The 42,217-nt window shown below is 68.5% G+C and carries 36 protein-coding genes and 1 pseudogene; 11 read left to right on the forward strand and 26 right to left on the reverse strand.

The window, feature by feature from the left end; all coding sequences use genetic code 11:
• Positions 1-1,075: 1,075 nt before the first annotated feature.
• A complete protein-coding gene (locus AB0C21_RS41865; RefSeq protein WP_500211930.1) occupies positions 1,076-1,948 on the forward strand; it encodes a helix-turn-helix domain-containing protein in 873 nt (290 codons plus the stop codon).
• On the opposite strand, the gene AB0C21_RS41870 is transcribed toward AB0C21_RS41865, so the two are convergent.
• Positions 1,949-2,737: a DUF6879 family protein gene (locus AB0C21_RS41870; protein ID WP_500211932.1), complete on the reverse strand. Its 789-nt coding sequence runs from the start codon at positions 2,735-2,737 to the stop codon at positions 1,949-1,951.
• A 207-nt stretch (positions 2,738-2,944) separates the two neighbouring features.
• Here AB0C21_RS41870 and AB0C21_RS41875 point away from each other — a divergent pair, with 207 nt between their 5' ends.
• Entirely contained in the window at positions 2,945-3,094 is a 150-nt protein-coding gene (locus AB0C21_RS41875) for an FxLD family lanthipeptide (RefSeq protein ID WP_353820736.1), read from the forward strand.
• Between the two features lie 34 nt (positions 3,095-3,128).
• Complete coding sequence (locus AB0C21_RS41880) at positions 3,129-5,504, forward strand: lantibiotic dehydratase family protein (protein ID WP_500211934.1); 2,376 nt, start codon at positions 3,129-3,131, stop codon at positions 5,502-5,504.
• 845 nt (positions 5,505-6,349) lie between these two features.
• Here AB0C21_RS41880 and AB0C21_RS41885 read toward each other — a convergent pair.
• Both AB0C21_RS41885 and AB0C21_RS41890 read right to left on the reverse strand, forming a co-directional pair.
• Positions 6,350-6,721, reverse strand: a complete 372-nt coding sequence (locus tag AB0C21_RS41885; protein WP_500211935.1) for a transposase — start codon at positions 6,719-6,721, stop codon at positions 6,350-6,352.
• Positions 6,722-6,792: 71 nt separating this feature from the next.
• Positions 6,793-7,383, reverse strand: coding sequence for an IS110 family transposase (locus AB0C21_RS41890; protein ID WP_500211936.1), 591 nt, complete (start codon positions 7,381-7,383; stop codon positions 6,793-6,795).
• Between the two features lie 1,340 nt (positions 7,384-8,723).
• Here AB0C21_RS41890 and AB0C21_RS41895 point away from each other — a divergent pair.
• On the forward strand, positions 8,724-8,861 hold the full coding sequence (locus AB0C21_RS41895) for a hypothetical protein (protein WP_500211937.1): 138 nt from the start codon (positions 8,724-8,726) through the stop codon (positions 8,859-8,861).
• A 309-nt stretch (positions 8,862-9,170) separates the two neighbouring features.
• Here AB0C21_RS41895 and AB0C21_RS41900 read toward each other — a convergent pair whose 3' ends face one another.
• The 5 genes from AB0C21_RS41900 to AB0C21_RS41920 all read right to left on the reverse strand — a co-directional run bounded on the left by AB0C21_RS41900 (position 9,171) and on the right by AB0C21_RS41920 (position 16,284).
• Entirely contained in the window at positions 9,171-11,498 is a 2,328-nt protein-coding gene (locus tag AB0C21_RS41900) for a thiamine pyrophosphate-binding protein (protein ID WP_500211938.1), read from the reverse strand.
• Entirely contained in the window at positions 11,495-12,565 is a 1,071-nt protein-coding gene (locus AB0C21_RS41905) for an asparaginase (RefSeq protein ID WP_500211940.1), read from the reverse strand. Before AB0C21_RS41905 ends, AB0C21_RS41900 begins: the two co-directional genes overlap by 4 nt.
• Positions 12,566-12,711: 146 nt before the next feature.
• Positions 12,712-13,767: a P1 family peptidase gene (locus tag AB0C21_RS41910; RefSeq protein ID WP_500211942.1), complete on the reverse strand. Its 1,056-nt coding sequence runs from the start codon at positions 13,765-13,767 to the stop codon at positions 12,712-12,714.
• Complete coding sequence (locus tag AB0C21_RS41915) at positions 13,760-14,959, reverse strand: dipeptidase (protein ID WP_500211943.1); 1,200 nt, start codon at positions 14,957-14,959, stop codon at positions 13,760-13,762. The genes AB0C21_RS41910 and AB0C21_RS41915 overlap by 8 nt, the downstream gene beginning before the upstream one ends.
• Positions 14,959-16,284 carry a serine hydrolase domain-containing protein gene (locus tag AB0C21_RS41920; protein ID WP_500211945.1) on the reverse strand — a complete coding sequence of 442 codons (1,326 nt, stop codon included), beginning with the start codon at positions 16,282-16,284 and terminating at the stop codon, positions 14,959-14,961. Before AB0C21_RS41920 ends, AB0C21_RS41915 begins: the two co-directional genes overlap by 1 nt.
• Before the next feature lie 252 nt (positions 16,285-16,536).
• Here AB0C21_RS41920 and AB0C21_RS41925 point away from each other — a divergent pair, with 252 nt between their 5' ends.
• Both AB0C21_RS41925 and AB0C21_RS41930 read left to right on the forward strand, forming a co-directional pair.
• A complete protein-coding gene (locus tag AB0C21_RS41925; RefSeq protein ID WP_500211947.1) occupies positions 16,537-17,382 on the forward strand; it encodes a M55 family metallopeptidase in 846 nt (281 codons plus the stop codon).
• A gap of 1 nt (position 17,383) precedes the next feature.
• Positions 17,384-19,135 (forward strand): PucR family transcriptional regulator, encoded by a 1,752-nt coding sequence (locus tag AB0C21_RS41930; protein WP_500211948.1) that lies wholly within the window; start codon positions 17,384-17,386, stop codon positions 19,133-19,135.
• On the opposite strand, the gene AB0C21_RS41935 is transcribed toward AB0C21_RS41930, so the two are convergent.
• The 10 genes from AB0C21_RS41935 to AB0C21_RS41980 all read right to left on the reverse strand — a co-directional run bounded on the left by AB0C21_RS41935 (position 19,035) and on the right by AB0C21_RS41980 (position 30,183).
• Positions 19,035-20,891 carry a S9 family peptidase gene (locus AB0C21_RS41935; protein ID WP_500211950.1) on the reverse strand — a complete coding sequence of 619 codons (1,857 nt, stop codon included), beginning with the start codon at positions 20,889-20,891 and terminating at the stop codon, positions 19,035-19,037. The two genes, AB0C21_RS41930 and AB0C21_RS41935, sit on opposite strands and share 101 nt — an antisense overlap.
• The gene (gene cuyB / locus AB0C21_RS41940) at positions 20,888-21,589 is read right to left on the reverse strand and encodes a cysteate racemase (protein WP_500211978.1); all 702 of its coding nucleotides are present in this window, start codon (positions 21,587-21,589) and stop codon (positions 20,888-20,890) included. The genes AB0C21_RS41935 and cuyB overlap by 4 nt, the downstream gene beginning before the upstream one ends.
• Before the next feature lie 36 nt (positions 21,590-21,625).
• A complete protein-coding gene (locus AB0C21_RS41945; RefSeq protein WP_500211951.1) occupies positions 21,626-22,753 on the reverse strand; it encodes an alanine racemase in 1,128 nt (375 codons plus the stop codon).
• Between the two features lie 20 nt (positions 22,754-22,773).
• Positions 22,774-23,712, reverse strand: a complete 939-nt coding sequence (locus AB0C21_RS41950) for an oligopeptide/dipeptide ABC transporter ATP-binding protein (protein ID WP_500211953.1) — start codon at positions 23,710-23,712, stop codon at positions 22,774-22,776.
• A gap of 62 nt (positions 23,713-23,774) precedes the next feature.
• Positions 23,775-25,694, reverse strand: a complete 1,920-nt coding sequence (locus AB0C21_RS41955; protein WP_500211955.1) for a dipeptide/oligopeptide/nickel ABC transporter permease/ATP-binding protein — start codon at positions 25,692-25,694, stop codon at positions 23,775-23,777.
• Between the two features lies 1 nt (position 25,695).
• Complete coding sequence (locus AB0C21_RS41960; RefSeq protein WP_500211956.1) at positions 25,696-26,706, reverse strand: ABC transporter permease; 1,011 nt, start codon at positions 26,704-26,706, stop codon at positions 25,696-25,698.
• A gap of 76 nt (positions 26,707-26,782) precedes the next feature.
• Complete coding sequence (locus tag AB0C21_RS41965) at positions 26,783-28,360, reverse strand: ABC transporter substrate-binding protein (protein ID WP_500211958.1); 1,578 nt, start codon at positions 28,358-28,360, stop codon at positions 26,783-26,785.
• 196 nt (positions 28,361-28,556) lie between these two features.
• Positions 28,557-28,958: an allophanate hydrolase-related protein gene (locus AB0C21_RS41970; protein WP_500211959.1), complete on the reverse strand. Its 402-nt coding sequence runs from the start codon at positions 28,956-28,958 to the stop codon at positions 28,557-28,559.
• A 43-nt stretch (positions 28,959-29,001) separates the two neighbouring features.
• Positions 29,002-29,694 carry an alpha/beta fold hydrolase gene (locus AB0C21_RS41975; protein ID WP_500211960.1) on the reverse strand — a complete coding sequence of 231 codons (693 nt, stop codon included), beginning with the start codon at positions 29,692-29,694 and terminating at the stop codon, positions 29,002-29,004.
• A 45-nt stretch (positions 29,695-29,739) separates the two neighbouring features.
• Positions 29,740-30,183, reverse strand: a complete 444-nt coding sequence (locus tag AB0C21_RS41980; RefSeq protein WP_500211962.1) for a RidA family protein — start codon at positions 30,181-30,183, stop codon at positions 29,740-29,742.
• Positions 30,184-30,281: 98 nt separating this feature from the next.
• On the opposite strand from AB0C21_RS41980, the gene AB0C21_RS41985 reads away from it, so the two are divergent.
• Positions 30,282-31,418, forward strand: coding sequence for an alanine racemase (locus tag AB0C21_RS41985; RefSeq protein WP_500211963.1), 1,137 nt, complete (start codon positions 30,282-30,284; stop codon positions 31,416-31,418).
• 23 nt (positions 31,419-31,441) lie between these two features.
• Here AB0C21_RS41985 and AB0C21_RS41990 read toward each other — a convergent pair whose 3' ends face one another.
• The 4 genes from AB0C21_RS41990 to AB0C21_RS42005 all read right to left on the reverse strand — a co-directional run bounded on the left by AB0C21_RS41990 (position 31,442) and on the right by AB0C21_RS42005 (position 35,751).
• Positions 31,442-32,107 carry a helix-turn-helix transcriptional regulator gene (locus tag AB0C21_RS41990; RefSeq protein ID WP_500211965.1) on the reverse strand — a complete coding sequence of 222 codons (666 nt, stop codon included), beginning with the start codon at positions 32,105-32,107 and terminating at the stop codon, positions 31,442-31,444.
• A gap of 1,207 nt (positions 32,108-33,314) precedes the next feature.
• Positions 33,315-34,112, reverse strand: coding sequence for an SDR family NAD(P)-dependent oxidoreductase (locus tag AB0C21_RS41995; protein WP_500211966.1), 798 nt, complete (start codon positions 34,110-34,112; stop codon positions 33,315-33,317).
• The gene (locus AB0C21_RS42000) at positions 34,109-35,176 is read right to left on the reverse strand and encodes a saccharopine dehydrogenase family protein (RefSeq protein ID WP_500211967.1); all 1,068 of its coding nucleotides are present in this window, start codon (positions 35,174-35,176) and stop codon (positions 34,109-34,111) included. The genes AB0C21_RS41995 and AB0C21_RS42000 overlap by 4 nt, the downstream gene beginning before the upstream one ends.
• On the reverse strand, positions 35,173-35,751 hold the full coding sequence (locus AB0C21_RS42005; RefSeq protein WP_500211968.1) for a hypothetical protein: 579 nt from the start codon (positions 35,749-35,751) through the stop codon (positions 35,173-35,175). Before AB0C21_RS42005 ends, AB0C21_RS42000 begins: the two co-directional genes overlap by 4 nt.
• Positions 35,752-35,829: 78 nt before the next feature.
• Here AB0C21_RS42005 and AB0C21_RS42010 point away from each other — a divergent pair, with 78 nt between their 5' ends.
• Positions 35,830-36,387: a TetR/AcrR family transcriptional regulator gene (locus AB0C21_RS42010; protein ID WP_500211969.1), complete on the forward strand. Its 558-nt coding sequence runs from the start codon at positions 35,830-35,832 to the stop codon at positions 36,385-36,387.
• Positions 36,388-36,645: 258 nt separating this feature from the next.
• Positions 36,646-37,095: a recombinase family protein gene (locus tag AB0C21_RS42015; protein ID WP_500211979.1), complete on the forward strand. Its 450-nt coding sequence runs from the start codon at positions 36,646-36,648 to the stop codon at positions 37,093-37,095.
• Here the strand turns inward: AB0C21_RS42015 and AB0C21_RS42020 are convergent.
• Positions 37,023-37,346, reverse strand: a pseudogene (locus AB0C21_RS42020) (transposase); the annotation flags it as partial. The gene AB0C21_RS42015 and the pseudogene AB0C21_RS42020 overlap by 73 nt on opposite strands.
• A gap of 230 nt (positions 37,347-37,576) precedes the next feature.
• Here AB0C21_RS42020 and AB0C21_RS42025 point away from each other — a divergent pair.
• The gene (locus AB0C21_RS42025; RefSeq protein WP_500211971.1) at positions 37,577-37,693 is read left to right on the forward strand and encodes a DUF305 domain-containing protein; all 117 of its coding nucleotides are present in this window, start codon (positions 37,577-37,579) and stop codon (positions 37,691-37,693) included.
• A gap of 94 nt (positions 37,694-37,787) precedes the next feature.
• On the opposite strand, the gene AB0C21_RS42030 is transcribed toward AB0C21_RS42025, so the two are convergent.
• On the reverse strand, positions 37,788-39,029 hold the full coding sequence (locus AB0C21_RS42030) for an NAD(P)/FAD-dependent oxidoreductase (RefSeq protein WP_500211973.1): 1,242 nt from the start codon (positions 39,027-39,029) through the stop codon (positions 37,788-37,790).
• 329 nt (positions 39,030-39,358) lie between these two features.
• Here AB0C21_RS42030 and AB0C21_RS42035 point away from each other — a divergent pair, with 329 nt between their 5' ends.
• Positions 39,359-40,015, forward strand: coding sequence for a hypothetical protein (locus AB0C21_RS42035; protein WP_500211974.1), 657 nt, complete (start codon positions 39,359-39,361; stop codon positions 40,013-40,015).
• 673 nt (positions 40,016-40,688) lie between these two features.
• Here AB0C21_RS42035 and AB0C21_RS42040 read toward each other — a convergent pair.
• Together AB0C21_RS42040 and AB0C21_RS42045 are read right to left on the reverse strand one after the other, a co-directional pair.
• Positions 40,689-41,336 (reverse strand): class I SAM-dependent DNA methyltransferase, encoded by a 648-nt coding sequence (locus tag AB0C21_RS42040; RefSeq protein ID WP_500211975.1) that lies wholly within the window; start codon positions 41,334-41,336, stop codon positions 40,689-40,691.
• Between the two features lie 526 nt (positions 41,337-41,862).
• A complete protein-coding gene (locus tag AB0C21_RS42045) occupies positions 41,863-42,069 on the reverse strand; it encodes a hypothetical protein (protein WP_500211977.1) in 207 nt (68 codons plus the stop codon).
• Positions 42,070-42,217: the final 148 nt, after the last annotated feature.

Consider the following 42,217-nt stretch of genomic DNA (forward strand, 5'->3'; position numbering starts at 1 on the left):
GCCAACACCACCAACGACCAGCAGTAACGACCAACAACATCAGGGGGTCAACTTTCAGACGTCGCCAGGGGGTCAGAATTCGGCCGTCGTTGACAGCCTCCAGGCTGCCTGAGCGGCCTGTATGGACATTAACGACATAGGCCTGTGCACAGTTACCTCTCCGCGGCGTGGTCGGCGGCGCGCAACCCGAGCCGAAAGGGTACCGTCAGGGTCACCGGCCACTCTTCTCCTCACCAAGGCGCACGTGCCGGTGAGTACTCCTTACCAATCAGCGCAAGTAGCCAACAGCGACAACTCAGGCCTACAACCCCCGGACCAGGGGTTTCTACAGCGCCCTCAGCGCTCAGCGGCCGCATCGCGCTGCTGGTCGGTTGTGCCCAACGAACGTTCTCCTCATTTAACAGACTGAATTCTCAGGGTTTCATTGTGGCTCGTCAGCAAAACGATCGGAGGATTCCATGAACGCTCTGGCACACACCTCATACGTCCTCTACAGGGCGAGTAGCCAGCGATTCCACGGAGGCCCGCTCACCACCCCAAGCGGGGAAATCGAGGTCTCCCGCAGCCCTCTCGGGCTTCGCGAACCGGACCGCTCGGACAAGGCTCTCTCCACCCGCAGGGGGGCCAGCTTCCTGATCGCCGGACTCAGGGACCCGCTGGGCAGTGTCGTCATCAGTCCAGTCGCGCACGGTCGTTCCCTCAGTGCCGAGACCCTCACAAGCAAGGTCGGCGTGTCCTGGATCCGCGCAACCAGCCCTGTCGGGATCCAGCGCCGGCGGTCTGAGCCAGGCGTGTCTCGGATGCTGGATCAGATCGCCTAGGCGTGTTAGCGGGAAGGGCTCCCGCTACCTACCCCTCGGCCAGGCGTCGTCTGGCCGAGGGGTGCGTCTCAGCCTTGGCCCACCCGATTTCGACGTGGCGAAATCGGGGATGGTCAACTCGCGGCCGACTGGGAACGGTGTGTCGAGCCGGGCGTCGTGAAGAGTGTCGTTGTGTGCAGTCGGCTGCCTGTGGGTGTGAATCCTGGTAAACGGTGTCGCGCTCACCAGGTGAGGCCGGGGCATGATGGGCCACTATGCCGCCCTCACCATCGTCGTCAGCTCAAGCGGCGCGCGAGCGCTTGGGAAGCCAGCTCCGAGATCTCCGCCGGGCCAGGCGTATCTCGGGCCGGGCCTTCGCAGCCTCGGCGGGGTGGAAGTCCGCGTCCCAGGTGTCCATGATCGAGATGGGCCGCCGAACGATCTCGGCGGAGCATGTGCGGTTGTGGTGCTCGATCTGTGGAGCGTCCGAGCGCCGGACCGAGGAACTGCTCGCCGAGCAGGCGGCGGTCGCGGGGATGTGGATCCCGTACGAGCAGCTGAATCGTGGTGGCCTGCCGGCGGCGCAGAGATCGATCCGGCAGCAGTACGAGGAGCTGGTGCTGGCCCGGTCGTACCAGCCGAAGGTGTTTCCCGGCATGTTGCAGACGCCGGCTTACACTCGGGCGGCGCTGACCGGGGTGATCGTTGAGCAGGCGGTGCAGACGTCGGATCCGGACGGTGAGGTCGAGCTGGCGGTGGCCGAACGGATGGATCGGCAGAGTCTGCTCAGTCGGCCGGATGCCCGCTGGTACTTCCTGCTGGAGGAGCCGGTGCTGTGGTACCGGCCGTATCCGGCCGACGTGCACCGCGATCAGCTACGGCACCTCCTGGAGGTGCGGCGGCGGCCGAACGTGTTCCTGGGGATCATCCCGGCCGGCACCTTTCGGCAAGGCGTTCACCCGGAGGAGGCGTTCGACATCACCGACGGCCACCTGGTGACCGTGGAGCTGGTGTCGGGCTACCTGTCGGTGACGCAGCCAGCGGAAGTCGCGCTTTACGTGGCCACGTGGAAGCGGCTGTGGGCGCTGGCGGAGACCGGTGAGGCGGCAACGGGGCGGGTCCGCGCCGCGCTCGACCGGCTGGGGTAGTCAGGAGGGGGTGTAGTCGTCGTGCGGGATGCCGCATTCCCACAGCATCTCGAACATGCCGACGATGGGCAGGACCTTGCGCGGGTCGGCGACGTACTTCATCCGGCCGGTGTCGGCGCCGTCGCCTGCGGTGAAGTTGTAGGCGATGAGGCGCTGGTCGTACATGAAGAAGTCTGCGACGGGATGCGGCAGGTCGTAGGCCAGGTGGCGGGGCAGCCATCGCAGCTCCTCCCCGGCTTTGAGGTTGCCGTAGCTGATGGCATGTTCCCAGCGGATGTAGTCGCTCACGGGCTCGGACACGATCCGCAGTCGACGGAATCGGACACCGCGGGCGACAGCGCCCCCGACCAGGTCGATCCAGGCGTCCCATTGGTAGGTGGTGTCGCCGTCCTCCAGCCATTTCATGAAGGCCGGGTCCGTCTGGTCGTACGTATCGCGGGCTTCGAGGTGGACGACGGATCGTTCGGTTCCGGCCAGTAGATCCTCGAAGGCCGGTTCCCCGGGGCCGTCCCTGCCCGGCTCGTAGTCGCCGGTGAGGGCTTCGAGGAGGCTCTGTTTGAGGTTCGCCGGTGTCCAGATCGCGACCTCGTCGTCAGCGATCGATGTGTGCCGGCCCAGCCGAGCAAGGGTGGCGGGGTCGGTGACCCGGCGTCCGACCTGAAGGACGTCACCGGTGCCGGGGATCACGAGGACCGCCGGGCATTTGTTGGCGGGCGAGTCGTCGTCGATCCCGACGAAGTCGACGTCGCCGGACGGCGGGGTGTTGGGCTTTTCGGTCGGTTCGTGCATGAATGGCTCCCAGCTAACATTCGCTTCACCTGGTTCCCCCCGACCTTGACCCCCACCCCGGTCGGCGGTCAACCCCGCCGGACCGCGCACGGGTGTGAATGTGTGTGAACTTTCTGGCGCCTACGAGAACTGTCGGCGAATCTCCTTGCCATGGCCGCAAAGCCGATAGTGAGGAGCCGGTGGGCTCCGGAAAGGTATGGAGAGCCGATGACCATCCGAGAGTCCATGGAAAGCGACGAGTTCGACCTGGACATCAGTGTTCTGGAGTCCGGCGACGCATCAGCCGACCTCATCGTCCTCACCGACGACGGGTGTGGCAGTACGTGTTCCAGCCCGTGCGCGACCAACGTCGTCTGACCACGCTCTGACGTTGAGGTTCGGGCTCCCGCCCATGCTCGAAAAGGTTCCTCGGGGCATGGGCCGGGGCCCGGCAGAACGCTACCCCGAAGGCGAGATGATGGCATCAAGCGGTGGAAAGCGCCTGTATCGGTGCGCTGAGACGGCGATGGTCCGTGCCGCTCCTCACTCGGCATTGGAATTGCCGGAATGGCCGGATCTCACCGGCAACTCGCCGGAACACGTCGCCGGTTGGCGTGCGTGGCTCCTGGCGATCTGGAGGCTGGACGAGATCGCCGAAGCCATAGAACAGGCCAGCCCGGCACTGGCTCGGCAGGTTGCGGTGGTGTGCTCGACCTCGACCACGGATGCCCGAAGGGCACGGCGCACGGTGCTGTCGGTCGTGCGATACGTGCTCCGGATGACGGGCAGAGCGACGCCTTTCGGGCTTTTCGCCGGAATCGCACCGGCCGGCTTCAGTGCCCGACCGGCGGTCGAGTGGGGTGAGGACCATCCGGTCGTCGCACGGGCCGGCGCAAGCTGGATCAGCGAGGTCATCGCCCAGTTGGAAGGCATCCCGGAACTGTTGCGGCGGCTACCGCAGATGGCTAATCCCATGGCATTCGTGCGGGGCGGTCGCCTGGTCGTCCCTTACCCGCCCGGGCGGCAAGCAGGTCAACGCTCCCCGTCGGAAGTATCACTGCGGTGGACCACGCCCGTGCGGATCGCGATGGAGACGGCCCGTACTCCGGTCCCGTTCGAGGGAGTGGCGGCCGCGGTCGCCGCCGCGTTCCCGGCGACCCCGCAGTCTGAGATCGAGAAGCTGATCACCAGCCTGCTGGATCAGGGCGCTCTCATCAGCAGCCTGCACGCTCACTCCACCACGCTGGATCCCTTGGGGCATCTCGTGGAGCAGGCGGAGGAGGCCGGGGTAGGCGAACTGCGGCAGGTCGCGGACCTCTTGGATCAGCTGCGCGAGATCCATGCGGGTCTTGCCGCATACGCCCGGCTCACGACCTCTGTGGATCGCCGGACGGCCCGCCCCGCCCTCGCGGAGTGCATGGCGCGCCTGGCAACGAAGACGGACTCAGCCCCTGTGGTGGACATGCGGGTCGATTGCTCGCTGAGCTTGCCGTTTCAAGTTGCTCGGGAGGCCGAAGCGGCCACGTCGGTGTTGGCACGCCTGACCGAGTTCCCGGCAGGCTCGCCTGGCTGGCGGAGCTATCACAACCGTTTCTTCGAGCGATACGGGATCGGTTCGCTCGTGCCGCTGCGGGACCTGGTGGATCCCGATGTCGGTTTGGGGTTCCCCGCCGGTTACCTGGGTGGCGAGCCTGAAGCACGCGAGCCGGTGACCGCCAGGCAGTTGCGGCTGCTTGCCTTGGCGCAGGCGGCGGCCCTGGACGGCTGCCAGGAGATCGTACTGGATGAGGACCTGATCGGTGAGCTGGAGATCGGCACCAAAACCCAAATCCTGGTGCCGCCGCATCTCGAGCTCCGTTTCCACCTTCAGGCGGCATCCTCAGAGGCGCTGGCTCGCGGGCACTTCCAGCTCACGGTCGTGGGACCTTCTCGCGGCATCGGCACGACAACCGGCCGGTTCATCAGCCTGCTGAGCCCTGGCGACCGGGCCAAGGCCGCTGCGGTATTCGATCAGCTGCCGGTCAGCGAACCACAGGCAATGGCGGTTCAGCTGTCCTTTCCGCCGCTCAACTCGGGCGACGCTCATGTGGCTCGGACGGCAGCCTCCGCGCGCCAGCCGATTGACGGTGCCCACTGCACAACGCGTCCGCACTGCACGGCCTCCCTCCGTTCTCTCCGACAAGCGAGGGGCTCAGGTTCGCGTCTGGTTCTTCCGTCCCACAGATCCTCCGCAGAACGCCCCATACTCCTAGAGTTGGGAGAGAAAGCCAGAGAAGCCGAGGAGCTGGGCGTGGGCAGTAAGAGCGAGGCCGAGATCAAGCGGACGCTGGGCATCGATTCGTGGCGGAACCTGTCCAAGGACAAGATGCTCAGGTTCGCGGCGATGATGCCCGACCTCGACACCGAGGTGGCTATCAAGATCATCGAGCAGTTCCCGGTGTTCAAGGAGTTCGCCACCGAAACTCTGAGCACACTGGAGCGGACGCACTCCTCCGCGCTCATCGCCAACAAGCACAGCCAGGACGCCTTCCACGAGGCGTGCCGGGAAATCCGGGAGATCCTCAAGGGGCAGCTCACCCCCGACCTGCCCTTCGAGGACAGGAAGTACATCATCGACAAGCTCATGGAGCTGTCTCGCATGGAGTCTGAGAAGGACTCCGAGAACAAGAAGGTCCTGTCGGAGAACTTCAAAATGGCGGCCTTGGGGGCCATCGCCCTCCTCGCAGCGGGCGTCGCCGTCCTCGGCGGCAAGACCGCGCTCGACAACCGTTCCGAATCCGATAGCTGACCAGCCCGCCAGCCCGGTAGGCGAGGCCGCCGAGCAAACCACTAGATCACCAACGGCCCATGGCGGCTCGTTGTCGGCTCGGCGGTTCCGAAACGAATCAACACGCCGCGGTATTGGTCGGCATGGAAATCGGGCTCGATGCGGACAGGCCAGCATGGAATGTCATCCAGAGCACCGCGCTGACATGGCAATTTCGGACTTTTAATCCGCAGGGTGTCGAGTTGCTGGGATCCGCCCACCGGCATCCGTGTTCATCCAGGTGCGAGGCGGCCTTGTTCGGCGATCCACTCCATCGACACGAACCAAGGGCGACTGACGCTGCAGCGGCCTCCGCCGCCAAATATGATCTTGTTCGTGGTTGAGCAGGAGCAGGAGCAGGGGGAGCCAATTTGGGAGCCACCGTAGGTGGACTCCCCCGGACCCACCGCCGCTCTCCCAGGGCGTTTCTGCAGGTGAGAGGCTCCCCGATCGACTTCCATCGACCTTGATCGACTGATCTTCTGTGCCTGGGGGTCAAGGGGTCGTGGGTTCAAATCCCGCCGTCCCGACAGAGTTTATGCAGGTCAGAGGGCTGAGCTGGAGTCGCTCCGTGGCTTCCCCCACGGCGGTGGGGAGCCACGGGGGGAGCCAATGCCCGCAGACTCGGGCCCAGAAAGCAACTTTCGTCCCGGTGGATAGATCACGTTAGCCGGAAATGCGCGTCAAGCACATGACACCGGTCAAGAAGTCCTCGCTCTCCGCCCGAGTGAACATCCACAGACCCTTCGCTGGGCCAGCCGAGCCTCCCAGCGGCCAGCAGGCGCCCGGGACGAGGAGTGTGAAGCGCCCTGATGCTCCTATGTTTGTCAAGCGGCGGCGGGAAGATTATGGCTCGCGGCGTTTGTCCTGGTGAGGGGCTTGAAGAGCCCGCGGGCGATGTAGCGTTTGAGGCAGCGGATGATCTCTTTCTTGGAATTGCCTTCGGCGGTGCGGCGGGCGACGTAGGTGCGGGTGCGGGGGCACCAGGCCATGCGGGCGAGCACGATGAGGTAGAGGGCGCGGTTGGCTTGGCGGTCTCCGCCGCGCGAGAGTCGGTGCCGGGTGGTCTTGCCGCTGGATGCGGAAATGGGGGCGACTCCGCACAGGGCGGCGAAGGCCGCCGGAGAGGTGAGCCGGTCGGGGTTGTCGCCGCAGGTGATCAGCAGCTGGGCGGCGGTCTCGGGCCCGACTCCGTGCACTGCCAGCAGCTCTGGACGGGCCTGGGCGACCAGGGCCGCCAGGTGGGCATCGAGATCTTCGATCTTGGCGCTCAGGGTCTGGTGGCGGCGGGCCAGGCTGCGCAGGGCGAGTTTGGTGCCCTGGACGGGATCGGCGAGATCTGCGGCCGGGCGCAGGTGCTGGTCAGCGCCTGGGCTGACGGGCCGGCCATCCGCTCGCGTAGTTCGGCGGGCGCGGTGACCAGCAGGCTGCGCAGCTCGTTGATGCAGGCGGTGCGGGCCTTGATCGCGCCCGAGCGCGTCAGATGCACGGCGCGGATCGACTCGGCGATCCCGTCGCCGCCCTTGGGCAGTGCCCGGGCGCGGCCGGCCAGCACGGCGTCGGCGGCGGCGTAGGCGTCCAGCGGGTCGGACTTGCCCAGGTTGCGGCGTTGGCGGCGGTCGGGCCGGTTCGCTTCCACCACGTGCACGCCCTGGCCACTCAGGTACCGGGCCAGGCCCGCGCCGTAGGACCCGGTGCCTTCGACCCCGACGGCGTGCAGCCGTCCGAACGAGCGTATCCACGCCAGCAGTTGCGCGTATCCGTCGGCGGTGGCGGGGAACTGGGCGTCGGCGATTCGGCCGCCGTTCATCAACTCCACCGCGGCCTGGTGGGTGTCGGCGTGAGTGTCGACCCCGCCCACGATCCGCCGCTTTTTCGGCTTCTGTCGCCTCGTGCCATTCTGGACCCGCCAGCTTCGCGTGAGAACCTCGGGTGGCACGCGCCGGGCTGGTGAGCGGACAGACCAGTGACGGGACCTTGGGCCGGGCTCCTGTCAAGTCACGGGCCCCGGCCCGGGGCGCACCCCGCAGACGCCCTGACGGACGCCAACAAATCGGGGCAAAGACACTCGTCACCGAGGTCAAGGTTGGATCGAGTCAGACCCCACCAGGAACGCCTGCCCCTCTAGTCTCACTGGGTGGGATGGGGCTCGTTTTCCCTGAGCGGATGGAGTCATGGCACGTCCGTCCCATAGCCCCTTGAGCCGCGTAAGCGCGCGGTCCGCTTGATGGCCGAGGTCCGCCCGGACTACCCCAGTGAGTGGTCGGCGATGAAGGCCGTCGCAGCGAAGCCGGAAGTCACCTCGGATCGCGTTCATCGACGCATTGAAGGCATTCGGGTTCGAGCCGATCTACCGGGTGCTGTGTGCGCAGGGCACCAAGATCGCATCGTCCATCTACTACGCCGCCAAGTCGCATCCGGCCTCGCCCGGGCAGTCCGTGACGAGTGACTCAGGACCGAGATCAGCCGCATCTGCACCAACAACTACCGGGGCTATGGCGCCCGGAAGGTCTGGCGGCAGTTATAGCGCGAGGGCCACCAGGTGGCGCGCAGCACGGGTGAGCACCTGATGCGCGAACTCGGTCTGGCCGGCGTCCGCCGCGACCGCAAGATCCGTACCACCGTGCGCGCGGATGGGCATGAACGTGCGGCCGACATGCTGCGCCGAGACCTCACCGCGACCGCGCCGAACCGCCGATGGCGGGCCGACGTCACGCACGCCCCGGGTTCGCCGACACCACCGCACAGAGAACCATCCGTGCCTAGCCGGGAACTGAGGGTCTGAGCCGAGTCCACCAGGTTCGATGCTCGGCCGGCATCCACTGGAGCACCTGCATGAGCCGCGAGCGCGACCTGTACAGACTCCGGGGGCCAGTAGGGGCGCGTGCTCGCGCAACCCGGAGATCAGCAGCGCCAGGTCGACGTCCTGGGCGTCCACCACGATCTACATCGGGCCCGACAGTGAGTTCAGCCAGCGGCCGAACACGCCCACCAGCGCACCCTGCTCCCGGGGCGTGCGGAGAGCGCGAGGGGCGCGCATGCCCAATCCCGTTCTGGAACGCGCACTCCAGGCCTTTCCCGAGATGGATTTCAGGAACGCGTACGGATTGACCGAGACATCGTCAACGACCGCCGTGCTCGGCCCTGAGGATCATCGCCGGCGATCGCGTCGACCGAGCCCCGGGCGCGCGCGGTTGGGGCGTGCGGGACTGCGCCATGTTCGACCTGCCCGACGTCGAGTGGGGTGAGCGGCCGGCGACGGCCGTCGTCGCCGAACCCGGGCAGGAGCCCACGACGGACAAGGCGAGGCCCTACACGCGCGGTCGGCTGCGTGGCTAGCGAACGCGGACGATGTCTTCATCGTCGCGCTGCCGTACAGCGCCACTGGCGAGCTCTTGCGCCGCCAACCCGTCGCTGTCTTGGCCCGGGCGGATGATCGCGGTCGCCTTCACGCAACCGGCCGGCCCGCCGAGCTGGCCGGTTGCGCCGGGGCGCTTCCTAGGCGATCAGGCGGAGGGTGTCGCCGGGCGCCTGATCGCCTGGCTCGAGGGTGCCTTGCCCACCTCGCCCGCTGGGACCGGCAGCCGCCTGGTCGTGCTGCGCGCCACGGCACTGGAGGCTTATGACCGGGACGCCCTCCTGGCAAGGCTATTCCAGCAGGTCGAGGGCGGCGCGGACGATGCTGTCGGTGTCGATTCCGTGGTGGCGGTAGACGTCGTCGATGGTTCCGCATTGGCCGAACCGGGTGACGCCGAGTGAGGCGGTGGGCGTCTGGTTGATGGCGGCCAGGAACGCCAAGCTGTGCGGGTGGCCGTCCATGACGGTGACGAGCGGCCTGGCTCGCGAAGCGGGGAAGACGTGGTCGAGGATCCAGCTCGGACCCTCCTGCCGACCTTGCCGCGCCTGCAGTGCTGTGAAGAGCAGGCCGGGACTTGTCACGCACACGACGTCGGCCTCGATGTCCGTCTGCGCCAGCCGTTCGGCCGCGGCGAGCGCCTCGGGTACCAGCGCGCCCATCACGGCGATGGTGACCTTGGGATGCTCGGCGCGCCGCAGCGGATACGCTCCGGCGACGACCTGCCGCCGGCGGCGTTCCCTGGCCGCGGGGTCGGCCGGTACGGCGGCCAGGGTCTGGTCGACCGGGCGGGTGGACAACCTCAGATAGGCCGAGCTCCCGCCGGGCCTGCCGAGGCGGGCGAGGCTGGCCAGCAGCGTCCATTCGAGGTCGAGCGCGAAGGCGGGTTCGTAGCTGATGCAGCCGGGCTGTTCGATGCCGATGGAGGGGGTGGTGACCGATTGGTGTGCGCCACCTTCGGGCGCGAGAGTCACTCCAGAGGGAGTGCCGACCAGGATCGACTGGCCGCCGGCGTAGATGCCGAACGACCACGGTTCCAGGGCGCGTTCGACGAACGGGTCGTACATCACGCCGATCGGCAGCAGCGGCTGTCCCCACCGGCTCCACGTCGCCCCGAGCTCGCCGAGCAGGCCGACCAGGTTGGTCTCGGCGATGCCGAGTTCGATGTGCTGGCCGGTGGGCTTCTCCCGCCAATGCAGGATCGTCTCGGCGTCGTCGGCGAACCAGTCCACCCGCTCGTGGGCCGACCAGACCCCGACCTTGTTCACCCAGCCGCCCAGGTTGGTGCTGGAGCTGACGTCCGGGCTGACCGTCACTACCCTCCGGGCCGCCGACGGTGCCTGGCGGCTCAGATCCATGAGCGCCCGGCCCAGGGCCGCCTGAGTCGTCGCGGTTCCGGACGGGGTGCGGCCGAGGTCGGTCGGAAGCTCGGGCGGCGGCTGCGGCGACACATCCGGGCGGCGCAGCCACTGGGACCTGTCCGCACAAACGCGTTCAGCGGCGCTGCCCGTGGCGAACCGCTCCCATGGGTGTTCGAGGTCCGTGCCGAGCCTGCCCGCCAGCTCCTGCATATGTTCGGGGGTCAGCAGCGAGGAATGGTTCTGTGGATGGCCGCGTGAGGGGAGGCCGTAGCCCTTCACCGTGTACGCGAAGATCACGGTTGGCCGGGTGTCATCGATCGAGGCGTACGCCTGATCGAGCGCGGGCAGGTCGTGGCCGCCGAGGTCGCCGACGGCCGCCGTCAGGGTCGCGTCGTCCAGGCCGCCGACCAGTGCGCTGATCGGCTCGCGCAGCGGACCCTGACCGGGCAGCCGTTCCCGCACTTGGTCGGCGGTGCAGCGCAAAAGGCGCTGGTATTCGGGGTTGGGCATCTGATCTATGCGGGTGCGCAGGGCTTCCCCGCCCGGGCGGCTGAACAAATCCTCCAGCAGCCGGCCGTACTTCAGGGTGAGCACCTGCCAGCCGGCCGCGGCGAACATCCCTTGGAGACGATCGGCGGCGATGTGGGGCACCACCCGGTCGAGCGACTGACGGTTCAGATCGACGATCCAGACGATCTCGCCCAGCTCGATGGTGCCGGGGTCAAGGATCGCCTCCCATACGGCGCCTTCGTCCAACTCGGCGTCACCGAGCAACGAGTACTGCCGGCCGGTGCCGGCGCCGCCGCTGGTGTGCTCAACGTAGCGGCGGGCCAGCGCGCCCCAGATCGGGGCGGTGGCACCGATCCCCACCGACCCGGTCGAGTAGTCCACCGGATCGGGGTCTTTGGACCGGCTGGGGTAGCTCTGCAACCCGCCGAACGCCCGCAACGTCGTCAGGTACGACTCGTCCAGTTCGCCCAGCAGGTAGTTGATCGCGTGCAACACCGGTGAGGCGTGCGGCTTCACCGAGACCCGGTCCTCGGGGTGCAGATGCCGGAACCACAGCGACGTCATGATCGACACCATCGACGCGGACGAGGCCTGGTGTCCGCCCACCTTCAGGCCGGAGGGATTCGGCCGCACCCGGTTCGCGTGATGGATGGTCGCCGTGGACAACCACAACACGCGGCGCTCGATGTCCCGCACGACATCGAGAGGGGCGGCTCCGGGCTGCGGCGGGGCGGGCGCGGTACTGGTCATCCATGAATCCTTCCGCGACGGAGCAGAGCGGGCCTTCTCCGCCCGGACTTCGGCGGAGGGTAGCCGCCCGCGTGGGCGAATGTGGCGCGGATGCCGTCCCGATCGTGCCCGGCGGCCAGCAGGCGATGGAGCAGGATACGGGCCTTGAGCGGGTCGAGGAAGCCCGCGGAGATCAGGCCCCGGCCGAGGAGGTCGGATTCCGATCCTGCGAAGGCGTAGGTGTGGGCGAGTACCGAGCCGGCGCCGGTGCGGGACGCTAGCACCACGGGCATCTCTCCGGCCAAGTCGGTCAGGGTGTCCACGACTCGGTCGGGGACGTGGCCGGCGCCGAATCCGGCCACGACGAGCCCGTCGCAGTGCCCGCTCGCGGCGTGCAGGAGCGCTCCGGTGTCGCTGAACGCCATGGTGACCAGGGCGACCTCGACCGGGCGGGGCGCGGTGAGGGTGGGGATCGTGGTGCGGTCTGTCGGGTGGTTGAGCATTCGAACCTGGCCTTCCACGATATATCCGAGCGGTCCGCCGTTGGCGGAGACGAAGGTATGGCCGCTGGTGGAGTGGGTTTTGCGGACGCGGGAGGCGGCGTGTATCTCGTCGTCGAAGACCACCAGCGCGCCGAGTTCGCGGGCCTGCGGGCTTGCGGCGGTATGGATGGCGGCCAGAAGGTTTGCCGGTCCGTCGGCTCCGGCCAGGGAAGGGTTGCGCATGGCGCCGGTGACCACGACCGGTTCCGGCCGGGAGTGGGCAAGGTCGAGCAGGTAGGCGGCTTCTTCGATGGTGTCGGTGCCCTGCGTGATCACCACGCCGTCGGTGCCGGTGGCGAACTGCCTGTGGATCGCGGCGGACAGATCGGTCAGGTCGTCGAAGACCAGCGACGCGCTGGGGACCCGGCGGAAGTCCTCCACCTTGATGGCGATGCCCGACTCATCGAGACCGGGCACGGCCGCGACAAGTTGGTCGGCGGACAACGCGGGCACCACGCCCCCGCCGGTGGCGGAGGTCATGGCGATCGTGCCCCCCAAGCCGAACACGGCCACGCGACGCGGCGAGGTGGTCGTGACTTCCAGCACTGGTACCCCTTCCCTGTGTCCACGCAGGTGATCAAGCAGTACTCCGGGACGAGCGGCTGGGCCCGTTTGCGAACTTGGACCGCATGGCCGCGCTTATCACTCACCCGTCGGAACATGCCCTGCACCGGTCGAACTGGCCGGACGGCCTACCGGAGCGGCGCTGGACCCTCCGCCCTGCCGTGACGGGCGATTACATCGTCCAGCGAGAGTGCCTCCGCGACCGTCCCGTTGCGTCCCTGGGTCGTCTCGGCGGCCAGCAGGCAGTTCAGTACGGCCTCCTCGGTGCTGTCCAGGCAGGCTTCGAAGAGCACTGACAACGAGGTGTCGGGCAGCGGAGGTTCTTCGCGCCGAATTCCGAAAGCGACGGCGTACTCACCGCTCTCGTGACTGTAAGCGCCGCCGACGCGCGCAAGTCCGTAGACCGCTCGTCGTGCCAGCCTCGTCAGCTGCCTGGCGTCCATTGGGGCATCGGTGGCCACCACCAATACGCACGAGCCGTGGGAAGGGATGACGTCACCGCGCGGTCCTCGGGGCACCTCGGTTCCGGCGATTCGCAGGTTCCCCCCGAAGTTCGCCTGGACGAGGACGCCGATGGTCACCGCTCGGCCGTCCGCCTCCACCACGCGCGACGACGTTCCGATTCCCGCCTTGTAGCCGAGGGCGACGGTCCCGGTCCCCGCACCGACACAGCCTTGCGCCACCGGGCCGGACGAGGCGGAAGAGATGGCGGACAGCACGTGCTCTTCGGTCACCGGGCGACGCCGGATGTCGGAGAGCGCGCCGTCATTGCACTCGCCGACAATCGGGTTGAACGACAGCACCCCGTCGTTGGCGGAATCGCTCATCATCCATGACACCAAGGCGTCTGCGGCGCGGAAAGCGGAAAGCGTCGCGGTGAGGATGATCGGCGACTCGATCTCGCCCAACTCCACCAGTTGTGTCGCGCCTATGAATTTGCCACGGCCGTTGCCGACGAAGAACCCCGCCGGCACCGGCGCCCTCGGCCCGATGCGGGGCGGGAGGACCGCGGTGACTCCAGTGTGGATATCGGGTTCGTCTCTGATCGTCGTGTGCCCGACCAGGACCCCTGGCACATCGGTGATCGCGTTGTGCGTGCCATGCTTCCAGCGCCCGGTCCGGAGTCCGAGTTCGACGGCGCGGGAGCTTCGCGTGTCGCCGAAGCGTTCGACGTCATCAGGCATGGCTGCGGCTGACCTCCTCGTTCAGTTCTAGGACGCGGAGCACGTTGGCGCCGATGATCTTACGAAGATCGCTGTCCGAGTAACCGCGTTCCAGCAGTTCAGCAACGAGACGCGGGTATGCGCTGACGTCCTCGAGGCCCTCGGGGGCGTCCACGCAGCCGTCGTAGTCGCCGCCGATCCCGATGCCGTCGATTCCGGCGACCTCACGTGCGTGATCGATGTGGTCGGCGAAGTCGGCGACGGTAACGGGGGGCTGGGGGTTGCGCTCCAGCCAGCGGCGTACCTCCGGCGTTGACTCGCCCTGGCCGGGGTCGTCGTGTTCGGCCCGCACGCTGCTCAGTTCCCTTGTCCAGTCGGTGCGCGCCTGGGAGAGAAAGCCCGGCACCAGTGCCACCATCAAGACACCGCCGTTGTCCGGGAGTCGGAGGAGGACATCGTCCGGAACGTTGCGCCGCGAGTCGCAGATCGCGGTGCAGCACGAGTGGGAGAAGATGACCGGAGCCGCCGTCGTGTCCAGTGCGTCGTGCATCGTTTGGCTCGACACGTGGGACAGGTCGACCATCATGCCCAGCCGGTTCATCTCGCTGACGACGGACTTGCCGAAGTCGGACAGCCCGCCGTGTCTGGGGACGTCCGTCGCCGAGTCCGCCCAGCCTGTGTTGTCGTTGTGCGTCAGGGTCATGTAGCGCGCGCCGAGCGTGAAGAGGACCCGGAGCACCCCTAGCGACCCGGCGATCGAATGGCCTCCCTCAAGACCGATGAGAGAGGCGATTCGCCCGGCCCCGAACGCGTCGCGGACGTCCGCGGCGGTGCGGGCGGGCTGGAAGGTCTCGGGATGCGCGCGGGTCAGCCGATGGATGAAGTCGATCTGCTCCAGGGTCGCGACCACCGCTTCGGGCTCCGGCAGATCCGAGGGGACGTACGCCGACCAGAACTGCGCGCCGACTCGGCCTTCTCTCAGCCGGGGAATGTCCGTACGCAGGGTCGGCTGGCGTGCGGCGATGTCGGCGCGGGCCAAGTCGTAGTCAAAGGCGGTGCGCATGGCGTACGGCAGGTCGTTGTGCCCATCGATCAGCGGCGCGGCGTCGAGCACGGCGAGCGCCTTTGCGAGCCAGGAGGCGGCGCCGCCGGACCGGGCTCCGGTCCGTACGTGGTCGGCCGCCGAGCCGTCGGGTACGTTCGTCGAGGTCATTAAGGGATTCTCCGATTCGCGCGCATGCCGAAATGCAGGTATGACTCACCGGCGATGTCGATGAGCGAAAGCGGGCTCAGCACACCGCTGGCCGATGTCCGTGCGTACACGCCGCCGTCCTCAGAACGGACGACGGCATGGCGTTCGGACTCGCCGGTGATCCTTGTATCGGTCACGACCAGTTCCGCTCCGGTCGAGCTGGAACTGACGGTCAGCCGCGTGCCCAGGCGGGCGTACATGCCGTCCAGCAGGCCATCGTTGCAGGGCTGTGTGTCACTGGACGGAAGGTAGTGGGTGACATCGCAGTTCCATCGCTCCGCGGCCTCCGCGGTGAACATGTCCTCGAAGAGGGCCCGGGAGTCACCGCCGTTGGCCAAGAGCACGAAGACCGCGTTGTGTTCCGGAAGTATTCGAAGGTAAGCGTTCTGGCCCGCGCTCCGGCCGCCGTGCCCGAAGCCGGTGGTCCCTCCCCAGTCGTAGATCTCCCAGGCGAGACCCCAGCCGCGCAGGGGCCACGGCACCGCATAGGGCAGACGCCCTTCCAGGCATCGCATCCGGCCGATGCCATCGGCCGACAGGATGCTGACCGGTGGATCAGGCAGGAAGGCCCGGGCGAACGCGACGACGTCCGCCGCGGTCGCGCAGATGGCGCCGGCCGGGCCGTTGGAGCGAGGCAGGCTCCAGGGATCCGCCGGTTCCCCGGAGAAGTGGCCGATCGCCGTACTGAACCGCAATGCCTCTTCGGGGAGCGTCACCGTGGCGCGCAGGCCGAGCGGTTCGATCAGTCGTTCGGCCAGTGCACGGTCCCACGACCGCCGGGTGAGAAGTTCGATGATCCGGCCGAGGACGACGTAGCCGGCGTTGGAGTACGAGACACCGGTCCCCGGCTTGAAGATCATTTGATGGGTCCGGCACAGCTCGACGTACCGCTCCAGGCAGTCGTCGCCTCGTCCCGTGTCGGTGAAGAAGTCTCCGTCGATGCCGCTCATGTGCGAAAGCGCGTGCCGTACGGTCGCCGTTCCGAACGATGAGGCGCTTGCGCCGCCGCGGGGGGCCGGCAGGACGTCGTCGATGGCCGTGTCCAGGCTCAGCGCACGCTCCTCGACCAGCTGCATGACCAAGGCCGCTGTCCATACCTTGGTGATCGAACCGGTCTGGAAGAGCGACTGCGGGGTCACGGGCACGCCGGTCATGACGTTCGTGACCCCGGCGGCCGCCGTCACCAGTCGCCCGTCGTCGAGGATCGCCAGCGAAGCTCCGGGTACGGCCCGGGTGAGGCGGGCCGCCTCGAGCCTGGCGGCCAACGCGCTGAAGGTGCCTGGCATGTGACTCTCCACAGGAAGCCGGGCCTCTCGTGTGAGGCGAGGGCGTATGGCCGACGATGCTAAGCGGGCCCGCGCCGTGCCGACTTGTTCCTTGGCACAGCTATCCGGGCCCGATCTGTCCATCTTTCACTAATGCCGGCGTAGTGTTCCGCGCTAGTTTGCGGTAGAAATTCTGGTGGCCATACAGGTTCTGATCTGCGCTTATCCGTGGATCAGGACCGGGCTGCCGGGCTCGGAGGGATGGAGGGCCTTGTGCGTGTGTACGTGTCCGCCGACATGGAGGGCGTGGCAGGCGTCGTCAACTTGGACCAGACGGTGCGTGGCGGCCACGGCTACGCCTTGGCTCAGGGGCTGATGACCGCGGAGGTCAATGCCGCGATCGCCGGGGCGTTCGACGCCGGGGCGACGTCGGTGACCGTCAACGACGCCCACGGAACGATGGACAACCTGGTTCCGGACGAGCTCGACCCCCGTGCCCGCCTTCTGTCCGGCTTGGCCAAGCCCTCGTCGATGATGGCGGGCCTGACCCCCGACTGCGACCTGGCGATCTTCATCGGATATCACGCGGCCGCGGGCACCGATGGAGTGCTGGCGCACAGCTTCTCGTCCCACTTCCACCGGCTGCGCCTCGGTGGCCGGCTCATGTCCGAGGCCGATGTGAACGCCATCTATGCCGCATCGCTCGGGGTTCCGGTCGGGCTCGTGAGCGGTGACGCGGCCCTCTGTCGCGATCTGTCGCCCGGGATGCCCGCGGCGTCGATGGTCAGTGTGAAGGAGGCGGCCGGCTGGAGCGCGGCGGACAGCCTCCACCCCACCAGGGCGTGCGATCTGATCCGGGAGGGCGCGGCCAGTGCCGTCGAGGCGGCGGGCTCGCTGATCGTCGCTGACATTCCGCCGGAGCTGACTCTCGAGGTGGACATGGCGATGCCCACCGCCGCCGATCTGGCCGCGCAGATTCCCGGGAGCGAGCGGGTCTCCCCGTCGACCGTCCGGCACACGGTGGCCACACCGCGAGAGGTCCTGGGGCTGATCTCGGTCTGGAGCCGGCTGGCGGCCGATGCCGCACGAGAACGCGCCGGGCTGATTCAACGTCGGTGAAATGGCGACCGAGGGGAGGAACCCTATGGGGGATCGGGGAATCAGCGTCGACGCCCTTCTTGACCGACTGGGCACCACGGTGCTCACGCCCGTGAACTCGCCCCCCAACGGCGGCGCGTCGCTGACCAGGCTGCTGGTGCGCGACCCGGACGTCGAATCGCCCGAGATCTGCGACGCGGTATTGCTCGGTGCCGATCTGGCCGAAGCGCCGCAGGTGGCCGACCAGTTGGAGGCGCTCTGTCCGGGTGGGCTCGCGGCGTTGATCGTGGGCCCCGGAACGGTCCTGGACGACCACTGTCTCGAGCTGTCCGAGCGGCATGGGGTGGCCCTGATTCGCTCGACGGGTGCGCTCAGCTGGTCGCAGCTCGCGGAGGCGATCTGGCGACTGCTCGCCGTCAGCGAGCAGCCGATCGCCGGCGACAGCTTCCTCGCCACGACCGCCGACCTGTTCGAGCTGGCCAACACGGTCAGCACGCTCATCGGCGCACCGGTGACGATCGAGAACCTGTCGTCCGACGTCCTGGCCTTCTCGCACAACCAACAGGACGTGGATCCGGCGCGGACCGCCTCGATCCTCGGCCTGCGGGTGCCGGACCGGTGGCAGGAGGAGTACCGCAGCACCGGCATCTACGGCCGGATCTACCAGCAGAAGCACGCGGTCTGGGTTCCCTCGATCGACGGGATGCGACGGCGGCTCGCGGTGGCGGTCACCGCGGGGCACGAGGTCCTCGGCTCCATGTGGGCCGCCATCGCCGAAACGCCGACTCCCGGGCAGATCGCGGCATTCGAGAGCGCCGCGGACTTCGCCGCGGTACTCCTGTTGCGACGCCACCACGAAGCCGACCCGCATCGCCGCCGCCAGGAGGATCTCCTGCGGGCGGTACTGGACGGCACGTCCGCGGCCCACGACGCCGCATTTGAGCTCGGCCTCGGCGACCGTTCGATCTGCGTGCTGGCGGCGCGGGTGATCGAAAGGCCGAGCGGCGCCCGCACGGAGCGATCGATGACGAGGGCGGCGCGACGGGCGAGCCAGCAGCGGCTACGCCAATCCCTCTCCCTGCACCTGATCAGCAGTAATCCGCGTGTCACGGTCGCGATGTCGGAGAGTTGCGTGCACGTGGTCTACCCGCTCGCGGCCAAAGCCGAGGACGCGCAGCGCGCCGTGGACGCCGCGCGGGTGCACGTCTTCCGCGCCGAGCCGAATGAGCAGGTGATCATCGGAGTGGGGCGGGTCGCCCGCGATGTCGACGAGATCCCGCTTTCGCGCGCCGATGCCGACGGCGTTCTTGATCTCTTGGCCGTGGAACACGGACTGGCCCGGGTGGCCTCGGTGACCGACGTCCAAGGTCACCTTCTGCTCCAGCAGACCCGCCGCAGCACCAGCAACCGCGGCCTGCGACCGTCCAGGGCGCTCGCAGCCCTGTACGCCTACGACGCCGACCACAACGCCGGCCTGGTGGACGCGCTCGCCGCCTATCTCGACTGTTTCGGCAACGCGCCACGCGCCGCCGAGCGGTTGCACATCCATCCGAATACGCTGCGCTATCGGATGCGGAGCGTCGTACGGATAGCCGGGATCGACCTGGAGGACACCAGCGTCCGATTCGAACTCATGCTGCAGTTGCGGTTGCACGCTGACTTATGGACCGCCGTCAAGGCCTCATATGCCGGTCCAGCCACGCGAGAACACGCCGCATCACGTCGATCTGATGTTCCTTCTCGCGCAGCACGTGAGGTTCTCGCGGATACGTGACCATCTGAACGTCGACGCCCGCCGCGCGCAGGGCTCGGTCGAAGGCGACGGCCTGGTCCACCGGTATCCGCCGGTCCGACTCGCCGTGCAGGATGAGCACGGGCGTGCACACCAGATGCGAGTGGGAGAGGGGCGAACGCCGGCGCATCAAGGTCGCGTGGCCCACGGGGCGTTCGTCGCCGTCCAGCCACGACCCTGCGCCGACGAACGCCGCCTCGGTCATCGGTTTGTCGCTGGTCCGGATGAGCGCTCGCCAGTCCGCCACACCTGCACCCATGATCGCGGCTTTGAACCGCCGCGTTCGGGTGATCGCCCACGCCGCGAGGTATCCGCCCTGGCTCCACCCTCCGATGGCGAGCCGCTCGGGATCCGCCAGACCAAGCGCGATCGCCCTCTCCAATGCGCTTTCCACGTCGTCCCACTCGGCGCCGCCCACGTCCCCGCGTGCGGCGGCCGCGAATCGATGGCCCCGCCCCAAGCCGCCCCGATAGTTCGGCATCAACACCAGATAGCCGGACGCCGCGAGCAGCGCACCCCAATCCTGGGGTGAGCAATGCACGCCCAGGTTCGATCGCCGGTACGGACCGCCGTGCGGCAGGACGACCGTGGGATGAGGCCCCGCTGTCCCGGACGGCGGTGTGATCGCCACAACGTCGATCTCCCAGCCATCCGTGCTCGTGCTGACGTAACTCGACACGGCTCCGAGCCGCACGTCCGCCAGTGCGGCACCGTGGTCCGAGCGCTGGACCAGATGGCCGGGCGGCCCGGACCAGACCTCCGCGTGGGACGACCGCGTCTGGGCGACCGCGGCGATTCGTCCAGAGCCGCAGACGTCGAGGTCCAGCAGATCGCCATCGAGCCGCTCCACGTCGCGCCACTCGTTCAGCCGCAGGTCGAATGCGCGAACGACGCTGTCCAGCCGTACGGCCAGCGCGGTCACCACGGTGGCCGGCTGAACCGCACGGACCGCGACAACGCATTCGGTCCCGTTCTCGCCTGGGCCCACGATCCGTGGCACGGAACCTGGCCGCGCACCGACCACCCAGACCGTTTCGCCGCCGAGCGGCTCTGCCTCGCAGGGGGCGCGATAGGCGATGGTGTCGCCGTACTCCAGCCAAACCGGCATGCAGGCCCACGGCGCGGCGCACACCCAGTGGACAGCGCCGGAATCGATCTCGACGACACCGATGCGCGCCAGAAAACCGGAATCGGATTCCTGGTCCGGCTGGCCGATGAAAGCGATCGCCTGCGAGTCCGGCGACCACGTCAACGCCGTGAGGTACGAGGCCACCTCGATCCGCCTGGCGACTCGCCGTCGCCCCACATCGACGATCTCGATCACGCTGCGGGCACCGCCCGACACGCCCGACGCGCGGAGACAGGCGACGAAGCGCCCGCAGGGCGCCCAGACGTACTGGCTGATCGACTGCTCCGGTACGTGCAGCGGGACCGCCTCGCGAGCCGCTTCAGAGATCATGTACAGGCCCATGACGCCCCGGCTCTCCCGGTCGGAGAGGAAGGCCAGCGTCGCGCCGCGCGGCGCCCAGCGCGGGGCGCGATTGTCCGTGCCGCTCTCCCAGGTGACGGGCTGGGCGTCTCCGGCCGGCAGGGCCGTCCAGATGACGCCTTCTCCGTTCTGTGTCGCCGTTCCGTTCGGCACGGCGGTCCAGGCGACGGCGTCACCTGCCGCCGACAGCGAGACCTCCTCCGGTCTCGACAGGGCGCAGATCAGTTCGGGTGTCAGGGTTCGGCTCATGACGCGCTCCCCGTGGCCCGCTGCCGTGTCGCGATCGTCACGCACCGCTGGGCGAGGATGAGGCCGGGGTCGATGAGCCGTGCGCCGACCTCTGCGGTCAGCGCCAGGGGAATCTCGGTGCACCCGGCGATGATCGCCTCGCAGCCGTGCTCCACCAGCGCTCGCGCGCACGAGGCGAGCAGCGGGCCGGCCCTGTCCAGGTCGCGGGCTTTGACGTGGGCGATCGCCTGATCGACCCAGGCTTGCTGCTCGTTCGAGGGGGTCAGGCATCCAACGCCGGTCGCGCGCAGTTCGCGCTGGTACAGGCCGGCCGAGACCAGCCCCGAAGTGCCGAGCAGTCCGACGCGCCGCAGCGGCGGCGATGACGCGCGAACAACGCGGCACGTCTCCCGCACCATGTCCACGACGGGGACGCTCACCCGCGCGGACAGCCGCCGCAGGAAGAAGTGGGCGGTGTTGCAAGGTACCGCGATCAGCGTCGCGCCCGCGTTCTCCAACAGGGACAGGCCACGCAGGATGTGGGCGGACGGGTCCGCGCCCATGCCCAGGACGGCAGCGCTGCGGTCGGGGATCGTGCTGTCCGACCACAGGAGGACGGGCAGGTGCTCCTGATCGGTGGCGGCCGGCGTCAGGGCGGTGAGGCGCGTGTAGAACGCCGCCGACGCCGCAGGCCCCATCCCCCCGAGAATGCCCACCACCGGAGCGGACCGGGTCTCTTCGTAGACGATCAAGAGTCAGATCACCAGCCCCCGGCCGTCCACGGGCCATCGTCCGATGATCTCGGAGGAGGCGACTGCGACGAAGTCGTCGGCGAGGTTGACTACAGGGCACACGTGGTTCGGCACCACGATGACGGCCTCGCCGAGCGACGGCAGCGGTCCGCCGCCGGACGTGAGGATCGCGTGGTGGTCATAGAGCCGGGACACCTCCGCCTCCGGATAGGCGGGCAGGTGGCCGTAGCCGCGCAGCACGGGTGGAAGATCCGTCGAGAGCACCTTCGCGCCGGCGTCCAGCACGACGTGGTCGGAGGCGACGCTCACGACCGTTGACTGCACGGAGAGGGCGACGTCATCCCAAGAACAGGACTCGAGCGTCACCTGCCACCGGTCGTTGAAGACGTAAGTCCCGGGACGCTCCTCGGTCACGATGAGGCGGTCGTCGCGAATCGAGGTGGGAGATGATCCCGCGCTGAGCTCGGCCACCTCGAAGCCCTGGCTCCGCAGCGTCTCGGCGTGCATCGCGAGCGAGCGCACCTCGTCCGACGCGGCCGCTCGCACCGTGTCGGCTCCGGCGTAGGAGTGCCCGCCGTGGGTGAAGATGCCGGCCAGGGACAACCCGGCCGCGTCGACGGCGCGGGCGATCGACAGTGACTCCGCGGGCGTCCTGACGCCGCTGCGCCCGCCTCCGCAGTCGATCTCTATCATCATCTCGACCCGTGCCTCCCGGCCCTTGGCCACGGCGCCGACGAGTTCGGCTCCGGCCGTCGAGTCGACGCCCAGCCGCAGGCGGCGGGTGTTCGCAGCCAGCCACCTGACCATGTTCTGCTTCACGCCGGCCGGCCAGACCGGGTAGGCGACGAAGACGTCCTCGATCCCGGCCTCCACGAACGCCGCCGCCTCGGACAGCGTCGCGACCGTGAGGCCGACCGCGCCGGCGGCCAGCTGCTTCATCGCGATGCGCCGCGACTTGTGGGTCTTCGCGTGCGGGCGTATCGTCGCTCCGCGCGATGCCGTCAGGGAGGCCATCCGTGCGATGTTGCGCTCAACCCGGTCCAGGTCGACCACGATGGCGGGAGAGGCGACGCCCTCATGAACGGGAAAACCCGAGGGCGAGATGCTCTTGTCGTAGGGAACGTGAACCACTGCCGGCCTCCTGGCACGGGTTAGGACTGGGCGGTGCGGTGCTCGCCGCGATCCAACGACTCTGCGAAATGGCAAGCGGCCTGGTGAAGACGCCGCCCGGTCTGCGCTCTCGGGTCCTCGCGGAGGCAGATCTGCCGCTCCGGCACCGCGGCAGGGCCGCAGGGGCAGCGGGCCGCGAACGCGCAACCGGTGGCAGTGACCTGAATCGGCCGCGTGATGGTCGGCGTGGAGGTCGTCAGCGGGACGACCGGCCGCGCAGTGTCCCCGGAGGCCGACGGCACCGCTGACAGGAGTTCTCGGGTGTAGGGATGCTGCGGTGCGCCGATCAGCTCGTCCGTGGGCGCGGATTCGATGATCCGACCGGCGAACATGACGACGATGGATTCGCTCATGTACCGGACCACCGGGAGGTCGTGGGAGATGAACAGCAACCCGAAATTGAGCTCGCGCTGCACCTCCCGCAGCACGTTGAGGACCGAACCCTGCACCGAGACGTCGAGCGCGGACGTGATCTCGTCAGCGATCAGGAAACGGGGTGCCACGGCGAGCGCCCGCGCCAGGGCGACCCGCTGCCGCTGGCCGCCGGACAGCGCGGACGGCAGGCGCTCCGCGGTCGCAGGGTCGAGGGAGACGAGTTCGAGCAGTTCCTCCATCCGCTTCGGCACACCTGGCGGGGCATCCGGTCGCCGGACGCCGATCGCTTCCCGTAGTGCCGCGCCAACGGTCATTCGCGGGTTGAGCGAGGAGTACGGGTCCTGGAAGACCATCTGCGCATTGGTGCGCAGCACGGCGCGATCCCGCCGGCTTCTGCCCAGGGCCCGCCCGTCGAGTGTCACAGCACCCGCCGAAGGCGGGACCAGACCCACGAGCACTCGTGCGAGCGTCGACTTGCCGGACCCGGACTCTCCGAGGATGCCGAGCACCTCGCCCTCGCGGACCTGCAGGGTCACGTCGTCCACCGCGGGCCCCACCCCCTGGGACCGCTCGAACCGGACTGTCAGGCCGGATACACCCAGTGATTTCATGACCTCTCCGATATCCGGGTCGCGGGCGCGTCCTCGTGCGGATGCCAGCACGCGACCCGAGCTCCTTGGTCAGACTCGGCCAGCACCGGCTCGGTCGTCGTGCACAGGTCATCGGACCGCGGACAGCGTGGCGCGAAAGGACAGCCCCCGGCGGCTCCGTCGGCGCTCAGCGGCCGACCGGCGATCGTCGCCAGCGGACGGCGGCGGTCCGTGGACATCGTGGGAACCGCGGCCAGCAGCGCGTGGGTGTAGGGATGCCGTGCCTGTGCGCTTCCCTTGCTCACGGAGAGCTCCTCGACGACCCGGCCGGCGTACATCACCAGGACGCGTGTGCAGACGTCGAGGATGAGGCCGATGTCGTGGGAGATGAGGACGACGGCGACTCCGTCGCGCTCATTCACGTTCTTGAGCAGGTCGATGATCTGGCGCTGAGTGGTCACGTCGAGGGCGGTGGTGGGCTCGTCGGCGATGATCAGCTCGGGGTCGCACATCATGCTCATCGCGATCATCACCCGCTGGCGCATCCCGCCTGAGAACTGGTCCGGCCGCTCGCGCAGCCGCCGCGACGCGCCGGGGATGCGCACCGCCGCGAGGCGCTCGGCCGCCAACGACCACGCGGCTCGGCGGCGCGTCCCGTGATGGATCCGGGGGGCCTCGGCGAGTTGCGTGCCGATCCGAAGAAGCGGGTTCAGCGAGGACATCGGGTCCTGGAAGATCATCCCGAGCGAGGTGGCGTACATCCGCCGTCGTGCTGCCGGGCTCAGGCTTCGCGGGTCCGTCCCCTTGAAGGTCAGGTGTTCGGCGTGCACGCGTGCGTTCGGCGGTGCCAGGCCGGCGAGCGCCATCGCCGACATGCTCTTACCGCTGCCGGACTCCCCGACGATGCCGACGAACTCGCCCTGGCTGATCTTGATATCGAACGCGGTGACAGCGGTGACCGCCGCTTCGCCGGTTCCGAGGTCGACCCGCAGTCCGGAGGCTGACAGCAGGACCCCTTCATCGGCGATGCGAGCCGATGCCGGAGCCTTCACGGGAAGTCGTGTGCCCACGTCCGACGTACGGGCCTTGTGTCGTGGGTGGGTGCGCCATCGTCCGCTGGCGACGGTCGCGAACGTCTCGCCGACGAAGTTGATCACGATTCCGGCCAAGATGATCGCAATGCCCGGCCCGAGGGCTGCGAGCGGGCTCTCGTAGATGTCGTCGAGCCCCTGGCTGAGCATCTGTCCCCAGTCATAGGCGGGAGGTTGCACGCCGAGGCCCAGGAAGGACATCCCGGACAGGAACAGGAGGGCGCCGCCGATCGCGAACGTGGTGTTGAGGATGAGCGGTTCGGCGATGTTGGGGAGCACGTGGCGGAACAGGATGCTCCGCCGCGACAGCCCGAGAATCCTGGCCGCCGCCACGTAGTCGCGGCTCGTCACGGACGCGGAGAGGGTCTGCGCCAGGCGCGCGAAACTCGGCGCGAACGCGATGGCGACGGCGACGACCGCGCCGGTTCCGCCGACGCCCAGGACGACCGAGAGGAACATGACCAGCAGCAGGTCGGGAAACGACAGCCAGATGTCGAGGACGCTTGAGAAGAAGCGCAGGAACCGGCGGCCGAGCAGCGTGGACAGCGCGCCGAGCAGGACGCCTGCCGCCGCTCCGGACAGGGCGGCGACCAGGGCCAGGAGCAGGCTCGTGCGGGTCGCCACAAGAAGCCTGCTGAACACGTCGCGACCGAGATTGTCGGTTCCCAGCGGGTGGCGGAGCGAAACGCCGGCCAGCAGGTGGTCGGTGTCGACGGCAGTCGCCTGGTGGCCTAGGAGGAACGGGGCGATGGCCGCCACGAGCGTCAGGGCAAGTGTGCCGGCGACCCCGATGAGCGCACCGGGAGTCAGGAGCAGGGCGGGCAGACCCCCTCTTCTCGATCTCATCTCATGCTCCTCGGATCGCCGAACGCGGATCGACCACCGACAGCGCGATGTCGACCAGCAGATTGCTGATCAGGACGAACGAGCCGAGCAGCAGCGCGATCGCCTGGACGACCTGGTAGTCCTTGGCCAGGATCGACTGCACGAGGGCGGTGCCCATGCCCGGCCAGGCGAACACGTTCTCGACCAGCACGGTGCCGCCGATCAGGCCGGGGAGCATCATGCCGCTGATGGTCAGCACCGAGGTCAGAATGTTCGGCAGGGCATGGCGGGCGTACATGTGGACAACGCCGGTCCGCTTGCTGCGTGCGGTCCGCATGTAGTCCAGATCGAGCACGGCCAGGGTCTCGACGCGGACGATGCGTGCGAGGTGCCCGGCCAGCCCCAGCGAGAGGGAGAGCACCGGAAGCAGGTAGCTCGCCGGTCCCCGTTGCCCCGCCGCCGGCAGGTATCTCAGTGTCACCGCGAATACGAAGATCAGGCCGACGGAGGTGAGGAAGGAGGGGATCGCCCCGACCAGGCCCGTGACGAAGGTGAAGAGGTCATCGAGCCACCGACGGCGTCCCCCGCGAGTCAGGACGGCGATCGAGAACCCCAGTGGAAGAGCGATGACCAGAATGACGGCGAAGGCGAGGAACGCGATCTGCAGCGTGGGCAGCAGGCGGTGCGACAGGACACTGGACACCGACTCGCCGGTCGCCACCGAGTGGCCGAGCCGTCCGTGCACGACGTCGCCGAGGTACATCGCGAACTGCTGCGGCAGCGGCTGGTCGAGGCCGAGTTCGTGGCGCTTCGCCTTGATCATCTCGGCCGTGGCCCCCATCGGCAGCGAGGACCTGACCGGATCCCCGGGCACCAGATGGATCATGAAGAAGGTCAGTGCGAGTAGCACGCCGAGGGCGACCACGATCCGCGCCGACCGGCGTATCGCGAACGCGAGCCAGCCGTTCGCGGCGAGCCGGCCGCGGGCACCGGTCGTGGTTCGACCTCGCTGCGCGAGGGTGTCGATGCTCATGTACCACCTCTCTCGTCGGGGGCGGTGTGCGGGCGGTGCATGGCCGCCCGCACACCGTTGCCGCAGGCGGCAGGGGCTAGTTCGTCCGGATGCTCGTCGGGATGACCGTTCCGGCGCCGACCTCGAACTTCACGCCGTTGCCGAAGAAGGTGGAGGGTTGGGCGGAGACCGGAACCACGTTCACCGCGCGGATCAGGTCCTTGCCCGCCTTGTCCCAGGCGGCGCATGCGGATGCCCCCGTGGCCGAGTACGCCGCCTGAGCATCAGCGGTGTACTGCGGATTGTCGATCGCGGAGAAGTTGGTCCCCTTGGGGGGCTGTGCGCCGGAGAACTGGCCCACGAGGTTGGGCGGAAGCTGGTCAGAGGCTCTGGCCAGTGCCACGTCACCCCAGTTGCCGGACTTGCTCCACCGGCCGTCGATCGCGGCGGGGGTCAGGGGCGTCGCCTTCACGTCGATGCTCAGGTCCTGGGTCCACTGGCCTGCCAGGAGCTGAGCCGCGGCGACCGAGGTCTGCGCGTTCGACGGGTAGATCAGCGTCAGGGCGAGACGCTTGCCGTTCTTGGCCCGTTTGCCGTCGGCCTGCTTGGTCCAGCCCGCTTGGTCGAGGGACTTGTTCGCCGCGGCCACGTCATAGGCGGGGAGGACGCCGGTCGTGATGTCGGCGGTGCAGGGTTCGGATCCGCCGTCGGTGAGCCTGGTCGCGACCGTCCCCAGGGAGCCGGTGTTCACCTTCGCGACCTGGCCGAGGTTCGTCGCCTGCACCAGTGCGCGGCGGACCGTCTCATCGGCCAGGATGCGGCCTGTCGACTGATTGAAGAACAGCTCCGAGGTGATGTGGGGGTAGGACTGGGCGTACAGATGGGCGGCGTTCAGCCGTTTGACGTCGGGGCCGCGGATATCGGCGATGTTGAGGCCGGCGGTCAGCAGCTGGTTGGCGGCGGTGCTCTCGTTGTTCGACACCTCGACCGTCAGCTTGCCGGGAAAGTGCGCGACACCGGTCGTGGCCCCGTTGGGTCCCCAGGTGTAGCCGGCTCTCGGCACGAAGTTGTAGGTGTGGCCCGGCGTCGCCGATGTGAGCTTGAAGGGGCCGGTCCCATCAGTCCCGGCGGCGAGCTTTCCGCGGTTCGCCAGGCTCGACGGACAGACGATATAGACCTTCGAGAGCTGTTCGAGGATGAATCCGTTCGGCTTCGCGAACGTGATGGTGAGCCGGCCGGCGGCGCCGTCGGCGGTGACGGTGTAGCCGGATTGCGGCAGTACCGAGCCGAACAGCGGCGACTGGTTCGCCGGGTTCTTGATCCAGTTGAAGTTCGAGGCGACGTCCTCGACGGTGAGTTCGTGTCCGTCGTCGCACTTCACTCCCTTCACCAGGGTGAAGGTCGCTTGAGTGGCAGTGGCCGTCCACGTCTTGGCCAGGTTTGAGACGACACGACCGGATTTGTCGAGTGCGACGAGCGCGTCGTAGGCGAGACCGTCCATCTGCGTGGCTGCGGAGTTCGTCGTCAGGGAGGGATCCAGGTTGCCCGGATCGCTCCGCACTGCGTAGGTGACGGCCGACGAGTCGCCGCTGGAGCCGGTAGAGCAGCCGGCCCCTGCGATAAGGCCGGCGACGGCGACCGGGACGATCGCGCTTCGGATTATGACCTTGCCCATCGAGTCCTCCAGGACTTCCAACTTGGTGGCAGAACAGTACGGCCGACACCAGGACCGGACATTGTCCAAACCGACAGAAGACATCTCGATGGTTGTGGAAACGCCACTGCCTGCCGATCGTGCGATCGGCAGGCAGTGCGGCTCTCGTCGGCGGAACGCCTCGACCGGGTTCCGTGGGCACCGGGCCCAGGGGGCTTCAGGTCCCGTCGTGCTCGTCGGAGGACGCGTCCTCCCCCTTGAAGCGGCGCCACGAGGCAGTGTCGGTGATGTCGACGGCTCCCGCGGAGACCTCTCGTCCGGGGCGGACGATCATGCCGAAGCTCAGCCGGCCGTCGGCGAGAGTGACGATGGACAACTCCAACTCGGGGGGCTCGGTGGCCAGCAGCCGCTGGAGCTTGTCCATGGGCACGTCGTACAGTTCGCCGATGATCGACCCTCCGCGTGCAGGATCCGGGACCAGGCCCGGGAACTCGTGGCCGAACGCGAAGAACCGGTAGAGCGGCGCGGTCGAGCACGGGCCGAGGAATGATGATCCGGCGATGTGCGGATGCGCCTGGCCTCCCTTCATCCCTTCGCCGTTCAAGAACATCAGGGGCATCGGTCTTCCTTTCTTGAGGGGCCGCGACGGGCGGCTCGTCTGGTCACACGGCCATGAAGGCGGTCGCGTGATGCAAGAACTCGTCGGGTGCGTCCTCGTGCACGTCGTGTCCGGCATCGAGGGCGACGACGCGGCAGTGGGGAATCCGAGCCGCCATCTGCTCCACCGCCGCCGCGGGGATGTGGCTCCGGGAGCCCCGGATGATCAGCGTCGCGGCCCTGATATCCGTCAGCCGCTCCTGCCATCGGCTGGGCGGGGCGTTGCGCTGCCGGCTGAAGTCGTCCTGGATCCGCCAGTCGTAGTCCAGCTCTCCGGCCGGTCTCTCCCCGGAGACACGGGGTGGCGTCGCGGGCACCGGTGGCGGAGGATCCTCAAGCAGCAGGCGACCGACGCGGTCCGGCCACCTTTCCGCCAGTACGTAGGCGACCATCGCGCCCATCGAGTGCGCGATGACACTCACGCCGGTGACACCCAGCATGTCGAGGAACCCTGCGACGTCGTCCGCCATGTCGTCCACGAGGTAGGTCGACGTCCACGTACTGCGCCCATGCCCTCGCAGATCCAGAGACAGCACCCGGTGCGTGTCGGCGAAGGACTCGGCGACGGCGCCCCAAGTCGAGGACGAGCTACCGAGTCCGTGCAGGAGGAGCAGCGCCGGCGAGCCGGCGTCCCCGCGCTCGTGGTAGGCGAGTTCGACGGCGCCGAGCTTGATCGTTTGCGTGTGCGGCAAGGTCATGTCCAACCTCATTACCTGGATATGTGAGCCGACCGCGATGGCGATTCAGCCGATGAGCAGGACGGCCTCGACTTCGACGGGCGAGTCCATCGGGAGCCGCGGTACACCGACGGCGGACCGGGCGTGCCCGCCCACCTCCTCGCCCAGCGCCTCCGTGATCGCCTGCGACGCGCCGTCCGCCACCTTGTGGTGGTCGAGGAACTCCCCATCCGCGGACACGAAGACGGTCAGCTTCAGCACACCAGCGACGCGGTCGAGATCGCCGAGCTCGCGCCGAGCCGCGGACAGCACGTTCAGGCCGCACTGCCGCGCGCTGGCGACCCCCTCGGCGAGGGTGAGTTCGGCGCCGACCCTCCCGCGATGCACGAACCTCGTGCCCTCGACGGCGACCTGGCCGGAGACGTACAGCAGGCGGCCGTCTCGCCTGCACGGCCGATACTGCGCGAAGGGGCTCACGGGCGGGGGCAGCGGGTAGTCATCGCTGTTCATGTCGATGGATTCTCCTGACACTTGAAGCTGGTAGATTTTTAGTCTACTTCTAGACATAACATCTAGCACAGTTGGATCCGCGGAGCGGAGGCGGCCACATGAACCTCGAACCGACCAGACGTCTTGCGGACCTTGCGGTGAGCAGCGTCCTCGACGGGATGCCCAGCCCAGCAGTGATCGTTGACGAGCTCGCCGTGGAGCAGAACCTCGCCGTCACTCTGGCGGCCATGGCCACGCCGGATCGCTGGCGAGCACATTTCAAGACCGCGCGTACCGCATGGGCGGTCCGTCGGCTACTCACCCACAACGTGACTCGATTCAAGGCATCGACGGTCGGTGAGCTGCGCTTCCTGCTCGCCTCAGGTGCACGGGACGTCCTATTGGCGCATCCGGCGGTCGGGCCGGCACAACGTGAGGTCGCCGCGCTCGCCGCCCGCTTCCCGGACGCGATGCTCTCGGTTCTCGTGGACAGCGTCGAAGGCGCCTCCTTGTGGGAGGCGCCGATGAACGTGGTCATCGACATCGACACCGGAATGGGGAGGACGGGCGTGCCGGTCGGAGATCACGCCGCGGTCCGAAATCTGGCCGAAACGCTCGCGCGACTCGGCCACCGGCTCGTGGGCGTGCACGCCTACGACGGAAACCTCGCAGATCTACCGCCGGTGGAGAAGCAGAGCCGGGTCGAGGAGGAGCTCGCCTCCATCGACGATCTCGTGCGGGAGCTCACTGACGCCGGACATCCCGTGCATGAGGTCGTCTTGGGCGGCAGCCACACATTCTTGGAGATACTGGCGTCGTGGCCCGCCACGAGCTGGTCCGAACGGCTGACCCTCGGGCCGGGCACCGTACTGTACAACGACGTCCGCAGCCTGGAGCGCTTCGCCCGTGCGGCGAAGCCGGCCAGCTATATCCCGGCCGCCGCCGTCCACGCCCGCGTGGTGAGCCGAGGCACCGGCACGGTGACGGTCGACGCCGGGCTCACAGCGATCCAGGTGGACGCGGGGCGTCCACATGCCGTGGCGATATCGCCCCCTCACCTGTCCGTGCGGTCGGTCTCGCAGGAGCATCTCGTCCTGGCCTGCGACGCGGGACCGGTGCCGGCGATAGGCGATTCCGTGCTTCTGCTGCCGCGCCACATCGATACCGCGGTCGCCCAGTTCTCGTGCTTGTACCGGCTAGGACCGGACCAAGAAGTCGTCCGGGAACCGGTCGCCGCGGCGCATCCGGATCAATGACCCGACCATCGGCCGAACCGCGATCATGACGAGCGCAGCCGCGCGAGGTACTTGTAACCGGAGGCGCGGGAGATCCCCATCCGGTCGCTGACGATCGTCATGGCGCGCCGGATCTGGAACACCCCTCGTTCGTCGAGACGCCGCAACACCTCTACCCGTTCGTCGGCCGAGAGCCTGACCAGGGACCGCCCCATCTCTCGTTCGATCTCGGTCAGGGCGTCGTGCACGATCGTCTCCGGGTCGCTGGTGTAGGTGCGCAAGGAATCGCCCACGGGCACACCGCCGACCTCCTGGAGGATTTCCTGCACCTCCACCAGCCGCGTAACGTCGATGTTGAGGCACAGCGCACCGAAGACATGGCCGGCGCTGTCGCGCAGCAGAATGGTCGACGACTTGATCAGGCGCCCGTCGGGCATTCGCGCCACGTAGTTGAGGTCATCCTCGGCGGCGTCGCCCTGCTTCTTCAGGCGCAAGCCGATCTCGCTCATTGCCGAGTTGACCTGACGACCGGTCACCTCACCGGAGACGGCGATAACAGAATGCTCAGTCTTCCGGTAATCATGCAAGACGGCTTCACAGGTGTGCCCGAACGTCTCGCGCAGGCCACGCAGCACCGGGATCAGCGCTGAAAAGACCTCGTCGTGTGCGCTCGGGGGCGCGGCATCCGCTCGGGACCTCCTTGTCGGCATCGCTCAAGTATGCCGCAGCCGACTTGAGCCAACGCGGTCGCTGACGACGGCTTGTGTGATGCCTCTCCTCCCCTCGGACCGCGGCCATCGGTGTGATAACCGATCTTCCGGCTACCGTGGCGGAGATGAGTCAGCCTGAGCAGGAAGCCGCGCGTCGCCCGATCGGGGAACTGGTCGATGACCGGCTGCTGGCGAACTACTGGCACGGTCCCCCGACCAGGCCGGCGGCCTGCGGGGAACCGGCTCCATGCTCATCAGAGTGGCCAATCCACCCTCGGGTGGGCGCGTTGTTCAGCGGCCTGTCCTCAACGCGAACAAACGACGACACCTCATCAAGCCGCGGGCTGGATGAGGTGTCGCTGTAGAACGAGGGGAGTCCCGGGGAGCCGATAGGGGAGCCACCGTGGTCAGACTCCCCCGGACCCGCCGCCACTCCCCCAGGGTGTTTTCGCAGGTGAGAGGCTCCCCGATCGACTTCCATCGACCTTGATCGACTGGTCTGCTGTGCCTGGGGGTCAAGGGGTCGTGGGTTCAAATCCCGCCGTCCCGACAAGAAGTACCAGCTCAGAGGCCGTTTCTCCACCACGGAGAACCGGCCTCTTGATCGTTTGTTAGCCGTTCGTTAGCGAACCCGGCCGCCCCACACGGCACTCGACCGGCTCACACGGGACCAGGAAGCCCGGCATCCGCCCGCTCCAGCCCACCGGATGTTCACACGTCCCGACGCCCGGTTGTCTGCCCCTCGGCGACCCGCGATCAGCCGAGCCCCGGATGACCAGCACGGGCCGCCCCAGCCGATCGGCACCGCAAGGTCATCTCGCGGCGGCCGGGCCCCTCCGCGTAACCGTTCGCCCGCCGCCACATTCAACGGGACCGGCACCTACTCCTTCAATCGGCCCGACCTCGGTCCCACCGGCGTCCGCGCGCTACGCGACAGCGCCCAGCCCGACTGGGATGAAGATCAGTCATAGTGCCTGCCACTGGATCCGCCGCGGGTCGCCGGGAGGCACGGGCGCCGGTCTGGTTCCACGGATCCGGCCGTGGAGTGGACGGCGTCCGCCTCGTCCCCGTCGGCCGATGCCGCCAGGCCGCCGCTCGCCTCGAACCCCTCCTCCTCGGGGTGTCTGAGAAGTCCCCGATGGGCTCCGGGCTGTGGTCGGGCTTCGCGGCGGGCCTGGTCGGCGGCCGATGAACGGAGGTAAGGGGTTCAGCTGTTCTTGAAGGGGTTGAGGGTCTTGCCGGCGAGGTAGGCCAGGCGGATGGGCAGGGGTTTCATGGCGGCGGCGGAGATCTTGTTGACGAGTCCGGGGATGCACACGGGCTTGCCGTTCTGGACGGCTTTCCAGCCTTCGGCCACGACGGCTTCGGGCTGCTGCCACAGGATGCCGGGGAGGTGGTTGGCTCTGTCTCGGGTGCCCATGACGTCGTGGAATTCGGTGTGGGTGAAGCCGGGACACAGGGCGGTGACGTGGATGCCGCGGGGTTTGAGTTCCATGTCGAGGGCTTGGGAGGTGTTGAGGACGTAGGACTTGATGCCGGTGTAGAGCAGGCTGGCTGCGGGCGGGGCGAACGCGGCGACGGAGGACAGGTTGACGATGCGGCCCCAGCGGCGTTCCTTCATGCCGGGGATGACGCGGTGGGCGAGTTCGGTCTGGGCGGTCACCATCAGCTGGATCTCTCCGGCGAGAGTGTCCCAGGGGGTGTCGGCGAACGCGGTCTTGCCCGACAGTCCGGCGTTGTTGATCAGGACGTCAATGTTCAGGCCCTGCTCGTCGGCGTATCGCAGGATCGCTGCGGGCGAGGCGGGGTCGGTGAGGTCGGCGGCGAAGACCTCACATCGGACCTTGTGCTGTTCGGTGAGCTGGGCGGCGAGTTCGTGGAGGCGGTCGGCGCGGCGGGCGACCAGCAGGAGCTGGTAGCCGCGGGCGGCCAGATGGCGGGCGAACGTCGCGCCGATGCCTGCGGAGGCGCCGGTGATGAGCGCGGTGCGAGGGACGGTGGTCACGTCAGGGTTCCTTCGGTCGAGCTGATGGTGAGGGGGCCGCTGCCGGGGAGCCGGGTGATGAGGTCGGCGCCGAACAGGGTCGCGGGCGTGTGCGCGCCGAGGCGGGGGGCGGTGGCGGCGAGGAGGTCGGTGACGGCGGTGAGGGCGCCGTCGATGGTGAGGCGGTAGGGGTTGGCCGTGGTGATGCGGGCGGTGGCCCGCCGGCTGGCCGGGTCGGTGGTCTCGCCCCACACGTGGGCGCTGCTGGTGGCCCGTTGGTTCGCGTCGGGGCCTTTCACCGTCCTGTCGATCAGCTTGTGCGCGGCGTCGCGGACGCGGGGACGGGCCAGCAGCCCGGTGAACCGCCTGCTGATCCGGGTGGCGCGGAGCAGCGGGGAGGGCAGCGGGATGTACACCTCGATATTGGGGATCGCGGTGCTGTGGTGGGCGCTGTGGAGGTCGGCGGCGGGGAAGGCGAGCGCGGGTTTGGTGCCGTTGCCGAAGTCGATGCGGGCGGTGCGTCCGCCCAGCGGGGTCGGGGTGATCTGGTCGTCGATGCGGGCGCGGCCTCCGGCGGCCATCCCGTCCAGGATCGTCTTGACGGTCCCCGGGGACAGCGCCAGCGGCAGGTCGAACCCGAGCCGCAGGTGGGTGGCCTCGGGCATGGCCCGGTGGAGGGCGGCGGCGAGGCAGTCGGTGGGGATGACGTCGAAACCGACTCCGGGACAGACCACGACACCAGCAGCGCGGGCCTGGCCGCCGATCTCGCGGGCGTAGGCGAAGACGTCCATCTCGCCGGTGATGTCGAGGTAGTGGGTGCGGGTGCGCACGCACGCGTCGATCATCGGGGGCGCCGTCACCGAGAACGGCCCGGCGCAGTGCAGCACCACGTCGATGCCGGACAGCCGCGCGTCGGCGTCGCGCAGGTCGAAGATCCGGTAGTCCAGACCGAGGTCCTCGGCCAGCGGCTTGACCGCCGTGAGGTTCCGGCCGGCGAGGACCGGTTCCAGGCCCCTCTTGCGCGCCTCCCGGGCGATCAGCTCGCCGGTATAGCCGTTGGCGCCGTACAGCAGCCACTTCGTCACTGGACGGCCTCCTTCGGGCCGGGCAGTTCACGCGGACCGGGGGTGAAGCCGCGGCGTGCGGTGCCGATGTCACCGCGGTAGGCGCCGACGGGGCCGGTGAGCAGGAAGGGCAGGGGGATGCGGCGCTGCCGTGCGGTGAATCCCCACGTCCCGATGCCCAGATAGACACCGGGCGCCGCGCGGCGGACCTCGTCGACCATGTTGATCGCCCCGCACATCGAGGCGTAGGCGCGGTAGACCAGCGTGTAGGCGGGACGGCCGTCATAGCGCGACGGTGCGATGAGCGTGTGCATCGCATAGCGCTGCCGGATGCGGCCGAACTGGCGGAAGGTGTTGTAGCCGCGCCCGGTCCGGCCGTCGACGGGCCGGAACGCCTTGCACAGCCACGGCGCGAGCGGATTCGACACCGTGGCGCGCCCGGTCACCGAGGCGACCAGGTCGGGCTGGGCCAGCAGCCGGGCGGTGTACTCCCCGTCCATCTCCTCGATGGACGGGGCGGGCAGCGTGGCGAAGAACGCCAGCAGCCCGGTCGTGTCCAGCCCGAGCAGCTCGGCAGCCGCGTGGTCGGTCTCCATGGGGGCCCACCTCACTTCTTGAACGGTCTTCAAGAAACCTAGCGCCTTCTTGAGGGCCGCTCAAGATAGGGTGTGGGGGTGCCCCGGAACCGACGCCCCCAAGACCGCGAGGAGAAACGCGAGGAGATCCTCGCCGCCGCCCAGCGGCTGTTCATCGACGACGGCTACGAGTCGGCGTCCATGGGCCAGATCGCCAAGAACGCCGGCGTCACCGTCAACACGATCTACTGGTACTTCCGCGACAAGGACGACCTGCTCATCGCCGTCCTGGACCGCCTGCTGGCCGAAGCCCTCGCCCAGTACACGACCATCGCCGACCGGCCGCTCAGCGACCGGCTCCTGTGGGCCGTCGACCAGCTCGAACGGCTGCACGGCCTCGTCAACACCGTCCACACCCGCGCCGCGGCCTCACCCGCCGTCCACGCCTGGCACACCGGCTTCCACGAACTCGCCGACACCCTGGTCGCCGACGACCTCCGGAAAGCCGGCGCCGCCGAAGCCGACCTCCCCGCCATGACCGCGATCGGCACCTTCGTCATCGAGGGCCTCCTCACCCACCGGCACGACGATGCCGACAAACGAGCCGTGATCGACCTCCTCGTCCACAGGCTCACCACCGCGCCGACCCGAACCTGACCGGAAGCCGTCTCGCCGTACCACGCAGGCCGGCATCGCAACGGCGAGCGGCGGCGACGCGTCCGCCCCGGGTGGGGTATCTGAGAATCGTTCGATCCTTCGACACCCCGCGCGCAGTCCTCTTCACTGCCCGAGCGCCCCGGAAATCTGTCGGTAAAACGTGTCGAGAACTTCGGGTGTTCAACAACACCGACAGCACCGTTTTTCCTGCACTTTCCAGTTGTGACGACGTTCCCGGGCGATGCCCCGCCCTCCGCGGTGATCCGCCAGGCCGCCGACGATCTTCTCGGCGCCGAGCCCGCGATCCTCACCGGCGCGCTCGTCGGATACGCCCGGGTCTCCGCCGAAGACCAGCGACTCGACCGCCAGACCCTGGCCTTGAAGGCCGCGGGCCGCATCCGGATCTTCGCCGATAAGAAGTCCGGCAAGGACGCCGAGCGCGAAGAGCTCGCCAAGGCGCTGGACTACCTGCGGCTCGGCGACACCCTGGTCGTCCCCTCACTGGACCGGCTCGCCCGCTCCTTGGAGGACCTCATCACGAGCGTCGCCGACCTGCGCCGCCGCGGCGTCGGGTTCCGATCCCTGAAAGAGGCCCTCGACACCACCACGCCGGGCGGACGGCCACCGCGGCTGCCGCGCCGCTGCCGGTGGCCCGCCTGGTCGTCGGGCACCGGGATCGTGGCGGCGATGCCGCGCCGACGCAGATGAGTGCGGATCGCGCGGGAGGAATAGGCCCTGTCGGCCCGGACCCGCTCGGGCCGGGTCCGGGGACGGCCGCCCTCGGGACGGGCCACGCGGATGCCGGCCATCACCACCTCGAACTGCGGAGCGTCCCCGCGCTGCCCGGCGGTGATCACCAGCGACAACGGCTTCTGCCCTTGCTCGCAGGCCAGATGCAGTTTGGTCGACAACCCGCCCCGAGAACGCCCCAGCGCGTGATCGTCGGGCTCGCGGCTCACCCCTCCGGGCGGCTCGGCCTGCGCAGCCCCCTTTTGCGGGCGCCGGCGGCGTGCTGGTGCGCCCGCATGACGGTGGAGTCCACGTTCACCTCCCAGGTGATCAGCCCCGCCGAGTCCGCCCGGGTCTGCAGCGCTTGCGCGCTCGGGCCTGGCGGCGGAGGTGAGGGAGTGCCGCCCGCTGGGCGTGCTTCTCGCGTATGCGCGGCGGCTCTTCGAGCAGCGTCGACCTGATGGCCAAGACCGAGCAGAGCTCCGGGCGGTCTCCTGAGGGCAAGAAGATGGCCGCGGACATCGTGACCTCGCAGTCCGCCGAGATCACCAAGATGCGGAAGCTGCTCAAGCAGTAGAAGCAGGCAGCCGCAGCGGGCGGGGACTACGGGAGCCCCGCCCGCTCCGCCGCCGCAGGTGGTCATGGACCCCCAATACCACGGTTCGAACGGGCTACCGAAGGGTCATTCGAATTGGCGAGCGTTCACGCCTGCCCGCCGGTTCATGCGGGAGTGGGCTGGTCGCGCCGGCCGCGATGGCGCCGCGGAGGCGGTTCAGTTCCTTGGGGTAGTTGACGGTCGCCGCGCCCACCAGGACGCCGTCTCGCGAAAACGCGACCGCGAACCTCGATTCCTCGACCGAGCCGGCGACGATCGTGCTCTGGTCGGCGAGCGTCGGGAAGCCGGCCCATTGGATGCGCTTGCCGTGTACGCGCGTTCCGAGCCCGGCCACCTCGACGAAAGGTTCGGCACCGGAAGGCCCGCGCAGCAGGTTGCGCGCGGCCCAGGCTCCCTGCTCGTTGGCGTTCGCCCAGTGCTCGACCCGGACCGGATCGTCACCGAAGAGCCGATGAGGCCAGCGGGCGACGTCACCCGCGGCGACGACGTCAGGGAAACCGAGCGCGAACAGCTTGTCGTCGGTGAGGACGCCGTCCTGAACCTGGACGCCGCTGCCGTCCAGCCACTCGGTATTGGGTTCGACCCCCAGCCCGGCGATGACCAGGTCCGCCGGGACCGACCGCCCGTCGCTCAGATGGACGGCCGCGACCCGGCCATCGGGACCGCCTTCCACACGGTTCGCCCGCACCCCGGTCACCAGATCGACGCCGTTCCGCCGATGGTGCTCGGCCAGCCAGTCCGCCACCTGCCGGCCCACGACGCCGATCATGGGGAGCGGCCCGCTCTCGACGAGCGTCACGTCCATGCCCTGGGCGCGTACCGCGGACGCCACCTCGCCGCCGATGAAGCCGCCGCCGATGACGACGACCTGCCGGGGCTTGTACGCGAGAGCGGTCCGGAGCGCCTTGGCGTCGTCGATGGTGCGCAGGACGTGCACTCCGGTCAGCGCCATCTGGTCCTCGGCCAACCGCCGCGGCCGGGCACCGGTCGCTATGACCAGGCCGTCGTAGCCGAGTTCGGAGCCGTCGTCCAGGACGACCGTTCTATCCGTGGCGTCCAGCCGAACGGCGCGACGGCCGCCCAGCCATGTGGCGTCGAACTGGTCGCCACCAGGGAGGGCGACGTCATCGTCGCCGGTGAGAACGTTCTTTGACAGCGGCGGCCTGTTGTACGGAAGGTGCGGTTCGGCCCCGACCAGGCTGAGCTCGCCGACATACCCCTCATTCCGGAGAGTCTGGACGGCGCGGATACCCGCCAGCGAGGCCCCTACGACAACGATCCGAGTGTGATCACCCATGGCTGCGCTCCTGTCTGTTATGCCCTACCCCCCTAGGGTATATGAAGGCTTCTGGCGCTTGGCAACTCGTCACACAGGTCACCCAAGCCAGCCGCGTCTCCACCCGCACCAAGTGCTCCGCCTCCAGGGCTCCGCGTAGGCGGGTGCCGATGTGCTGGGCGAGCGGGACGTCCGGGAGCAGCGCGATACCCGAACCGGTCGAGCCCGCCAGCGCCGGCCTCGACCGATGACCAGAGCCTGCCACGCGTTCGATCCGATGTTGGACTGGCCGCGTTCTTCACCGATGAGCGGGCACTCGTACCGAGCCGTCGACGTGGAATCCTGAATGCGTGGACGACGATCTCGCGGCCGTGTTGGCACGACTCGACCAGGTTTTCGCGCCGTATCCTCGCCGAGCGGTGCTTGACGGCTGCCCGCATTGCCGTCCTGCGACGCCGGTGGACGAGGACGACCTTTTCTCGCTGACTCTCCGCCTGGGCGGCACGGTGGGCGGCCGCGATGATGTGAAGAGCCTGCTCCCTCTGCTGTTCGAACGCATGGTGACGTCCGGTGAACTCGACGGGAGCATCGTCCTGTCCAAGTTGACCAAAGAGCGTTGGCGCCACTGGCCTTCGGCCGAGCAGCAAGCCATCGACGACTATCTCGATGCGGTCTGGCGATCCTTGCTGAAGCAGTTCCCTTCAAGGATCGGCGCTTTCTCCGACGCCGCCGCATTCCTTGATGCCGCCGCAATGACCGGCGACAGCATCGTAAGATACCTCGCCGTCTGGGACACCATCCTTGTTCCGGCCGCGGATCGACACCTCGCCCAACTGGTGAACGAACACGATTTCGCTGGTGCTCGGCGCAGGGACTTGACTGCCTGGCTGTGCCGTGAGGTGACAATCGACCGGCTGATCGGCGCCTTCGAGCGCGACCACGACGCAGTGTGGGCGGACGACCTCGCCACGGCTTATGACCTCCTGTCCTGGCAGCCTCGTGCATAACGACCAATCGCACCCGACCGGCTCCCGCACTTGCCGCCGGGGGCCGCGGGTCGTGCCGCCGACCGAGCGCATGTCGGGCGACTGGCGTGAAAGGGGGCCGAGTGTACGGTGAAGATCTGGATCGGTCGATGGCAACCGATCGAGAGGGGAGACCTGCTCCTATTGGCCGAGCTGGCCACTGAAGCGGAGGAGGAGCATTTCCTGCGGAACCCGCAGGGCTCCGGCCGGTACGCCGGGTGCCTGCTGGGCCGCGCCCTGTGTCAGGTGCCGCCCTGCACTACGTGAACGGAAGTAGCGGTGTTAAGGACTTCGATGTCTGGTCGTTCTATGCCGAGACCGACAACTGGCCCTTCCCTCCTCGCCGGCGCGGAACTCGGGACTTCGGACCTTCGAAGTTCGGCCGATACTCCGCAGATCCGCCGCGCTACGCAGGCAGGCGCGTAGACCTTCTCGGCCGCTCCCTGCCCGCACCGCCCGACACCGATCCGGCCATCGCCTTGCGCAGGTATCTCACCGCCCGCCGAACCCGCACCGCCAAAGCCCTGGCGACCAGACCGGCAATACTGATCGCGCCCCAGAACCGCATCGGCGAGATCGTATGGCCCGTGACGCCGACGAGTTGACGCACTCATCTGCCGGGCGTTCGTCCCTGAGTGCCCCGGACTGCCGGAGGTTACCGAGGCGGAGACGCGGGCCGGCGTGCGAACAGGATCGCGCCCGGCTTGGGCTCGTCCGGATTCAGCAGGTGCTGCGCATCCACAGTGAAGCCCGCCTCGCGGAGCCAGTCGGCCACGCGGGACGGCTGGCGGTGGTGGACGTACGTCTGTACGACCTGGTCGCCCTCCCCGGTCGTCTCGATCTTCGATTCGTCACCGACGTGGAATCCCACGGCCAGCACCCCGCCCGGCCGCAGCACCCGATGGAACTGTCCGAGCACGCCCGGCACCGCCTCGTCCGGGATGTAGATCAGCGACCACCACGCGAGCACACCGGCCAGGGAGCCGTCGGCGATCTCCAGGTCGGTCATCGAACCGACCTCGAACCGCGCGCCGGGGTGCTCGCGGCGCGCGATCTCGATCATCGCGGGTGACAGGTCGATGCCGAACGCGTCCGCGCCCAGCTCCCGAAGCAAAGCGGTGGTGTGCCCCGGCCCGCAGCCCACGTCGGCGACGGACCCGCCGCCGATCGCGCGGACCAGGTCGGCGAACAGCACGACCCCCGCGCGGACGTGGAGCAGCCTGTCGAGCAGGTCGCGGGTCTCGTCGGCATAGCCGGCCGCGATGGCGTCGTAGGAGTCGCGTGTATCGGTCAACCACGTCATCAAAGGACCGTAGCCCCTTCAACCGAGCGTCAACAGGTCTGCACGCCCCCGAGAGCCCGGGTGGTCCAGGACATGGATGACCACTCGCCTTCCGGCCGGGCGAGGTCCCTCGCACGGTCCACCGAGTGGGTCCCGAGTGCCCGAGCCCTGACAGCAGCACCACCAGCCCGTAACCCGCGGCGCCAGGGCAGCGGCGTGTGAGGACCTGGGAAACGTCTTTCCGGTTCACCACGCACCTGATCGACGCCGGGATCGACGCCTCCACCGGCATCGTCGGCAACGCATTGATGGAGTCGGCGATCATCGGCCACCACGTAACACCTTGCCGAGGTGATGGCGCTCCTCCCTCCACCCCATCTCCCTGTGGAACCTCACCTGGCGCCGTCGGGCCAACAAAGTCCCGGCAGGCGCGCCGCATGGCCGCCGCCCACCTCCGCACGCTTGAAACCCGGGGCACAGCGTGCCGCGAAGGAACCGATGCCTCTATCCGCTAACAGGCCCGCGCGTCCGCCGTCCCGCGTACCGGCTACGTCAAATGCGTGAGCGTGTCAGCGGTGCGGCGGGCGCCGGCGCGGATCAGTTCGCCCAGCTCGGACTCGTCGCGCGGCCGCTCGGCGAGAAGGGACAGCGTCCGCACCTGGTCGTGCAGTTCCGTATATTCCATGGGCGTGAGATCCGCGAATTCTCCCGCCGGACGGAACACGACACCATCGGAATCCGATTCGTCCAGCATCGCATCAAACTCCTGGCTGATATCCAGAGCGAGCGTCGAGGCCCAATCAGCCCACCCTGCCCTCAACCGGTCGTAGCAATTGATCTAGCGGTGGTGTAGTCCTGCTCGGCGAGTTGATCGTCGGGGGGAGCTGCCGTGGGGCTGGTTC

The sequence above is a fragment of the Spirillospora sp. NPDC049024 genome (genome assembly GCF_040649235.1).
GTDB lineage: Bacteria > Actinomycetota > Actinomycetes > Streptosporangiales > Streptosporangiaceae > Spirillospora.

Excerpts from the sequence above, each read along its gene's own strand:
- AB0C21_RS41980 (WP_500211962.1), bottom strand. The coding sequence starts at position 30,183 with ATGAACAGCGATGACTACCCGCTGCCCCCGCCCGTGAGCCCCTTCGCG.
- AB0C21_RS41955 (WP_500211955.1), bottom strand. The coding sequence starts at position 25,694 with ATGAGATCGAGAAGAGGGGGTCTGCCCGCCCTGCTCCTGACTCCCGGT.
- AB0C21_RS41990 (WP_500211965.1), bottom strand. The coding sequence starts at position 32,107 with ATGCCGACAAGGAGGTCCCGAGCGGATGCCGCGCCCCCGAGCGCACAC.
- AB0C21_RS41910 (WP_500211942.1), bottom strand. The coding sequence starts at position 13,767 with ATGCCTGATGACGTCGAACGCTTCGGCGACACGCGAAGCTCCCGCGCC.
- AB0C21_RS41900 (WP_500211938.1), bottom strand. The coding sequence starts at position 11,498 with ATGACCAGTACCGCGCCCGCCCCGCCGCAGCCCGGAGCCGCCCCTCTC.
- AB0C21_RS41865 (WP_500211930.1), top strand. The coding sequence starts at position 1,076 with ATGCCGCCCTCACCATCGTCGTCAGCTCAAGCGGCGCGCGAGCGCTTG.
- AB0C21_RS41915 (WP_500211943.1), bottom strand. The coding sequence starts at position 14,959 with ATGACCTCGACGAACGTACCCGACGGCTCGGCGGCCGACCACGTACGG.
- AB0C21_RS41880 (WP_500211934.1), top strand. The coding sequence starts at position 3,129 with ATGCTCGAAAAGGTTCCTCGGGGCATGGGCCGGGGCCCGGCAGAACGC.
- AB0C21_RS41875 (WP_353820736.1), top strand. The coding sequence starts at position 2,945 with ATGACCATCCGAGAGTCCATGGAAAGCGACGAGTTCGACCTGGACATC.
- AB0C21_RS41970 (WP_500211959.1), bottom strand. The coding sequence starts at position 28,958 with ATGCCCCTGATGTTCTTGAACGGCGAAGGGATGAAGGGAGGCCAGGCG.
- AB0C21_RS41935 (WP_500211950.1), bottom strand. The coding sequence starts at position 20,891 with ATGAGCCGAACCCTGACACCCGAACTGATCTGCGCCCTGTCGAGACCG.
- AB0C21_RS41965 (WP_500211958.1), bottom strand. The coding sequence starts at position 28,360 with ATGGGCAAGGTCATAATCCGAAGCGCGATCGTCCCGGTCGCCGTCGCC.
- AB0C21_RS42045 (WP_500211977.1), bottom strand. The coding sequence starts at position 42,069 with ATGCTGGACGAATCGGATTCCGATGGTGTCGTGTTCCGTCCGGCGGGA.
- AB0C21_RS41975 (WP_500211960.1), bottom strand. The coding sequence starts at position 29,694 with ATGACCTTGCCGCACACGCAAACGATCAAGCTCGGCGCCGTCGAACTC.
- AB0C21_RS41930 (WP_500211948.1), top strand. The coding sequence starts at position 17,384 with ATGGCGACCGAGGGGAGGAACCCTATGGGGGATCGGGGAATCAGCGTC.
- AB0C21_RS42040 (WP_500211975.1), bottom strand. The coding sequence starts at position 41,336 with ATGACGTGGTTGACCGATACACGCGACTCCTACGACGCCATCGCGGCC.
- AB0C21_RS42025 (WP_500211971.1), top strand. The coding sequence starts at position 37,577 with ATGGCCAAGACCGAGCAGAGCTCCGGGCGGTCTCCTGAGGGCAAGAAG.
- AB0C21_RS41985 (WP_500211963.1), top strand. The coding sequence starts at position 30,282 with ATGAACCTCGAACCGACCAGACGTCTTGCGGACCTTGCGGTGAGCAGC.
- AB0C21_RS42005 (WP_500211968.1), bottom strand. The coding sequence starts at position 35,751 with ATGGAGACCGACCACGCGGCTGCCGAGCTGCTCGGGCTGGACACGACC.
- AB0C21_RS41960 (WP_500211956.1), bottom strand. The coding sequence starts at position 26,706 with ATGAGCATCGACACCCTCGCGCAGCGAGGTCGAACCACGACCGGTGCC.
- AB0C21_RS41920 (WP_500211945.1), bottom strand. The coding sequence starts at position 16,284 with ATGCCAGGCACCTTCAGCGCGTTGGCCGCCAGGCTCGAGGCGGCCCGC.
- AB0C21_RS42030 (WP_500211973.1), bottom strand. The coding sequence starts at position 39,029 with ATGGGTGATCACACTCGGATCGTTGTCGTAGGGGCCTCGCTGGCGGGT.
- AB0C21_RS41870 (WP_500211932.1), bottom strand. The coding sequence starts at position 2,737 with ATGCACGAACCGACCGAAAAGCCCAACACCCCGCCGTCCGGCGACGTC.